Source organism: Pseudomonas sp. MF6755 (assembly GCF_016405635.1).
Classification (GTDB): domain Bacteria; phylum Pseudomonadota; class Gammaproteobacteria; order Pseudomonadales; family Pseudomonadaceae; genus Aquipseudomonas; species Aquipseudomonas haemolytica.
This window is the reverse complement of sequence record NZ_JAEKDA010000013.1, coordinates 171,057-224,531: the sequence shown is the minus strand read 5'-3', so window position 1 is coordinate 224,531 and position 53,475 is coordinate 171,057. Positions and strand designations below refer to the sequence as shown.

The window sequence follows — 53,475 nt, the reverse complement described above, 5'->3', positions numbered from 1 at the left end:
GTGCAGGGACGGTTACCGTGCCAACGGTCTCGCCAGCCTTGATGGTAATGGACGAACCGTTATCCAACTTCAACGTAACGTCAGTGCCCGCCTTATTGGAAAGCGTAGCGGTGTACGTAATCTGCCCGCCCTCGTTCGCCTCGGTCGGCGCAGTCAGCGTCACGGTGGTGGTGTCGATCGAATCGGTGATCGTGGTAACCGCCGGTGTCGTACTCGGCACCAGGCTTTCAAAATTGCCGCCGGTCGCGCCGGTGATGGTGGTGCTGACGGTGCTGCCGTTGACGTAGACGTCGTTGGGCGGCGTGTCCACAACCACGCTGCCGACGGACTCGCCTGCCTTGATAGTGATCACCGAGCCATTGCTCAAGGTGACGGTCACCGGCGTTTGCGCCGGGTTGGTCAAGGTGGCGGTGTAGGTGATCTGGCCGCCTTCGGTCACAGTCGGGCCTGCCGTCAGGGTGACGGTGGTGGTATCGACCGAATCAGTGATGGTGGTGACCGCCGGTGTCGTGCTCGGCACCAGGCTCTCAAAGTTGCCACCCGTAGCGCCGGTAATGGTGGTGCTGACAGTCGAACCGTTGTTGTAGACGTCGTTGGCCGGCGTATCCACGACCACTGTGCCCGCCGACTCTCCGGCCTTGATGGTGATCACCGAGCCATTGCTCAAGGTGATGGTCACCGGAGTTTGCGCCGGGTTGGTCAAGGTAGCGGTGTAGGTAATCTGCCCGCCTTCGGTTACGTTGCCATCGGCAGTCAGGGTAACGGTGGTGGTGTCGATCGAATCAGTAATGGTGGTGACCGCAGGCGTTGTGCTCGGTACCAGGTTCTCAAAGTTACCGCCGTTTGCACCGGTGATGGTGGTGCTGACAGTCGAACCATTGTTGTAGACGTCGTTAGCCGGTGTATCGACCACAACGGTGCCCGTCGACTCGCCCGCCTTGATGGTGATCACCGAGCCATTGCTCAAGGTGACGGTCACCGGCGTCTGCGCCGGATTGGTCAAGGTGGCGGTGTAGGTAATCTGCCCGCCTTCGGTCACGGTCTCGCCAGCGGTCAGTGTGACGGTGGTGGTGTCGACCGAATCAGTAATGGTGGTGACCGCAGGCGTGGTGCTCGGCACCAGGTTCTCGAAGTTACCGCCGGTTGCGCCGGTAATGGTGGTGCTGACGGTAGAACCATTGTTGTAGACGTCGTTAGCCGGAGTATCGACAACAACGCTGCCCGTCGATTCGCCCGCCTTGATGGTAATCACCGAGCCATTGCTCAAGGTGACGGTCACCGGCGTCTGTGCCGGGTTGGTCAAGGTGGCGGTGTAGGTGATCTGGCCGCCTTCAGTCACCGTATCGCCCGCGGTCAGCGTGACGGTGGTGGTGTCGATGGTATCGGTGATCTGCGTCACGGCCGGATTAGGGTCGATGGTCAGCACCAGATTGCCGCCGCCGGTGGTACCGGTAACGCTGACGCTGATCTGGCTCGGGTCGATGTAGGGGCTGTCGTTAGGGGCCAGGGGCACGTTGACGGTGCCGGTCAACTGGCCGGACGGGATGGTAATCACCGCGCCATTGGACAAGGTGACGGTCACGTCGCTGGTGGAAGGCCGGGTCACGGTAGCGGTGTAGGTCAGCACGCCGCCGGCTTCGGTGATGGTCGGAGTTGCACTCAGGGACAGGGTCGAGGGCTGCAGCGCCAAGCCTGAGTCGGCGCCAGGGGCGCCGGTCAGCGCGTTGAGTGTCGAAGTTCCCTGGCCAATGGGGCCGGTTGGGAAGCCGATGGTCGGATCAACGCGGCCAGCAGTCGCGTCCAGCACCACGAAACTGTGGCCGCCACCGGCAGCACCATTACCCGTAGCGTTTGCGCCTGCGGCGGTGGCTTCCAGGTCGGTGGTCGGGTCGGCGCCGGCGGCGATGGCTTGCTGCAGCTCGGCAACCGATGGCGCGGCTTGTTCGTTAGCGGCGGCGAGGTCGAGGCTGGAGTCTGGCAGGTCAGCGCTCCACTGGGTGTCGCGGCCCAGGTCCAGGATGCGGCCGTCGGCCAACTCCAGGCTCACCGCGCCGGACATGCCCGTGTCGATCTGGTCACCCGCGAACAGGCGATCACCTTCTACGAGGACACGCCGCGTGCCTTCCGGAGAAATAACGAAAACTTGACCAACAATGCTTTTGACGATGGCAACAACACTGCTCATTAAAATTTTCTCCGGCAATCCGTTTCGATAAATTCCATTTTGCAGCGTGTGATTAGCGCTGCTAATTTGGAGGTCGTAGTCTATGAATGTCTTGACGTCAAATATTTGGCTAGATTTTTTAGTGATCTAGTTTGTGCCAAAGTATTGACCTTATGGCTGCCATCCTAAACAATCAGCACCGTAATGTCACATTGATATTTATGCGGCGAACCGTCCTACATGTGTGAAGCAGTTCCGCTTTTTTGAACTTTCCGACGTACGGTCATTACGGTAGCCATTATCCGACGCAGCGGTGCCAATCGCTGTGACTTGAGACAAGAAGTCCTGGGGATTTTTAAATGCGTCTGCACCTGTTCAAGGCAATACCGTTCGTTCTCGCCGCCAGTTTCGTACAAGCCCAGACACTGCCCCAAGCTATGCAGCAGGCCTTGGATGTACACCCGGAAATCCAGGCGGGTGTAAATAGCCGCATCGCCGCTGACTACCAATTGCGCGCTGCACAAGGTGGTTACCTACCGCGTGTCGACCTGAACGCCGGTTACGGGCGCCAAGGTACTGACAACGCCACCACCCGAGCTAACAACCCAAGCGGCAATCACTGGGACACGCTCAACCGCGGTGAATCCAGCCTGCGCCTGCAGCAAATGATTTTTGACGGTTTCGCCACCTCCAGCGAAGTCGGGCGTCAACAAGCCAACGTTAATTCCCGTGCCTACTCTTTGCTGGGTACTTCCGAGCGTACGGCGTTGACCGTCGCCCAGGTTTACCTGGAAGTGTTGACCCGCCGTGAGTTCGTGCGCCTGGCCGAAGACAACCTGCGCAACCACGAACGCATCTACGATCAGATCAAGTTGCGCACCCAGCGTGGCGTCGGCAACGGTGCCGACCAGGACCAGGCCGAAGCGCGCCTGGCCCAGGCCCGCAACAACCTGATCACCGAGCAGACCAACCTGGCAGACGCGCAGGTCAACTACCTCAGCGCCGTCGGCCAGATGCCCGACCAGCTCGAGCGCCCGGCGCCGTTCATGGCCATGCTGCCGGCAGACCTGAATGAAGCCCGTCGCCAGATGCTCGACAACAGCCCGATCCTGCGTTCGGCCGAGTCGGATATCTCCGCCGCCGAGAAGCAGTACGAAGCCGCCAAGTCCACCTTCTACCCGCGCTTCGACGCTGAGTTGGGCACCAATGCCGACAACAACGTCTCCGGTGATCCCAACCACAGCAATGGCTGGGAAGCCATGGTGCGCATGCGCTTCAACCTGTTCGCCGGTGGCAGCAACAAGGCTGACCTGCAATCGAAGTCCTACCAGGCTAACCAAGCGCTGGACATTCGCAACAACGCCTTGCGCCAACTCAATGAAGAGCTAGGCTTGGCTTGGAACGCACTGAACAACGCCAACGCCCAATTGCCGGTCGCCCAGCAATACGTGGACCACAGTACCCGCGTACGCACGTCCTACCAGCAACAGTTCGGCCTCGGTCAACGTACCCTGTTGGATTTGCTCGACAGCGAGAATGAATTGTTCACCGCTTCCCGCCGCCTGGAAGAAATCAAGAACATTCAGTTATTTACTCAGTACCGAATCAAGGCGACCATGGGTGAATTGCTCAAGAGCCAGGGAGTGGTCGCACCGATGGCTTCCGTCGTACAGAACGACGTGAAACCTAAAGTCCAACTGCCTGGGATGAATTGAGTCACCTCAATAGCCCCATCTGTTAGTCGAGAGTGCACCGCGTGGAATCTGAAATCAGTCGAGTTCATCTCAGTCATGATCCACGCGCCCTGCACGACGACCCATTGCTCGACGGGTTGTTGGCGCTCTGCGCCCTGCACCAGAAACCGGCCAGTGCGGCCATGCTCACCACCGGCCTGCCGCTGCCTTCGCAGCGTTTGAGTGCCGAGCTGTTGCCGCGTGCCGCCGCGCGTGCCGGGTTGCAAGGCCGGGTGCTGCAACGCAAGCTGGAGCAGATCCCGACGATTGCATTGCCGGCGCTGCTGTTGCTCAAGGACGGTCGCAGCACCGTGCTGGTCGGCTGGCAAGGCGAGGATGAAGCACGGGTCCTGCTCAGCGAAAGCGACGGCGGCGAAGTGCTGATCAAGCGCGAGGCGTTGGCCGACGACTACATCGGCAAGGTCTTCTTCGCCCAGCCGCAACACAAATTCGACGTCAACCACGGCAGCCTGATTCCTCGGGCGCGTTCGTGGTTCCGTGACACCCTCAAGCGTTCGCGCTGGCTCTACACCGACGCCATCGCCGCCAGCTTCCTGATCAATATCATCGCCATGGCCGCACCGCTGTTCGTGATGAACGTGTACGACCGCGTCGTACCGAACCAGGCCACCGCCACCCTGTGGGTGCTGGCCGTGGGTATCTGCGGCGCGTACCTGTTCGACCTGGTCCTGAAAAGCCTGCGCAGCCTGTGCCTGGACCTGGCCGGTAAAAAAACCGACCTGATCATCTCGGCCACACTGTTCGAACGCATCGTCGGCATGTCCATGAAGTACCGCCCGGCGCGAGTCGGTAGCTTCGCCCAGAACATTCATGAGTTTCAAAGCCTGCGTGACTTCCTCGCGTCGCTGACCCTCACCAGCCTGATCGACCTGCCGTTCACCTTGCTGATCTTCCTGGTGATCGCCATCCTCGGTGGGCATCTGGTGTGGGTGCCGGTGCTGGCATTCCCGCTGGCGCTGGGTATCGGCTATGCGCTGCAAAAGCCGTTGGTGGCTACCATGGAACGTACCATGGCCCTGGCCGCCGAGCGCCAGTCGAGCCTGATCGAAACCCTTGCCGGGCTCGATGCGGTCAAGGTCAACAACGCCGAAAGCGAGCGCCAGTACGGCTGGGAACAGACCATCGGCACGTTGAGCCGGCTTGAGCTGCGGGTGAAGTTACTGTCGGGCCTGTCGATGAACATGACCCTGCTGATCCAGCAATTGGCCGGCGTGATCATGATCGTGTTCGGCGTGTACCAGATCATCGACGGCAACCTCAGCATGGGTGGCCTGATTGCCTGCTACATGCTCAGTGGCCGTGCCTTGAGCCCGCTGGCGTCGCTGTCGGGCCTGCTGACGCGCTACCAGCAAGCCAAGGTCACCATGACCTCGGTGGACCAGATGATGGAGCTGCCCCAGGAGCGCAATTTCGAAGAGCGCCCCATGAGCCGCCGCACCCTGCAAGGCGCCATCGAGTGCCGGGGCCTGAACTTCACCTACCCGAACCAACAGAACCCAGCGCTGAGAAACATCAACCTGGTGATCAAGCCCGGGGAAAAAATCGGCATCATCGGCCGCAGTGGCTCGGGCAAAAGCTCCCTGGCCAAATTGATCGTCGGCCTATATCAACCCGACTCCGGCGCATTGCTGGTGGACGGCGTGGACGTGCGCCAGATCGACGTGAGCGAACTGCGCCACAACATCGGCTACGTCGCCCAGGACATCCAACTGCTCGCCGGCACCCTGCGCGACAACCTGGTCAGCGGTGCGCGTTACGTCGAGGATGAAATGGTCCTGCAAGCCGCCGAACTGGCCGGTGTGCACGAATTCGCCCGCCTGCATCCCCAGGGCTACGAGCTGCAAGTCGGCGAGCGTGGGCAGAACCTGTCCGGCGGTCAGCGCCAGAACGTCGCCCTGGCCCGTGCATTGTTGCTCAACCCGCCCATCCTGCTGCTGGACGAACCCACCAGCGCCATGGACAACACCGGTGAAGAACGCTTGAAACAACGCCTGCAAGCCGTGGTGCAAAACAAGACTGTGGTGCTGGTCACGCACCGGGCTTCACTGCTCTCCCTGGTAGACCGCCTGCTGGTGGTCGACCGTGGGCAGATTCTCGCGGACGGCCCGAAAGCCGTGGTCATGGAAGCGTTGAAGAAGGGGCAGATCAGTGTTGCTTAACTCCATCAAGAGTGCGGTCGGCCGCTACTTCAAAGGCTCCGATTCGCTGCAGGGCCAACCCCTGCCCGAGGTCAACAAAGCGCTGATCGAAGATGCGCCGCGAGTCATCCGCCTGACCATCTGGGCGATCATCGGGTTCTTTGTGTTCCTGGTGGTGTGGGCAGGGTTTTCCCAGATCGACGAAGTAACCCGTGGCGACGGCAAGGCGATTCCATCGTCCAAATTGCAGAAAATCCAGAACCTGGAAGGCGGTATCGTCGCCGAGTTGTACGTCAAGGAAGGCCAGATCGTAGAAGCCGGCGCGCCGTTGATTCGCCTCGACGACACGCGGTTTGTCTCCAATGCCGGGGAAACCGAAGCCCTGCGCCTGGCCATGCAACTGCGGGTCGAACGCCTGAGTGCGCAGGTGGATGATCGCCCGCTGAACATCCCCGACGACGTGCTCAAGGCTGCGCCGAGCCAGGCTGCCAATGAGCGCTCGTTGTATGAAAGCCGTCGCCAGCAGTTGAAAGACGAAGTCGGCGGCTTGCAGGAGCAACTGGTACAGCGCCAACAGGAGCTGCGCGAGTTCACTTCCAAGCAGAGCCAGTACCGCAGCCAGTTGTCCCTGCAGCGCCAGGAAATCAACATGTCCGAGCCGCTGGTGGCTCAGGGTGCGGTATCGCCGGTGGAAGTGCTACGTCTCAAGCGCGCTGAAATGGAAACCCGCGGCCAGTTGGACGCCACCACCCTGGCGATCCCCCGCGCCGAGTCAGCGATCAAGGAAGTGCAACGCAAGATCGACGAAACCCGTGGCAAATTCCGCAGCGAAGCCCTGACCCAACTCAACGAAGCCCGTACCGAACTGAACAAGGCCGAGTCCACTGGCCGCGCCCTGGAAGACCGAGTCAGCCGCACCCTGGTCACCTCGCCGGTGCGCGGGATCGTCAAGCAGTTGCTGGTCAACACCGTCGGCGGTGTCATCCAGCCGGGCAGCGACATGGTCGAAATCGTGCCACTGAACGACACCCTGCTGGTGGAAGCCAAGATCCGGCCGCAAGACATTGCTTTCCTGCACCCGGGGCAAGAAGCGGTGGTCAAGTTCACCGCCTATGACTACACCATCTACGGCGGGCTCAAGGCCAAGCTCGAACGCATCGGTGCCGACACCATCACCGACGAAGACAAGAAAACCACCTACTACATGATCACCCTGCGCACCGACCGCAGCCACCTGGGCACCGATGAGAAGCCGTTGCTGATTATCCCGGGCATGGTCGCCTCGGTGGATATCATCACCGGCAAGAAAAGCATCCTCAGCTACCTGCTCAAGCCGATCATCAAGGCGCGGGCCGAGGCGTTGCACGAGCGGTAATTCTCTGGCGCCTTTGCCGGCCCCATCGGGAGCAAGCCTCCTCCCACAGTTGATTTGTGAATACATTCAAATGTGGGAGGGGGCTTGCTCCCGATAGGGCCATCAGCATCACCCTGGGCCTCAAACCAAACGGCCATATCGATATGCCTTAACAGTATTTAAAATCCCGTTCTTATACCTATAAATTCACTTCCCTGACCGCCGGGAGTGAATCCAATGTCCGCCACCGCTGCTGCCCCCACCACCGCCAAAACTTTCGACATCCGCCCCTTCCCCGGCAGTGTCGGCGCCGAGATCATTGGCCTGGACTTGTCCCGCCCGGTCAACGACCAGGACTTCGCCCGTATCCACCGCGCACACCTGGACCATCACGTCGTGGTGTTCCGTGACCAGCGCATCACCCCCGAACAACAGATCGCCTTCAGCCGCCGTTTCGGTGTGTTGCAGATTCATGTGCTCAAACAGTTCCTGCTGGCCAACCACCCGGAAATCCTGATCGTCTCCAACATTATCGAGAACGGCCAATCCGTCGGCCTGGGGGATGCCGGCAAGTTCTGGCACTCGGACCTGTCCTATAAGGCGCTGCCAAGCCTGGGCTCGATGCTGCATGCCCAGGAGCTGCCCGCCGAAGGTGGCGACACCCTGTTTGCCGACATGCACAAGGCCTGGGAGCAACTGCCCGAACACCTGCGCAACGCCGTGGAAGGGCGCAGTGCTGCGCACTCCTACACGGCGCGCTACAGCGAAACCAAATTCGAAGGCAACTGGCGCCCAACCTTGACCCCGGAACAGCTCGCTCAAGTCGCCGAAGTGGTACACCCCATCGTGCGCACCCACCCGGAAAATGGCCGCAAGGCGCTGTTCGTCAGCGAAGGCTTCACCACCCGCATCGTCGGCCTGCCCGATGACGAAAGCCGTGACCTGCTGGCCCAGCTCTATGCACACAGCGTGCTGCCAGAAAACATCTACCGCCACCAATGGCAACCCCACGACCTGGTGTTCTGGGACAACCGCTCGCTGATCCACCTGGCCGCCGGTTGCCCAAGCCACCTGCGCCGCAAGTTGTACCGCACCACCATCCAGGGCGATTCGCCTTTCTGATTCGGAGCATGAGCATGTCCAGAAGTCTTCCATTTGCACGCTTGGCTTTGACCATCGGCTTGGGTATCAGCCTATTGGCCGGTAGCCTGATCGCCCCGGCCACCGCCCAGGCCGAAGGTAAAATTCGCATCGCCGAGCAGTTTGGCATCGTCTACCTTTTGCTCAACGTGGTGCGTGACCAAAACCTGATCGAAAAATACGGCAAGCAAGAAGGCATCGACATCGAGGTCGACTGGACCCAGTTGTCCGGTGGCGCAGCCGTCAACGACGCTTTGCTCGCCGGTTCCATCGACATCGCCGGAGCCGGCGTCGGCCCCTTGCTGACCATCTGGGACCGCACCCACGGCAAGCAGAACATCAAGGCTGTGGCCTCCCTGGGTAACTTCCCCTATTACCTGATCAGCAATAATCCCAAGGTCAAAACTATCGCCGACTTCACCGAACAAGACCGCATCGCAGTGCCGGCTGTGGGGGTATCGGTGCAATCGCGCTTCCTGCAATACGCCGCAGCCAAACAGTGGGGTGACAAGGAATTCAATCGCCTCGACAAGTACACCGTCGCCGTCCCGCATCCTGACGCCACTGCAGCGTTGATCGCCGGCGGTACCGAGTTGACCGGGCACTTTTCCAACCCGCCGTTCCAGAACCAGGCGCTTACCAACCCTAACGTGCATGTAGTACTGAACACCTATGACCTGTTGGGCCCGAACTCGCCGACGGTGCTGTTCGCCACCGAAAAATTCCGCAAAGACAATCCGAAAACCTACACGGCATTTGTCGAGGCGTTGACCGAAGCTGCGCAATTCGCCCAGAACGACAAAGGCGCGGCGGCGGACACCTACATCCGTGTCACCAAGGCCAAGATTGACCGTGCCGAACTGCTGAAAATCATCGACAACCCGCAGTTCGAATTCAGCGTCACCCCGAAAAATACCTACCCGCTGGCCGAATTCCTCTACCGCGTTGGCGCCATCAAGAACAAGCCTGAATCGTGGAAGGACTACTTCTTCCAGGACGCCAAGCCCTTGCAAGGAAGCTGACATGAACGCGCCTTTGCAAGGCCACACGGCCAGCAGCCTGAACACCGCCGAGCCACTCTTGGCCGTGGACCACGTCAGCCTTGAATACCGCACCCCCGAGCGTGTGGTGCGGGCCACTCACCAAGTCAGTTTCGAGATCGACCCGGCCGACCGTTACGTCTTGCTCGGCCCTTCGGGTTGCGGCAAATCAACCCTGCTCAAGTCCATCGCCGGGTTTATCAAACCCTGTGAAGGCGAGATTCGCTTGCTGGGGCAGAAGGTCGAACAGCCCGGCCCGGATCGTATTGTAGTGTTCCAGGAATTTGACCAGTTGCCGCCGTGGAAAACCGTCAAGCAGAACGTGATGTTCCCGCTGCTGGCCTCCAAGATGTTGAAGCGTGGCGAGGCCGAAGAGCGTGCGCTGCATTACCTCGATAAAGTTGGCCTCAGTGCTTTTTCCGACGCCTACCCCCACACCCTTTCCGGCGGCATGAAGGCCCGTGTGGCGATTGCCCGCGCGCTGGCCATGCAGCCGAAAATCCTGCTGATGGACGAACCCTTCGCCGCCCTCGACGCCCTGACCCGGCGCAAGATGCAGGAAGAGTTGCTGCTGCTCTGGGAAGAGGTGCGTTTCACCCTGTTATTCGTCACCCACTCCATCGAGGAGGCGCTGGTGGTGGGTAACCGCATCCTGTTGTTGTCGCCCCACCCCGGCCGCGTGCGCGCCGAGATCCACAGCCATCAATACGACTTGCACAGCCTTGGCGGTGTGGAGTTCCAGGCGTCGGCGCGGCGTATTCATCGCCTGCTGTTCGATGAAGTGCCCGAGGCCGAGCGTGAGTTGGGTTTCGCTGATATTCGCATCGCTTACTGAAGGGGCCGACGTATGCGCCAGGAATTTGAAGTCAGTCTCGAACCGCTGCTCAGCGTGCCTGTGGAGCGCGAGCTGCCATTTCGCCAACGCCTGTGGCAGCAAGGCTGGTTGCGCAAGGGCCTGATCCTGATCGTGCTCGCCATTCTCTGGGAGGCGGTTGCCCGCTACCAGAACAACGACCTGCTGCTGCCGAGCTTTTTGCAGACCTCTCAGGCACTGTTCGACGGCCTGCTCAGTGGCGAGTTGCTGAGCAAAGTCAGTATCTCGCTGGTGGTGCTGATCAAGGGTTACCTGATCGGTATCGTGCTGGCGTTTGCCTTGACCACACTGGCGGTGTCGACCCAGTTGGGTCGCGACTTGCTTAGTACGTTGACCTCAATGTTCAACCCGCTGCCGGCCATCGCATTGCTGCCGTTGGCGCTGCTGTGGTTCGGCCTGGGGCAGAACAGCCTGATCTTTGTGCTGGTGCATTCGGTGCTGTGGGCCTTGGCGTTGAACACCTATTCGGGGTTTCTTGGCGTGTCCGAAACCCTGCGCATGGCGGGCCGCAACTATGGCCTCAAGGGTATGCGCTTCGTGCTGTTCATCCTGATCCCGGCGGCGCTGCCGTCGATCCTGGCCGGGCTCAGGATCGGCTGGGCATTTGCCTGGCGTACGCTGATCGCCGCCGAGTTGGTGTTCGGTGCCACCAGCGGCAAGGGTGGGTTGGGTTGGTACATCTTCCAGAATCGCAATGAGCTGTACACCGACAAGGTCTTTGCCGGCTTGGCGGTGGTGATTCTGATCGGCTTGCTGGTGGAAAACCTGGTGTTCAATACCTTTGAGCGGCTTACGGTGAAGCGCTGGGGTATGCAGCGCTGAGCCAATGATCCCTGCTACGATTGCGCCCAGTTCACTCCCCACTGATCACGAGTGCTTGGCATGCAATTACCGGATATGAACCTGCTGGTCGCCCTCGACGCGTTGCTTGACGAGGGCAGTGTGGTCGGCGCCGCGCGGCGTATGAACCTCAGCCCGGCCGCCATGAGCCGCACCCTCACGCGGATCCGCGAAGCGGTGGGCGATCCGATCCTGGTGCGTGCCGGCCGTGGCCTGGTGCCGACCCCCAAGGCCCTGGAGCTGCAAGGCCAGGTGCGCAACGTGGTGGAGCAGGCCGCGCTGCTGTTTCGCTCGGCGGACCAAGTGGACTTGAGCACACTGCGCCGCCGCTTCAGCGTGCGTGCCAATGACTTCTTCATCGGGGTGTATGGCGGTCGGCTGTTCGACACCATGGAGCGTGTGGCGCCGCTCTGCGAACTGCGTTTCGTGCCCGAAGGCGACACCGACGACGAAGCTTTGCGCGAAGGGCGCCTGGACCTTCGCGTGAGCAACACCATGCCGGTCAGCCCCGAGGTGAAGGTGCAGAACCTGTTCTCCACCACCTTCGTCGGTCTGGCGCGGCAAGACCACCCGTTGTTCGACGAAGAAATCACCGCCGCACGCTTTGCCAGCTATTCCCACATCAGCATCTCGCGGCGCGGCATCGCCCGTGGGCCGATCGACACCGCGCTGAGTGAGCAGGGCCTGGAGCGCCGCGTAGCGATGATCGCGCCGGGCTTTCACGGCGCGATGTTCATGCTGTCGGACTCCGACCTGATCCTGCCGGTGCCCAAGGAAGCGCTCTTGAGTGCAAAGCGCCTGAACCTGCCACTGCGTGCATTTCCGCTGCCGATCTCGTTGCCGACGCTGGTATTGGCCCAATCCTGGCACCCGCGCTTCGACAAAGACCCGGCGCACAAATGGCTGCGCGAAACCATGCGCGAGAGTTGCCACGCCACCTGGCTCGAAGCCCAACCCAACTAAAAACCTCAAGCCATGCACAATAAAAATGTGGGAGGGAGCAAGCCCCCTCCCACATTTGGATTGCGTCTGGCGCACTTATAACCTGCCAACAAGTCACTTTTTGTCATGCAAGTGCCTGATTAAACTGCTCGGGTATTTATCATTCCGAGTTACCTGTTCATGACGTCCCTCGCTGCCCCCGCGCTCCAGGCCGCAGCCAAACCCACTGCCCTTAGCCCGCCGGTATTCGGCCTGCGCATCATCATCGGCCTGGTCGGCGTGTTGCTGGCGGTGCTGGTGTCTGGTCTCAACGAGATGGTCACCAAGGTCGCCCTCGCTGATATCCGCGGTGCGCTGTACATCGGCTTTGACGAAGGCACTTGGCTGGTTGCCGCCTACACCGCCACGTCCGTAGCGGCTATGGCCTTTGCGCCGTGGTGTTCGGTGACGTTTTCCCTGCGCCGCTTCACGCTGTGCGCCATCGGTTTGTTCACCGTGCTGGGCATCCTCTGCCCGTTCGCGCCGAACTACGAAAGCCTGCTGCTGCTGCGCACCGTGCAAGGCTTGGCCGGTGGTGCGCTGCCGCCGATGCTGATGACTGTGGCGCTGCGCTTCCTGCCGGCCAACGTCAAGCTCTATGGCCTGGCCGGCTATGCACTGACCGCTACTTTCGGCCCGAGCCTGGGCACACCGTTGGCGGCGCTGTGGACCGAATACGTCGGCTGGCAATGGGCGTTCTGGCAGATCGTTGTACCGTGCCTGCTGGCCATGGCGGCTGTCGCTTATGGCCTGCCGCAAGACCCGCTGCGCCTGGAGCGCTTCAAGCAATTCAACTGGCGCGGCCTGCTGCTGGGGTTTCCGGCGATCTGCATGTTGGTGATCGGCCTGCTGCAAGGCAATCGCCTGGACTGGTTCGAGTCGGGCCTGATCACCTTCCTGCTGTGTGGCGGCACCGTGTTGCTGGTGTTGTTCATGCTCAACGAATGGTCGCACCCGATGCCGTTCTTCAAGTTGCAGATGCTCGGCCTGCGCAACCTGGCGTTTGCCCTGATCGTGCTGGCAGGTGTGCTAATGGTGTTGACCTCGGTGATCATCATCCCGTCGAGTTTCCTCGCCCAGGTCCAGGGCTACCGGCCGCTGCAAACCGCGCCGGTGATGCTGCTGATGGCGTTGCCGCAGTTGATCGCGTTGCCGCTGGTGGCGGCGCTGTGCAACTTGCGCTGGGTCGATTGCCGCTGGGTATTGGGGATCGGCTTGAGCATGTTGGTGCTGTGTTGCATCGGCAGTTCGCACCTGACCTCGGCGTGGATCCGTGACGATTTCTATGGCTGGTACCTGCTGCAGATTTTCGGCCAGCCCATGGCCGTGTTGCCACTGCTGATGCTGTCCACCGGCAGTATCCAACCCATCGAAGGGCCGTTTGCGTCTGCCTGGTTCAACACCGTCAAAGGCCTGGCCGCTGTGATCGCCACCGCCGTGCTGGACACGCTGACCACCCAGCGCCTGCACTTGCACTCAACCATGCTGGTGGACCGCCTGGGCAATTCGCCCCTGGCCGATGCTGATGCGCCGGGCCTCGCCCATCGCCTGCACGAGCAGGCCGTGGTGCTGACCTCTTCGGATCTTTACGTCGTCATGGCCGGTGTCGCGGCGGCGTTGATCCTGCTGATTTTCTGGATGCCCACGCGGATCTATCCGCCTCGCGCTCCGACCTAGCCACAAGGACTTTCCATGAAACGCAAAGACAAAATTGCCGTCTCCGTTATTGCTGTATTTGCCGTTGGCGTACTGGTTTACCTGGTCGCGCCAGGCGTGCTGGGCAGCAGGCACCAGACCACCAACGACGCCTTCGTCGCCGCCGACTTCACCCTGGTCGCGCCGCGGGTGGCGGGCTTCATCAAGGAAGTGTTGGTGGAAGACAACCAGCGCGTCAAAGCCGGCCAATTGTTGGCATTGATCGACGACCGCGACTTTCGCGCCGCCGCCCAGGCTGCCGACGCCGATACGTTGGTGGCCCAGGCGCAACTGAAAAACGCCAGCGCAACCCTGGAGCGCCAAAGCTCGGTGATCGCCCAGGCCCAAGCCACCGTGGCCGCTGACCGCGCCGAAATGGCCTTTGCCGAACATGAACTGAACCGCTACAACCACCTCGCTGGCGTGGGCGCGGGCACCGTACAGAACGCCCAGCAAGCCAAGACCCGCATCGATCAGGCCACCGCGCGCCTGGCCAACGCCACCGCCGTGTTGGCGGCCGAGCGCAAGCAGGTGGAAATCCTCACCGCCCAGCGTGATGCGGCCGAAGGTGGGCTCAAGCGCGCCCAGGCGGCGTTGGAAATGGCCAGCTATCAGCTGTCCTACACGCGCATCGTCGCGCCGGTGGATGGCATGGTCGGTGAGCGTGCGGTAAGGGTCGGCGCCTACGTGACGCCGGGCAGCAAGATCCTCGCGGTCGTGCCGTTGGCCGAGGCTTATGTGGTGGCCAATTTCCAGGAGACGCAACTGTCCCACATGCACGCCGGCCAAGCCGTGCAGGTGCGTGTCGACAGCCTCGACGGCGAGTTGCTCAACGGCCACCTGGAGAGCCTGGCACCGGCCACGGGCGTGACGTTCGCCTCGGTCAAACCGGACAACGCCACTGGCAACTTCACCAAGGTGGTGCAGCGTATTCCGGTGAAGATCGTCCTCGAACCGAACCAGCCACTGACCCAGCGCCTGCGCGTCGGCATGTCGGTAGAGGCCAGCGTCGATACCCGGCCGGTCGCGCAACAGCGTGAGGTGGCCCAGCAATGAGACACGTCGCCTGGCTCACCTTGAGCCTGATCAGCCTGAGCGCCTGCACGGTCGGCCCGGATTTCCAGCGGCCACAGGGTCCACACATCAGCCAGTGGAGCGAACCCCAGGGCCGTCAGGCCGCCAGCCACGCCGTCAGCGACCCCTTGCAGGAGCGCTGGTGGGATGTATTCCACGACGAGCAGCTATCGTCTCTCACGCGCCGCGCCCTCAGCGATAACCTCGACCTGAAACTGGCCAGCAGCCGCCTGCAACAAAGCCGCGCCGTACGCCAAGTAACCACGGCCGAACGCTACCCCAACGTCGATGCCGGTGGCGGTTATCAACGCAAGCGCAACAGCGGCAAAGGTTTGAGCGACCCCTCCGGCGAGAACGGCCGTTCGGCCTTCAACCAATGGGACGCGGGCTTCTCGGCCGCCTGGGAACTGGACTTCTGGGGCCGGGTCAAGCGCGAAACCGAGGCCGCCGATGCCACCCTGGAGGTCGCCGAAAACGACCGCCGCGCCGTGTTGTTGTCGGTGCTGGCCGAGACCGCCCAGGACTACATTCAACTGCGCGGCGTGCAAAACACCCGCGCCGTTACCGAGCAAAACCTCGACGTCGCCCGCCACAGCCTCAAGCTCTCGCAGCTGCGCCTGGCCGACGGCGTGGCCACCGACCTGGACGTGGCCGAAGCCGCTGCCCAGGTCGCGACCATCGAAGCGCGCCTGCCAGATCTGCAGCAGCGCCAGGACCAATTGATCAACGCCCTGAGCCTGCTGATGGGCGAGCCGCCCCAGGCCCTGCACGCGCAGCTGTCCAAGGACGCCGCCGTGCCGCAAACCCAGCGCCAGGTCGCCATCGGCCTGCCCTCGGAACTCGCTGAACGCCGCCCGGATATCCGTCAGGCAGAAGCCCGCCTGCACGCCGCCACCGCGACTATCGGCGTGGCCAAGGGCGACTTTTACCCGCGCATTACACTGTCTGGCAACCTCGGCTCCCAAGCCATGCAACTGTCGGACTTCGGCTCCTGGGGCTCCCGCGCCTTTGCCTTCGGCCCGCAATTTAGCCTGCCACTGTTCAACGGCGGTCGCCTGCAAGGCATGTTGAATTTGCGTGAAGCCCAACAGCAGGAAGCGGCGCTGGCGTACCAGCAAACCGTGTTGCGTGCCTGGCATGAGATCGACGACCAGCTGACCCGCTACAACGCCAGCCAACTGCGCCGCGACAGCCTCGCCGAAGCCGTGCGCCAGAACCAGATCGCCCTCACCACCGCGCAACATCAGTATGTCGAAGGCGTGGTGGATTTCGTCAACGTACTCACGGTGCAAAGCGCGTTGCTGGCGACCCAGGAACAGTGGGTGGAAAGCTCTACCGGCGTGTCTTTGGCCATGGTCGGCTTGTACAAGGCGCTGGGAGGAGGGTGGGAGTCGGTGTATCCGTTGCAGACCGCCGGGCGCTGAGCAACAAAGAGTTTTTGTCAGTCGCGAAATAAGATGTAATGATAATTGCTCTCAATAACGTGACCGAGCTTTTCATGAGCATCGCGACTGACGGCCAGCAACAGCTTCACATCCTGTATCGCGACCATCACGGCTGGCTGCAAGGCTGGTTGCGCAAGCGCCTGGGTGACCGTGAGCACGCCGCTGATGTGGCGCAGGACACCTTCCTGCGCCTGCTGGTGTCCGGGCGTTTCCCGGGCGACAAGGAAAGCCGCAGCTACCTGGCACAGATCGCGCGCAATCTGGTGATCGACCAATGGCGCCGCCTGCGTATCGAGCGCGCCTACCTGGAGAGCATCGCGCACCTGCCCGAGCCCGAGTCACCGTGCCTTGAAACCCGTGCACTGATCCTCGAAACCCTGATGCAGATCGACGCCATGCTCGACCGCATGCCCGACAATGTGCGCCGCGCGTTTTTGCTGTCGCAGTTCGAAGGCTTGAGCTATGCGCAGATCGCCGAGCGCCTGGGCGTCACCGTCAGCTCAGTGCAGAAGTACATGACCCGGGCCATCGTCGCCTGCTACCAAGTGGTTTACGACGAATGAAACACGATGCGCCCATCGCACCGGCAATTGTCGAGCAAGCCAGTGAGTGGCTGATGCTGCAATGGGGTGGCGAACTGCAAGGTGAGCACCGCCGAGCGTTCGCCCAATGGCAAGCGGCCGACCCGGAACACCGGCGTGCCTGGCAACGTTTGCAGCAACTGCAACAAACCCTTGGCGGCGTACCCGCCGACAGCGCTCGGGTAGTCTTGCGCGACGCCCCGGACACCCAGCGCCGTGCCGCGCTGAAGTTGCTTGGTTTGCTGCTGGTGGCTGGGGGCAGCGGCTATCTGGTCCAGCGCAGCGAGCCCTGGCAGGCCGCCTTCGCCGAGCACCGCACCGCCACGGGTGAAATTCGCCACGTCACCTTGAGCGACGGCACGCAGTTGGACCTCAACAGTGACAGCGCCGTAGACCTGCGTTTCAGCGTCAGCGAACGGCGTATCCGCCTGATCCGTGGCGAGGTGCTGCTGACCAGCGGCCACGATCCCTCCCGGCCGTTGATCGTCGAAACGCCTGCCGGTGATGTGCAGGCATTAGGCACGCGCTTTGCCGTGCGCGAACTGCCCGACGGTAGCCGTGTCGACCTCTATGAAGGCCGCCTGCGAGTCACTCCGCTGCACGGCACGGCGGTGCAAATGAATGCCGGTGACAGCCTTTGGTTCAGCGCACGCCAATGCGCTGCGCTGCCGGCGGTGAGCGCCAATGCCAGCAGTTGGACCCAGCATCGCCTGGTCGCCGAGCGCCAGCCGCTGGGAGAGTTCGTGGCGCAGTTGAGCCGCTATCGCTCGGGCTTGTTGCGCTGTGATCAAGCCGTAGCTGGCCTGTTGTTGACCGGCGTGTTTCCACTCAACGATACCGATGCGATTCTCGCGGCCCTGGAGCGCTCATTGCCGGTGCAGGTGCAGGCCGTGACGCGCTACTGGGTGACGATCAAGGCGCGCGCCTGAAAAAATTATCATCAGCGCTTGTCGGTTTTTGCGCGCCGTGCGGGATACCTCTTGAAAGCCAATCAAGAAGCGTTCTCACGGGGAGTCCTGCAATGTCGCACCACCCAATCCAACCCTTGGCCCGCGCCCTGCGTCGTGGCTTGTTTGCTGGCCTGCTAGCGACCGTGCCGGTGCTGCCGAACCTGGCTCAAGCCGAAGAAAGCACCGAGGCGCTGCGCACCTATGACATTCCGGCGAGTAGCCTCGACCAGGCGTTGAACCGTTTCGCCAGCGCCTCGGGCATCCTCTTGTCAGTTGACGCGACGCTCACCGAAGGCAAGCGCAGCGCAGGGCTGAAAGGGCGTTACGGCATAGGCGCGGGGTTGGAACGCGTGCTGGCGGGCAGCGGTCTGGCGGCGGTGCAATCCCAGGGCAGTTGGTCATTGCAGGCCATTTCCGGCGACGGCGCATTGCAGCTGGGGGCGACCCAGATCAGTGGCCAGCAGGAGCAGGAAAGCGCCTGGGGCCCAGTGGACGGCATTGTCGCCAAGCGCAGTGCATCTGGCAGCAAGACCGACTCGGCGCTGGTGGAAATCCCCCAGACAATCAACGTGATTACCGCCGCCGAGATCAAGGCGCGTGGTGCCCAGAGTGTCACCCAGGCGTTGCTCTACACGCCCGGCATGACCGCGGGCGGCTTCGCCGATCGGGTCAAGTTGTTCGATGAGCCAACCTCCCGCGGTTTTTCGCCCACGCCGCTGTACCTCGACGGCTTGCACTTGCCCTACGGCGGTGGCAGCACCGGCGGCGCGTTGCAGATCGAGCCGTACTCCCTGGAGCGCATCGAAGTGCTCAAGGGCCCGGCGTCAGTGCTTTACGGCCAGAACCAGCCGGGCGGCATCGTCAATATGGTCAGCAAGCGGCCCAGCGAAACCCCGGTACGCCAAGTGGTGCTGGAGGCCGGCACCTACGAACACAAAAGCGCCGCCATCGACCTGAGTGGCCCGCTGGATGAACAGGGGCAATTTCTCTATCGCCTGACCGGCCTGGCCAATGACGGGCAGGACGAGATCAACTATGTCGAAAACAAGCGCCAGTTCATCGCCCCCAGCCTCACCTGGCGCCCCAATGACGACACCAGCCTGACCCTGTTCGCCCAGTACCAGAAAGACAAAGGCGTACCCGAAGCCCAAGGCTTGCCAGCGTCCGGCACGCTGTGGGACAACCCCAATGGCAAGATCAAGCGCGACGTATTTATCGGCGAGCCGGGCGTCAACCAATACAACCGCGAGCAATACGTGCTGGGCTACGAGGTTTCCCATCGCCTCAACGACATCTGGACCCTCAAGCAAAACGCTCGCTACGCCGAGGTAGACGATCGCTACACCGCACCGCTGCACGGTTACCGCTTCGTCGCCAACCCGGCCACCGGCGTGCAAGACCAGCGCTACCTGCAACGTTTCGGCGTGGACTGGTCGCAGACCAACAAGGTGTTCGGCGTCGACAGCATTGCCCAGGCCGAATTCGACACGGGCGCGTTGTCCCACACCGTCATCGTTGGCTTGGACTACTACCATTCCAACTCGCAGTTTCATGGCCTGTATGACCGCAACCCGCCGATCATCGACCTGTTCAAGCCGGTCTACGGCCAGCGCATGAACTTCGGCCAACCCTATCGCTGGGACCGCACCGTCACCCAGACCGGCTTGTACGTGCAGGACCAGATCAAGCTGGATAAATGGGCGCTGGTGCTCGGTGGGCGCTATGACTGGGCCAATGTGGTGAACAAGGAGCCGTTGGCCGATACCCGCTTTGCCAGCAAAGACCAGGCGTTCACCGGCCGTGCGGGTCTGGTGTATCTATTCGATAACGGCGTGGCGCCCTTTGTCAGCTACTCGGAATCCTTCCTGCCGCTGGCCGGCACCGACTCGAACCGAAAACCGTTCGAACCGTCCACCGGCAAACAATACGAAGTCGGCGTGAAGTACCAGCCGCCAGGCCAAAAGAGTTTTATCCAAGCCTCGGTGTACCAACTGGACCAGGACAATGTGCTGACCACCAACCCGGTGGACACCACCTTCAGCACCCAAAGCGGCGCCATGCGCTCGCGGGGTGTTGAACTGGAAGCCAAGGCCGTTCTGAGTGACGCCTGGGAAATCATCGCCTCGGCTGCGCGCAACGACATCAAATACACCAAGGACAACGACGGCCGCCAGGGTCGCCACCCGGCCGGTATTTCGCCACTCACCGCCTCGATGTGGGTCAATTACACCGTGCTTGGTGACACCCCGCTGGCCGGCCTTGGCGCGGGCCTGGGCGTACGCTATGCCCGTCAAAGCCTGGGCGACTACTACGAGGGCGCCTTCAACGTGCCGTCCTACAGCGTTTACGATGCAAGCCTCAGCTACGACCTGGGCACCTCGCCGCTCAAGCTCAAGGGCGTGAAACTGGCGATGAACGTACAGAACCTCAGCAACAAGACGTACGTGTCGCAGTGCACCAGTGACTTGGACTGCTACTACGGCGAAGGGCGAACGGTGGTGTCGAGCCTGACCTACGATTGGTAATTGCGCTTTTATGTGCGCAATAACATGAGCGTGATGTCGTCTTCGGCTGCGCACCCGTCAAGGGTGCGCTATGTGATCGTCTTAAGCGGGTCTTGCCATCAGCTGCGATTCAAACCGGGTGCAGACATTGGAAAGCATGCTCACATCGGCACCGCTACAGCCCGCTGCCTCAAAAAAAACGGAGGCTTGCCGCACGACAGCATAGACGTCAGTGACGATGGCTCTTGCTTCATCCTTCCCCAGCCCAAAGCGCTCAGGTGTACTCAGCAAATTGCTGACAGACGAAACCCTGCCTTCATTCCCGATGATGAGGGCCTGCAGGCCCAACTGCGTCGGGTGGGGTAGCACGTCAAATACTGGCGCAAGGGAATAACCCGTAGAGCTGGTCAACAGTAGTCCGGTTTGTTTCAGGTGGTCGTCGCTATTTCCGATAAGCACATTGAAAGCCATGCGCCTATAAAGCTCTCGCATATCTAACGTTGCATCGTCGCTGACCTTCTTCAAAACATCTGCGATTCTGGAATAGGAAACGTCACCCTCAACCGCGCCAACATGCATTCTCGGCTTCTCAGCGCTTACCAACGAGTTGCAGCTGACATAGTGCCCGCGACCTGCTCCTTCATGCCGGTCAAAACGTTCGACCATCAACACCGGTTTGCCGGCTACCTCTACCAACTTGTGCCCTGCTGCGGGTAGACCCGCTGCGTCTGCCATTTGAAGGCTGGCAAATTCAGCACGTGGCTGATCGAAAATATCGTCGCTCCGGCCGAGTTTAGCGATCCACTCCTTACCTTCATGGGTCACAGTGACCTTCGGTCTTGCGCCACCCATGGAACTGCCGAATTCGAATAGCCGTGCGATTTGCGCAGGTAGGTTCACTTCACCTTTTTCGATTTGATCGAGGCCCACCATGATTCTTTCAAGATCTTCAAATTGCGGTGGTTGGTGCAGGGGTGGCAACAGATGTCGTGACGCACTGAAAAGCAGGCAACCAACCCCCGTACCCCGCGAGGCAAGCAGCCATTCGATTTCGTTTTGTGGGTGCTGTTTGTGGGTGGCCAGCAGGACACGCCGGCCCCAATTGTCTGGAGTGGCGTCGTCAAGCACCCCGAACATGCGCGTAGAGAAATACTGGCCACTGGTCAGTGGCACATTCAGCGGGTCAATCGCAAAGGCGTTGGGGCGCGCGAGCCAGCTATTGGCGTAGCGAAAAACGAACCCACTGCCGTGCATGGCCACCTCACCCACAGGGACTGGGTCACCGACTGAGTGAGCTGAAAAAACAAATGCATTACCAATCGGCGTCCAAGACATTGGGTTCTCCTTCTGTGCGAATGCGCTCGGGCTCACGGGCAAGGCTCATGGTAATCCCAACCTGGTCAAGTTCCGGCGACGCGATGCTCGCCATTGCCTCCTCTAGATCCATCGCGCTTAGAACATTCATCAGTACCCCGAGGGATACGCCCGCCTCTCCCTGTCTCAGCCGTTGATACGTCTGCCGTGTGATTCCCGCGCGACTGCATATTGTGGAAATTTTTAACCGACGACGAATGCGGGCTATTTCGATACCGTTCCCGATACCCTTCATCAGCTCATCGCTTCTCTCTGAGATATACCCTTTGTGAGGGTAGGGCCTTTCCAATTTGAGCATGATATATCACCCATTAATGCGATAGGAGTAACTTATATCATCCAAATTACTAAATACAGCACATAAAAAACCGGTTCGATGCCGGTTTTTCCATGTCGAAAGACTCAACGGTTCTGCAAAAACACCACATACCCCCGAAACCACTCACTTCCCTGCAAATACCCCGGTTCTTCCCATTCCCCACCCTGAATCAAGCCAATCTTGAACGGCACCCCCATCCGATTCATCCGTGGCAGGTAAGCCGCGTAGTCGGGGATGCTATGGCGCCCTTGATACGTCTGCACCACCACTTCATCCACCACCCCCTTGAGCTGGGCGATGGCGGCCGGGTCGGCGTTGCTGCTCCAGTCCATCAGGCCGGTGATGCTCAGGCGCAGGTCGGCGGGCAGGCGTTGGCGAAAATCGCGCAGGAAGTCGGCGTATTCGTGCAGGTATTGGGTGCGGGCGTCAAAATCGATCTGGATGCCGATTACCGGGTTGCCCGCGTCACGCCAGCGTTGCACCTGGCCAAGCAGTTGGGTGTAGACCTGTTCCGGCCAGTGCAAGGTGTGGGCACGGTAGACCACCCAGACTTCGCCTTGGGTAATACGCGGTACGCTGATGCCCTGGGCGATCAGTTGCACGCCGCGTTGCGGCGCGCGGCGGGTGGAGTTGATCTGGCCCTGAAGGATGTACAGGGTCTGCGCCTGCTTGATAACCGGTTGGGGCGTGACGCCGCTCCACAGCCAGAAGGCGTCGTAGTCGCGGGCGTCGACGGTGCCGAAAGCCGGGCTTGCCAGCAACAGCAAGCCCAGCCACAGCGACTTCACCAGTAGTACTGCAGCGATTTGCCCCACTGGGTGTCGGCGAAACCGGTCTTGAGTTGGCGGAACCAGGCTTTGCGCACCGCTGGCGCGACGTCCTCGCCACCACAACTGTTGTAGCCAGCCGGCGCGTAGCAGTTGATGGCGCGGAACAGCGCATAGGCCTTGTCGGTTTTCGGCGCCTTGGCGTTGGCGATCACCTGTTTGTAGCCGTCCAGGCGCGAGAAGGTTTCACCCTTGAACTGCGAGGCGGTGCTGCCCAGGCTGCCGGCGGCGCGGGGTTGTTCCAGGGGCATGCCGTCCAGGCCGTTGCGCAGGATGAATTCACCGAAGCAGTTCAAGGCGTGGGGGTTTTTAGCGTCGTCCTGCAAGGTCGCGGCGGTTTGCGCGATGCTTGGGCAGGCATAGCCGGATTCGGCTTTGTCACCGTCCCACTGGAACAGCTTCAAGGTCTGGCCGCTGGTATAGGTGTAGCCCAGGCTGGTGCCGAGTTTGTCCTCAGAGAGCGACGCTTGCTTGAGGTCGTCGGCAAAGGTGGCGTACTGGCCGTGAAGCAGGTCTTTGTAGAGCAGCACAAATTGCGCGCTCTGGCGCTCGGTCGGGTCGCTGGCCTTGGCGACCTGCTGGCGCAACAGGTCAGGGCCGGCGACGTTGCGCAGCAGGATGTAACGCACTTGCTTGGCGCTGATCGGCGAGTCGGCGGCGAACACCTTGGCCAGTTGGCCGCTGCGCTCGTAGTTCATCGCCAGTGCCAGCTCTAGCTGGTCGCGTTGCAGCGGTTGCTTGGCCAGGGGCAGCAGTTGCAGCCACAGGGCTTCGGCGCCTTTCCAGTCTTGCTTGGCCTCCAGGGCCAGGGCACGCAGGGTCTGTTGGCTGAAGGCGAAGTAATCGAGGTTCGATGGCACATCTGCGGGCAGATGCTTCAGGGCAGTGTCGGGTTGATGCTCGACGTACAGCGCATGCGCCGCTTGCAGGTAGTCGAACAGCGCCGGCTCGTTGGCAAAGGTGGCTTTCTGCTTGTCGAGGTCTTCGCGGGTCAACAGAGGCGGGGTATGAGCGCGCATCGCCATCAGGTCGCTGACCACCTGCAGCATCGGGCTGTTCGCCGACTTGTTGCCGACCATCAGCAACTTGAGGTCGGCCTCTTCCACCAACTCGTCGACGCTCACATTACGCTGGGCGTCGGTGGCCTCGGTAAATTGCCAGGTGAAGTCGTCGGCGAGTTTGGCGTCGTCGTCTGCCAGCCAATGCACGCGGCGCAGCAGGCCACGGGCGGATGCAACGTAATCGCCCTGTGGATACGTTTTCAGGTAACCGAGAAAGCCTTCTTCGGCATCGCTCAGGGCGGCCTTATCCACATGCTCGCGTTGCGGCATGCCGTACTCGTCGAAGGCTTCGGCCTGGGCCTGGTTCAATGATGTGCGAGCGGTCATGTACAGCGCGGTTTCCTTCAGCCAGGGCACATCGCTGGTAGTGGCGGCGGCGAAACCGCGTTCGGCGTCACCGAAGCGCCCGCTGTAGAAATCAGCGGCGGCCTGCAGGTAGGTGCGAAACAGCTGGGCGTTGGCCGATGGGGTCTGCTGTGCATCCACGACCTGGCCGTCCCAGTTGCAGGTGGTGAGCAATTGCAGCCGCGCCTTGACCAACAGGTCACGCTCGGTCGCCGGCATTTGGGCTTTGATCACCTGGCTGATAAACGCGGTGGCGCTGCCCTCGCTATTGCTGCGGCAGCGGCTGCCTTCGCCATTGAGGAAGGCTTCGCCGGCAGTTTTGGCGTCGTCGCGCTTGATGCCCACAGAGGCAAGCAACACATCGAGTTCTGGGCTGGGCGTTTTGTCCGAGTCCGCGTCAGTCTCTGCATTCGCGGCAGGCGTGAGGCGATACACCGGGAACGGTACCGGGCCAAAGCCCTGGGCCAGGTCATCTTCACCCAAGGCATTGGGCGTCAGCGGCGCGGCTTTCTTGTCGGCCAGCAACAGGCGCAGGTTGACCCGGCTGTCGTTGCCTGGGCTGAGAAAGGGCTGGTTGCTGCAGGGTTCGAGGCTGTCACGCGAGACCCGCCAGTCCGGGTAGCACGAGTCGTCGGAACTGGCCTGGGCCTGGAGGGAAATACCGGCCAGCAGGGCCAGTGCCAGAGGTGACAAAAAACCGATGCGCATGACGTGTCCTTGATCCTTGGTCCTTGGAGGGAGCCAATAATAGCCTGATCCTGACGCTTGCTTCGGTGAAGGCCTACACAAATTGCTGATTTGTCCGATTCCAGCGGCGAACCCGGGGCTTTTGTCCTAGAGTGGCGGTGTTTGCGCTTAGGCAAGCAGGGCAATGCCAGGGGAATTGAGGTGCGTCGGTCTGTGGTAGAGCAAAATGAAAAACTCGCGGTGTTGCCTGCTTCCCATCGCCTGACCTGGGAGGGCGCCACTTGGCTCAGCCGTCTCTGGTGGGTGCCGATCCTGGCGCTGGCTATGGCCCTGCGGTTTTACCACCTCACTTCAGCGGCGATCTGGGGCGACGAAGGGTCGAGCCTGCTGCTCAGCGAATACGCCGTGGCCGACCTGTGGTTTCACGCAGCCCATGATGTGCATCCGCCGCTGTATTTCTTCCTGCTGCGCGGCTGGATCGAGGTGTTCGGCGACAGCATCGGCTCGATCCGCAGCATGAGTGCCATCCCCGGCGTGGTCGCGGTGGGCCTGGGTATCTGGCTGACGCGGCAACTGTCCACCCGACGCGCGGCGGTGCTGGCGGGAATCCTGCTGGCGCTGCTGCCCACGGCGGTGCGCTACAGCCAGGAAGTACGCATGTATTCGCTGCTGGGCGTGTGGCTGTTGGGCGCTACGCTGGCGCTGGTGTACTGGCTGCGCCAACCCGAGCGTACGCGTTACCTGGCCGCGTATGTGCTGTTGATGAGTGCCGGTTTCTACACCCATTACTTCACTGCGTTGTGTGTGCTGGTGCATTGGGCGTACTTGGGGGGGCAGGCGCCGGGGCAACGTTTGCTCACGCGACCTGCGTGGTGGGTAGCCAACGCCACGATAGTGCTGTTGTACCTGCCCTGGCTGCCGAACCTGTTGGACCTGGTGCAGCACGTCGACCAACTCAAGGTCGGCGGGGACATTGGTTGGGAAGATCCGGTCAACCTGCAGTCCCTGCCGTCGATGATCTGGCAGTTCGTGCTGCAGGATGAAGGCGTTGATTTCTGGCCGCCGCTGTTCTGGCTATTTGCGCTGCTGTTAATTGCGGTGGTCGTGATGACGGCCTGGCACTATCGACCGGCACGCCTGCTGGCACTGTTTTTCCTGTTGCCGCTGCTGCTGGTATATGGGGTTTCGTTTATCTCGCCGGTGTTTATCGAACGTTATCTCACCGTGTACGCCTTGGCTTTGCCGATCCTCGTTGCCCTTGCCATCGATCGCCTGCCGTCACGCTGGTCATGGCTGGGCGTGGCGCTGTTGGTATTGTTTGTCGGCGTGGAACTGCTGGGGTTGAAGAACAACTTCACCGTGGATGAGCACGATCAACTCAACGTGCCGGTGGAGTTCGTCAATCGCAATTACCAGGAAGACGACCGCATCGTCCTCAGCGACATGCTGTGGTACCTCAGCTACGTGTACTACGACGAGACTGACGCCCAGTTGCAGCTCTACACCCCGCCCAAACCCGACGGCACGTCGACCCGGCCCAATGCCTACGGCTTTGGCACCCTGGTAGATCAGGATGGCGGGCGCATATACCTCGACTCTTTATCGGCATTACCGGCCAATACCCGGCGCGTGTGGCTGATCAGCAGCAACGAAGCACCGGACGACTTCGCCCCGCTACCCGAAGGCTGGCGCGAACTCAGTCGCCAGGACGGCGGTGGTGCACGGGCGCGTCTGTTCGTGCTGTGCAAAGTGCCAGCGCCGCAACCCGAGGGCTGTCGCTAGCCTCGGTTAAACCTTCTCTATCAGGAGCTCATCATGGAATCGCCAGTGCATAGCTTGCCGTCGTTGTTCAAACAGCTTGGATTGGACGATGACCCGGTCAGTATTGAAAAATTTGTGGTCGCTCATTCGCCGCTCAAGCCGGAGTTGAAACTGGCGGAGGCGTTCTTCTGGACGGATAGCCAGAAGGCTTTTTTGCGTGAGGAAATTCTGGAGGATGCGGATTGGGCGGAGGTGGTGGATGAGTTGAACCTGATGTTGCGGGGTGGGCGAGGGGTGTAAAAAGGCTGGAGGGTAGCCACTGGCTTGAAGCCGACGCCGACCTAATGTGGGAGCGGGCTTGCTCGCGAAAGCGGTGTGCCAGGCGCTGAATCTGCTGACTGATACACCGCTTTCGCGAGCAAGCCCGCTCCCACATTTTGTTTTGTTGTGTGGCAAATATCGCGATTTGCTGATGCCTACACCGGAACCCGCTTTACTCAAGCCACAGCCCACCACTCATCCGCGAAATTGTTTCAAAACTTGACGCATTGGGATCACTCCACCATATTAATAGTTAGCAAACTAACTGTATGCGAACTATCCAGTGTCCCAATCCCTCGAACAACTCCAGATGAACCTCAGCAGCAGCATGGTGGTGGGCGCCCGTAACTGGCGCAAAATCTGCCAGACCACGCTGGTGAGCTATGGCATTTCCGAAGCCTGCGCCGTGCCGTTGTTGATGATCGGCCGCTTGGGCGACGGTGTGCATCAGGTCAAGGTAGCCCAGGCTTCCGGGATGGAAAGCCCGTCGCTGGTGCGCCTGCTCGACCGGCTGTGCAACGACGGGTATGTCTGCCGCACCGAAGACATCCACGACCGCCGCGCCAAGGCCCTGAGCCTCACCGAGCGTGGCCGTGAGCTGGTGCAGGCGGTGGAAGCGCAGTTGGTACGCCTGCGTAACGAAGTGCTGGCGGATATCGCCCCCACCGATCTGGAAGCCGCGCTGCGCGTGCTGCGGGCCTTCGAGGCGGCCGAGGCTGTGACGCCTTGAACGGTTTTTTTACTGGCTTCCCGCCTGCCCGCGACTGGTTCTATGGGGTCCGCACATTCGCCGCGTCGATGATCGCGCTGTACATCGCCATGCTGATGCAAATGCCGCGTCCGTACTGGGCGATGGCCACGGTGTATATCGTCTCCAGCCCGTTTGTCGGCCCCACCAGTTCCAAGGCCCTGTACCGCGCCATCGGTACTTTCATGGGGGCGGCGGCGGCGGTGCTGTTTGTGCCGATGTTCGTGCAGTCGCCCTACCTGTTGGTGGTGGTGATTGCGTTGTGGACGGGCACCCTGCTGTTCCTCTCCATGCACCTGCGCACCGCGAATAACTATGCCCTGATGCTGGCCGGCTATACCTTGCCGCTGATCGCCTTGCCGGTGGTGGATAACCCGCTGGCGGTATGGGATGTGGCCGAGGCGCGTACTGAAGAAATCTTCCTCGGTATCGCGGTCGCGGCGGTGGTGGGGGCGATGTTCTGGCCACGGCGCCTGATGCCGGTGTTCGATGGCTCGGTGGCCAAGTGGTTCAGCGACGCCCAGGTCTACAGCCAGCGCTTCCTCACCCGCCAGGTAGACCCTGAAGCCGTCAGCAACCTGCGCGGCGGCATGGTCGCCACCTTCAATACCCTTGAGTTGATGATCGGCCAATTGCCCCACGAAGGCGCGCGCCCCCAGACGGTGCGCAACACCAAGGAACTGCGTGGGCGCATGATTCATCTGCTGCCGGTGATCGATGCATTGGATGACGCGGTGTACGCCATCGAGCACCGCGCCCCGGAGTTTCTTGACCGGCTCAAACCTTTGCTGGAAGAAGCCAACGCCTGGCTGCAAAGCACCACCGAGCAAGCGCCGCTGGAACGCTGGCGTGTGTTGCGCGACAAGATTGACGCTGCGCAACCCCAGGGCGAAGCGCTGGATGATCGCCACACGCTGCTGTTCTCCAACGCCCTGTACCGGCTGGGTGAATGGATCGACCTGTGGCAAGACTGCCGCAGCCTGCAAGCCGCCATCCAGTGCGAAAGCCAGGACACCTGGCGCGCCGTTTACCGCCACTGGCGCCTGGGCCGGCTGACGCCATTCCTCGACCGTGGCCTGATGTTCTACTCGGCGTTTTCCACCGTCACCGCGATCATCGTCGCCTCGGTGCTGTGGATTCTGTTGGGCTGGACCGATGGCGGCAGCGCCGTGATTCTGGCCGCCGTCGCTTGCAGCTTTTTCGCCTCGATGGATGACCCGGCACCGCAGATTTATCGGTTCTTTTTCTGGACCGCCATGTCGGTGCTGTTCGCCAGCCTGTACCTGTTTCTGGTGCTGCCCAACCTGCACGATTTCCCCATGCTGGTGCTGGCTTTCGCCGTACCGTTTATTTGCATTGGTACGCTCACCGTGCAGCCACGGTTCTACCTGGGCATGCTGCTGACGCTGGTGAACACTTCGTCGTTCATCAGCATCCAGGGCGCCTATGATGCCGATTTTCTCAACTTCGCCAACGTCAATCTGGCCGGGCCGGTGGGCCTGCTGTTCGCGTTTGTGTGGACCTTGATTGCACGGCCCTTCGGTGCCGAACTGGCGGCCAAGCGCCTCACCCGTTTCAGCTGGCGCGACATTGTCAGCCTCACCGAGCCTGCGACCCTGGCCGAGCACCGGCACATGGCCGCGCAAATGCTCGACCGCCTGATGCAACACCTGCCGCGCCTGGCCCTCACTGGCCAAGACACCGGCATCGCCCTGCGCGACCTGCGTGTAGCGCTGAACCTGCTCGACCTGCTGGCCTACTCGCCGCGCATCCTCGGTGTGCCACGGGTATTACTTAACCAGGTGGTGGAAGGCGTGGGCGGCTACTTCAAGGCGTGCCTCAAGGCGGGTGAACGCTTGCCCGCGCCCAGCGGTCTGCTGATGACCCTGGACCGCACGCGCCGCGCCCTCAACGGCCAGGGCCTGCAAGACGAAGACGACACTCGCCTGCATCTGCTGCATGCCTTGGCCGGCCTGCGCCTGGCACTGCTGCCCGGCGTGGAATTCATTGGCGGCACTGAGATGGAAGCGCCGCTACCCGATGGAGCGCCTTTATGATCGGTGATCTGGATATCAGTGGGGTGTTCCTGCCCACGCTGCTGGTGCTGATGGGCATTACGTATGTGTTGTTTCTGGTGGTGCACGGGCTGTTGACGCGCATGCACTTCTATCGCCTGGTCTGGCACCGGGCATTGTTCAATGTGGGGCTCTACGCGCTGTTGCTGGGCGCGGTGGACTCACTCAGTCGATATTTGATGACATGAAAAAACCTTTTTTGACCATCGGCCGTGTCGTCCTGACGCTGTTGATCGTGAGTTTCGCGGTCGTCGTCGTGTGGCGCATGGTCATGTACTACATGTATGCGCCCTGGACCCGTGACGGGCACATCCGCGCCGACATCGTGCAGATCGCCCCGGACGTGTCCGGGCTGATCCAGCGCGTCGACGTGCGCGACAACCAGCTGGTGACCAAGGGCCAGGTGCTCTTCGCCGTCGACCAGGACCGCTTCAAGCTGGCCCTGCGCCAAGCCCAGGCCGCCGTGGCCGACCGCCAGGAAACCCTGGCCCAGGCCCAGCGCGAGTACAAGCGTAACCGTGGCCTCGGCAACCTGGTGCCCAGCGAGCAACTGGAAGAAAGCCAGTCCCGCGTCGCCCGCGCCCAATCGGCCCTGGCCGAAGCGCAAGTGACGGTGGATTCGGCCCAACTCAACCTCGACCGCTCGGTGATCCGCAGCCCCGTGGACGGCTACGTCAACGACCGCGCACCGCGTACCCAGGAATTCGTCACCGCCGGGCGCCCGGTGCTGTCGGTGGTGGACAGCAATTCCTTCCATATCGACGGCTACTTCGAAGAGACCAAGCTCGATGGCATCCATGTCGGCATGGGCGTGGATATCCGTGTGATCGGCGACAACGCCCGTCTGCATGGGCATGTGCAGAGCATCGTCGCCGGTATCGAAGACCGCGACCGCAGCAGTGGTTCCAACCTGCTGCCCAACGTTAACCCGGCGTTCAGCTGGGTGCGGCTGGCCCAGCGGATCCCGGTGCGCATTGCCTTCGATGACGTACCGGCGGACTTTCGCATGATCGCCGGGCGTACGGCGACGGTGTCGATCATCGGCGATAAGGTTAAAGATGGAGAACAGCCATGAAGCGGCTGTTGCCAACCGCTGCGTTGGGGTTGCTGCTGTCGGCCTGCCAAGTGGTGGGGCCGGATTACAAGCTGCCGGAACAGGCCGCGGTCAACCGTGGCGACCTGCAAGGGCCGATCATGGGCGAGGGCAGCAACGTGGTCTCGGCGCCGGTGCCGGCCGATTGGTGGAAGTTGTATAAAGACCCGCGCCTGGACCAACTGGTGCACCAAGCCATGGCCTCCAACACCGACCTGCGCGTGGCCGCGGCCAACCTGCAGCGCTCGCGTTACCAGGTGCAGCAGGCCGAATCCGCTGGCGGCTGGAGTGCTGGCGCCAAGGCCGAGGCCCAGCGTTTGCAAGAGTCGGGCGAAGCGTTTTTGCTGCCGGAAAAAGTCCCGGTTGGCAATATCGGTAGCGTCGGCATCACCACGTCCTACCAGTTTGACCTGTTCGGCACCTTGCAGCGTGGTATCGAAAGCGCTCAGGCCAGTGCAGACGCGACCCAGGCTGCTGCCGATATCGCCCGCATCACGTTGGTCGCCGATGTGGTGCGCTCCTACACCCAGGTGTGCGCGGCCAACGAAGAGCTGGCGATTGCCAACGAGTCCCTCGACCTGCAAGCCCAGAGCACTAGACTGACCCAGCGCCTGCGCGATGCCGGGCGCGGCGATGAAACCCAGGTGACCCGTTCGCAAACCCAATACAAATCCCTGCGCGCCGACATCCCGCGCTATGAAGCCTCGCGCCAGGCCGGGTTGTTCCGGCTGTCGATGTTGCTGGCCAAGCCCGTGGACCAACTGCCTGCCGGCACAGGCACTTGCGCCGAGCTGCCGCACATCGCCCAACTGCTGCCGGTGGGCGACGGCGCCACGCTGCTCAAACGTCGCCCCGATGTGCGCCAGGCTGAACGCCAACTGGCTGCCGCCACCGCACGTATCGGCGTGGCGACCGGCGCGCTGTACCCGGATATCAGCATCGGCGCCACGGTAGGCACCGTGGGCCTGCTGGAAAACCTCGGTACACCGGCCACCAACCGCTGGGGCTTTGGCCCGATGATCAGCTGGACCGTGCCGACCAACGGCGCCCGTGCGCGTATCCATGAAGCCGAAGCCGCGACCCAGGGCGCCTTGGCACACTTTGACGGCGTGGTGCTCAACGCCATCCGCGAAACCCAGACCGGCCTGGCGCAATACACCGCCGTGCTGCAGCGCCGCGACGCCCTGGCCGAGGCCGAACAATCGGCGCAAGAGGCCGCAGGCCAGACCCATCGCTTCTTCCAGGCCGGTCGCGAATCGTTCCTGGCCGACCTGCAAGCCACGCGCACCTACACCGATATGCGCGCGCAATTGGCAGCGGCCAATACCCAGGTTGCCATGAGCCAGATCGATCTGTTCCTGGCCTTGGGCGGCGGTTGGGAAAGCGGACGAACGCAAGCGTCACAACCCGGCAAACCCTGAGCGGATTGCTATGCTTTGTCTGGTGAGGCGCCGTGACGCCTCACCGACAAAGCTCGCGTTTGCTCATGGGGATTCCAATAATGAAAAACCCTTATGCTCCCGCTTTCTGGTGCGTGCTCTTCGCACTGGTACTGTTATCGGCCGCGTATTTCTATGGCGTCATGCTCGCCCATCAACTCGACAAGGCCATGGTGTTCCTCGACAGCGCCTGCCTGGTGATCGGCACCTTGTCCATCGGCGTGGTGGCCTGGGCGTCTTATCAAAACCAGCGGGTGAAACGAAAGCTCCTCGAGCAAGGCAAGACCCGGGTGGCCATCTGGGACACCAAGGTCGCCCTGCGCCGCGTCGAAACCGTGTTCGACCGCTATTTCTGGGGCAGCTACTGGCAGCCCGGGCGCACGTTCCAGGAAGTCATGGGTGACCTCACCGGTACGCCGCTGGAAAAAAGCCTCGAAGTCCTGAAAAAACAATGTGTATTGCTTGACCGGCAGGTAGCCGACGGCAGGCACTGGCTGAATAACGCGCGGGAATTGTCCGATGTGGCCACGCAAATGGCCCGTGAGCGCTACCAGCTGGATTTTTGCGACCCCAAGTCCGACACCCCTGGCAATGCCGTGATACACCGCGAGTTTGAGGTGCTGGTGTACACCTGGACCGCACGTTTGAAGAGTTTTGATCACCAGTTGGACGAAATCGAACTGGAGTACTCCTGAACTACTGGCGAACTGATCCCTCTGAAAGGCTGGGCCGTTTGCGCCCGCCAGTGCTAATCTTCCCCCGTTTTCGGCGGGCTTGAGCCAACCCCCTCGGGGTTCAGGGAAGACAGCCCACTTCTCACAGGATTGATCAGGTCACTTCATGAATAAGCCAGCAGTTGTTTTCTTGGGTTTTGTTGTCGCCATCGGCGCTGTCAGTGCGGGCGGCGCCTGGTACACCGGTAAACAACTGGAGCCGGTCCTGCAGACCGCGATCCAGAACGCCAACAAAGAGCTGCAGACCTCCATGGCCGGCGTCGACGGTACCTTGGCCCTGGAACTGGTGTCCCTTGACCGTGGCGTGTTCAGCAGTACCGCGCACTATCGCCTCAAGGGCCAGGGCAGCGTCTTCGGTGAAGACAACCCGAACCCCGAGTTGCTGTTCGTTGACCATATCGAACACGGCCCGCTGCCGTTCTCGCGCCTGGTGACGCTCAAGTGGCTGCCGGTCATGGCCACCAGTCATTACGAACTGGAAAAGAACCCCACCACGGAAAAATGGTTCGCCGCCAGCAAAGACGTGTCGCCGCTCAAAGGCGTGGCGAATATCGGCTATAGCCGTTCGGTCAGCGGCAACGTCGAATTGCTGCCTCTTGAGTTCAAGGACGACACCTCTTCGGTGAGCTTCTCTGGCGCCAACCTGGACTTCGACAGCAGCGCCGAAGGTAAGAAGGTCAAGGCCGAGGGCTTCATGAATAGCCTCAAGGTCGCGGCGGTGGATGCCAATGGCGCACCGTTCGAAGCGCAACTGAACGGCTTGACCGTGGCCAGCAACCTGGAGAAATCCACCTTCGGTTTCTACACCGGCCAGAACACCGTGGAGCTGACCGACACCAAGGTCACCTTCGGCCCGCAGAAAGCCGTGCTGACCCTCAAGGGCTTCGAGCAGAAAGACTCCAGCGAGACCAAGGACAGCAACCTGGCCGGCCGCGTCGACTACAAGATTGACGAGATCGGTTACCAGGGTAAGCCGGTAGGTTCGGCCGCCATGGCCGTGAGCATGAAGAACGTTGATATCCCGGCGATGCTGGTGCTGACCAAGCTCTACCAGGACAAGATGCAACCGGTGCAAGCCGCCGCCGCTGCCGGTCAACCGGTGCCGGAACTGCAACTGACCGAAGCCGAGCAGACCCTGGCCGAGGCCAACGTCAACCAGGTGCTGGCCGCCAAGCCGCAACTGGCCGTGGAAAACCTATCGCTGAAAACCACCCACGGCGAAAGCAAGTTCAACCTGGTGGTCGACCTGGCCAAGCCAACGTCCATGGAACTGCCGCCGGTTGAACTGGGCAAGCAGATGGTCTCGCTGCTGGATGCCAACCTGACCCTGTCCAAGCCGATGATCAGCGATGTAGCTGCTCTGCAAGCCCAGGTAGGTGGTGTGACTGACCCGCAGGCTATCGAGCAACAATCGCAGATGGCGGCCGAGATGGTCAGCGGCATGGCCGTCGGCACCCAACTGGCGACCCTGGTGGGTACCGATGTGGTTTCCAAGCTGCACTACGCCAACAATGAAGTGACTTTCAACGGCCAGAAGATGACCGTTGAGCAGTTCATTGGTTTTGTGATGTCCAAAGTCGGTGCGGTGAGCGGCGCTCAGTAAGTCAAAAATGCGGTAAAAAATGTGGGAGGGGGCTTGCTCCCGATGACGGTAGGTCAGAAAAAATATACTGACTGACACTCCGCCATCGGGAGCAAGCCCCCTCCCACATTTGGTTTGTGTGCCAGGCAAAAAATCTGTGTCAGCCAATTCTGAACAATTGTTCTGAATTGCCCTCCCTCTGACGTCGCTAAGCGATAGTTCCTACAGGAAAGCTAGGCCGGGTCATTGGATACCGGCACCCTGATGCGTTTCGCTCAGGACCATCTATCGTTAGGGCTTTCCGTGTGTAAGGAAGCTCACGATATGCTGCGAAACCTCCCCTACAGTGCCTCAGGCCGGTTGCGTCTGCTTATTGGGGCAGCCCTGTGCAGCCAATTGCTGGTCCCGGGCCTCGCTTTCGCCGACCCCGCCTACGACGCGCTGATCATCCAGGCCCGCAACGGTAACTTCACGCCGGCCCTGAACCAACTGCGCCAACTGTCCACCGAACGCCAGACCCCAGGCCAGGTCAGCGACCACCTGGTGATCGCCGGTTGGGCCGGGCAAGACGCCGAAGTGCTGAAGGTGTATGAGGCACAAGGCAGGAATCGCAACCTCACCACCCAGGCACTCGCCACGGTGGCGCGCACGTACCGTAATCAAAAGCAGTGGGCCCAGGCCGAGACGGTTTATCGCCAGGCGCTGCTGCGTGAACCGAATAATGTCGACCTGCAACTGGGCCAGGCCCTGACCCAGGCTGATGGCGGCAAAGCCAACGACGCGGTGCAACGCTTGCGCGCGATGGTGGCGGCGCAACCCAATGACCCGAACCGTCGCATGGCCCTGGGTTATGCGCTGACGCGCGCCGGCTTGAACTACGACGCGCTGTTCGAGTTCGACCAAGCCTTTATCCGCGCCGGTGACAAGCCCGAAGTGGTCCGCGAATACATCGTCGCCCTGCAAAACGCGCGCTTGCCGGAACCGGCCCTGCGCCTGTCGGCCAAGCGCCCCGGCGTGGTGGACGCGGTCACCCAGCGCCGCCTGGAAGGCGACCTCGCCGCCGAGCGCGTGCGCATGGCCGAGTTCGCCACGCGCACTGAGAAGGAACGCTATGTCATCGCCGATCGTGCCCTGCAGGATTACGACAGACTGATCAGCCGCTGGAGCCCTGACGCCACCGCTCACGGAGACGTGGTGGTCTGGCGCATTGACCGCCTGGGCGCGCTCAAGGCACGGGCGCGTACGGCTGAGGTCATCAGCGAATACGAAGCCCTCACGGCTGAGGGCGTGCAATTGCCGACCTACGCCGTGCGCTGGGTGGCCGCGTCCTACCTCGACCAGCGTCTGCCGGAAAAAGCCGCGCCGCTGTACCGCCAGGCGCTGGGCGCCGCGGACGCTGATGTCGGTGATCATGTCAAAGACAGCACCGCGCTGTTCTACGCCTTGCTGGAAAACGACCAGGTGGACGAGGCGCGTGCGGTCGCCACGCAGCTGGCCAGCACCGAGAAACCCCGGGTGGAACTCAAGGGCTTGCCCATCGGCAACCCTAACGACGAGTGGATGGACGCCCAGCAATTGGCGGCCCAGGCCGGTACCTATGGCGCTGACTTGAACGCCAGCGAACAAGCCCTGGAAGACCTGGGGAATAAAGCCCCCGGCAGCATCGGTGTGCGTTTGGCGCAGGCGGAAATGTACCGTGCCCGTGATTGGCCAAGACGCGCTGAAGATTCCCTCAAGGAAACTGAAAACCAGAGCCCCCGCGACATTGGTGTAGAAATGTCCCAAGGCTTCACGGCCTTGGACCTGCAGGAGTGGCGGCAACTCGACTTGCTCACCGATGACGTCGTCGCCCGTAATCCGGACAACCGCCAGGTACAGCGCCTCAAGCGCCTGCGCGATGTGCACGATATGGCCGAAGTGCGGGTGGAAGCCTACACCGGTAAAAGCTTCGGTGGCGGCAACAATCAAGAGGCCGGAGCGGTGTCAGGTAGCCGTGACTGGGGCATAGAAAGCGTGATCTACACCCCGCCCATCGACGAAGACTGGCGCCTGTTCGCCGGCGTCGGTTATGGCACCGCCGATTTTGCCGAAGGCACCGGCCAGCACCGCTGGCAGCGTGTGGGCGTGGAGCGGCGCACCCGCGACATGACCATCGAAGCCGAGGTATCCAACCATTCTTATGGCGATGGTTCCAAACAAGGCGCCAGCGTGTCGATTGCCCGCGACATCAACGACCACTGGCAGTACGGCGGCAGCCTTGGCTACCTGCTCAACACTACACCGCTGCGGGCGTTGAATGATGGTGTCACGGCCAACGGCGGCAGCGGCTTCATCCGCTGGCGCGCCAACGAAAGCCGCGAGTGGAAGCTCGCCATCAGCCCGTCCCATTTCAGCGACGGCAACGACCGCGTCGAAGCCTTGCTCACGGGCCGCGAAGGCGTCTACAGCTCGCCGAAGATGCAAGTGGAGTTAGGCCTGGAAGTCGGTGCCAGCCGCAACAGCAAGGAAGACGCGATCTACTTCAACCCCAAGTCCGACTTCAGCGTGTTGCCCACCGTCAACGTCAACCATGTGCTCTATCACCGCTACGAAACCCAGTGGAGTCAGCAGTTCCAGCTCGGTGCGGGTACCTATAGCCAGAAGGATTACTCCACCGGCGGCGTTGGCTTGATCGGTTACGGCCAACGTTTTCGCTGGAATGACGTGCTGGAAGCCGGCGCCAACCTGAGCCTGGTCAGCCGACCTTACGACGGCGAGCGCGAACGTGATCTGCGCCTGCTCCTCGACCTCACTTACCGTTTCTAAAAGAGCCTGACCATGACCCTCCTCAGCCGTTGCTTTTTGGTCCTGGGTGTAATGCTGGCCGCCGCCTGCGCCCAGCAACCCGCGCCATTCGTTCCACCTGCCGAGCGGCCGACACTGGCCAGCGAAGCGCCGTGGCCGAAGAACCATTTCCTGGGCATTGCCTACCACGACGTTTCGGATAACGACCCAGACCAGGCCGTGGTGGCGGTGCGTACCGAACGTTTGATCGAGCAGTTGGCCTGGTTGCGGGAGAACGGTTACCAGGCGGTCAGCGTGAATCAGGTTCTCGCCGCGCGCCGTGGTGGGCCGACATTGCCGCCCAAAGCCGTGATGCTCAGCTTCGACGATGGCTATTCCAGCTTCTACACCCGCGTGATGCCGATTTTGCGGGCCTACAACTGGCCGGCCGTGCTGGCGCCGGTGGGCACCTGGATCGATACCCCGCTGAACCAGCCGGTGGACTTCGCCGGTACGCCACGGGCGCGGGGCGACTTCCTGACCTGGCAGCAGATTCGTGAAGTGTCCCAATCGGGCCTGGTGGAAATCGCCGCCCATACCGACGCCAATCACAAAGGCATACTGGCCAACCCTCAGGGCAACCTTGAGCCGGCCGCCACCACGCGTCGCTATGACCCGGCGACCGGTCGCTACGAAACCGAAGCACAGTTCCAGGCGCGGATGCGTACGGACGTCGCGGCAATCTCCAACAAGATCCGTACCGTCACCGGCAAGGCGCCACGGGTGTGGGTATGGCCGTACGGCGCGGCCGACGGCACCACGTTGGCCGTGGTGGGTGAGCACGGCTATGAGATGGCGCTGACCCTCGATGACGGTCTGGATGATTCGAACAAGCTGATGAACAGCCCGCGCTTCCTGGTGGCCTCCGACCCGGATGGCGAACACTTCGCCAGCAGCATGGTTGCGGTACAGGCCAAGGCGCCGCTGCGCGTCCTGCATGTGGACCTGGACCACGTCTATGATCCCGACCCGGAGCAACAGGCGCGCAATCTTGACGTGCTGGTGCAGCGTGTTGTGGATATGGGCGCCGTCACGGTGTTCCTGCAAGCCTACGCGGACCCCAAGGGCGATGGCCTGGTGCATTCGGTGTACTTCCCAAACCGCCACCTGCCGATGCGTGCCGACCTGTTCAACCGGGTCTCCTGGCAGTTGCATACCCGTGCCCACGCCAGCGTGTTTGCGTGGATGCCGGTGCTCAGCTTCGCCCTCGATTCCAAGCTGCCACGCGTCACCCGTTGGGACCCGGAGACCGGCAAGGTTGGTACCGATCCGGATCAATACCAGCGCCTGTCGCCCTTTGACCCGAAAGTGCGGCAGCTCATCGGCGAGATCTATGAAGACCTGGCGCGCACCAGCAACAGTGCAATCGACGGTGTGCTCTATCACGACGATGCGCTGCTGAGCGACTTTGAAGACGCCAGCCCAGCAGCACTCAAGGCGTATGCCGCCCAAGGCTTGCCAAACACTATCGCTGCCTTGCGTGCCGACCCTGCGGTGATGCAGCGCTGGACCCGTTTCAAGAGTCGCTACCTGATCGACTTCACCAACGAATTGACGGCCAAGGTCCGCGCCATTCGTGGCCCGCAGATACTCACCGCACGCAATATCTTCGCCGAGCCGATGCTCAACCCCGGCAGCGAAACCTGGTTCGCGCAGAACCTTGATGACTTCCTCCAGACCTACGACTGGACCGCCCCCATGGCCATGCCGCTGATGGAAGGCCAGCAACTGAAGAACTCCAATGCCTGGTTGGAAAAACTGGTGGCCACGGTCAAGGCGCGCCCCGGTGCATTAGAAAAAACCGTTTTCGAGTTGCAAGCCAAAGACTGGCGCACCAAGGCCGCACCGGATATCAGCGCCACGCAATTGGCGGAATGGATGAGCGTGCTCAAACGCCAGGGCGTCACCAGTTTCGGCTACTACCCGGACAACTTCCTGGAAAACTCCCCGGACTTGAAGACGATACGTCCGGCCCTCTCCAACCAATGGAACCCTTGATCATGTTTGACAGAATCCTGGCTCTATTCGTGTTGGCGCTGGTGTTGGGCTTGCCCCTGGGCCTGATCTTCCTGGTCACCGGGCAGTTCCTGATGGACTTCGTGTTCTTCTACCCGTTGTTCATGTCGGCGCTGTGGATCGCCGGCGGCCTGTACTTCTGGCTGCACTGGGAGCGCCATTGGCCGTGGAAGGAAGATACGCCCGCGCCGACCCTGGCCGGCGAGCCGCTGATCTCGATCATCATCCCTTGCTACAACGAGGGTGATAACGCCGCCGAAACCATTGATGCGGCACTCGGCCAGTTGTATCCGAACATCGAAGTGATCGCGGTCAACGACGGTTCCAGCGACAACACCGCCGCAGTGCTTGATGCTTTGGCGCTGCAACACCCACGCCTGCGCGTGCTGCACCTGGCACAGAACCAGGGCAAGGCCGTGGCCCTGCGCATGGGCGCCGTGGCCGCCCGCAGCGAATACCTGGTGTGCATCGACGGCGATGCCTTGCTCGACAAAAACGCGGCGGCCTACATGGTTGCGCCGATGCTCGACAACCCGCGCCTGGGCGCCGTGACCGGCAACCCACGTATCCGTACCCGTTCGACTCTGATCGGCCGGGTACAGGTGGGCGAGTTCTCCTCGATCATCGGCTTGATCAAGCGTACCCAGCGGGTGTTCGGGCGGATCTTCACGGTCTCGGGTGTGGTGGTGGCGTTCCGCAAGAAGGCGCTGGACCGCATCGACTACTGGAGCACCGACATGATCACCGAGGACATCGATGTCAGTTGGAAGCTGCAGCTCGACCACTGGTCGATCTTCTACGAGCCGCGCGCACTGTGCTGGATCCTTATGCCCGAAACCGTTGGCGGCCTGTGGAAACAACGGCTGCGCTGGGCCCAGGGCGGCGCCGAAGTGCTGTTCAAGAATATCCGTGGCATCTGGCAATGGCGTCATCGCTACCTGTGGCCGCTGCTGTTCGAATACTGCCTGTCCACCGGTTGGGCTTTCACCTTCCTGCTCTCGGTGATCTTCTGGGCCGTGGGTAAATTCGTCACGCTGCCAGCGGCGATTACCGTGGACTCGTTGGTGCCGCCTGCGTTTACCGGCCTGGTGCTGGCGATGGTGTGCCTGCTGCAGTTTGCGGTGAGCATCCTGATCGACCGGCGCTACGAAAAAGACCTGTGGAAAACCCTGTTCTGGACCGTGTGGTACCCGATGGTGTTCTGGCTGGTCAGCCTGCTGACCACCCTGGTCAGCTTTCCCAAAGTGCTGTTCAACCAGCACCAGAAGCGCGCACGCTGGGTCAGCCCGGATCGCGGTATCAAACCTGCCGAAGAGGAGGCGTGAGCATGAAACTGGTCAGAACTCGCCAAAACACGCTGATGTGGATCATCGATGTGCTGCTGACCCTGCTGGCCTGGGGCGGGTTGGTTTGGCTGCTCGCACGTGGGATCAACGCCATGCTCGAAACCCATGGCGGCCCACGCATCGAGGCGCCGATTTTTGCCGCGCTCAACACCTTGCAGATCTACCTGTGGATCGCCCTGTTCAATGCGCTGATCCTGATCAGTTGGGCGCGTTATCAGCAACGTCGCGGACGTAAATTTGCCCAGCGCCGCGCCGAGGCCAATGCCCTGAGTGACAAGCACTTGAGCGAAAGCTTCAAGTTGGAAGACGGCCACCTGGAGCAGTTTCGCAAACCCGGCGTGCTGGTGATTCACAACGACGAGGAGGGCGGCGTGGAAGACGTGAAGTCCCATGTCTCCCGCGACGTCGAGCGCCCCGGCCTGACCCTGGTACCCGGCGCAGAAAAAGACAAGGGTATAGGCTGACATTCTCAATGGTACGAGTATCCAATGTGGGAGGGGGCTTGCTCCCGATAGCAGAGTGTCAGTCACCATGTACATGACTGATACACCGCAATCGGGAGCAAGCCCCCTCCCACAATTGATATTTGCCCACCCCATAGGTTGCGGTGGTTCAACCCTATCGTCGAAATTCCGATAAATGGGATCCAATTCACAAAACTCCCGCGAACTTTTCTCCATTCCCCGGTACTAACCTAACTCGACGAGAACTTGATGGCTAAATAATGGCTATTCAAAAGTCATTCGTCGAATCGCCATCAAAACAGTTGCCGCTTGTCGGAATAATCACTTCAAGTGATCGCCTCAAACTCTTTTGATAAAAAATTGTATTTATTAATCAATAGCTTGGATAACTAACTCATCAAAAATTCCAACTTTGCCAGTTTCTAGGCTAGCTGGAAGTTCGATGTTAGTTTGCCGGCCTTTGATTTTCGATGGATCGAACATGTCTTCGTTACTGCCACGGACTCGGTTATTGCTCTGCACGTTCCTGCTCACTTGCTTGAGCCTGAACAGCGCGTTCGCCGCCCCCACGCCCGGGGACCAAGACCTGATCCGCGACCGGCAAAACCGCCTGCTCGAAGAGCAACAGCGACGCCTCCAGGAACTTCAGGACCTGCCCGGTAAAGCGCAAAAGCCCCAAGCCCCGGCAACGCCTGCCGACACTCGCTGCTTCCCGATCAACGACATCGAACTCAAGGGCGCCGACAGCCTGCCGGCCTCCGACCGCGAGCGCCTGCTCAAGCCCTATATCGGCCAGTGCCTGGGCGTGACGCAGCTCAACGAATTGCTCAAGGCCATCACCGACTACTACCTCGGCAAAGGCCGCGTCACCAGCCGCGCCTACTTGCCACAACAAGACCTCTCCAGCGGCCATCTGCAAGTGCTGGTGGTGGAAGGCAAGCTCGAAGCCTTGCGCAGCGCCGAAGGCAGCACGGTGACCGAGCGCGAACTGGCCATGGCCTTTCCCGGTAAGGTCGGCGAGGCGCTGAACCTGCGCGAAATCGAGCAACTGGTGGACCAGCTCAACCGCCTGCCGTCCAAACAGGCGCAAATGGAGCTGACCCCCGGCAAGCAAGTCGGCGGCAGCGACGTGGTGGTCAAGAACACCGCGCAAAAGCCCTGGCGCGCCAGCCTGTCGCGCAATAACGACGGGCAGAAAAGCACCGGTGAACAGCAATGGGGCGCCGGCCTTGAGTGGGACAGCCCCCTCGGCCTGGGCGACCAGCTCATGCTACGCGGCGGCCATGACGCCATCAGCGACCACCAGAAAACCTCGAAAAACACCATGCTCTATTACAACGTGCCGTGGGGCTGGTGGAACTTCAGCTACACCTACAGCGAGAGCGATTACCGCACCTACGGCGTGACCGACGACTACAAATACAAGCAGAACGGCGACAACCAGAACCATCAACTGCGCGCCGAGCGAGTGATCCATCGCGATGACGTGAGCAAGACCTCGGTCAATGTCGGCTTGGCGCACTTGCGCACCAATAACTACGTCCTCGACGTGCGCACCGCGCCCAGCAGCAATCGCCTCAGCGAACTGCAACTGGGCGTGAACCACGGGCGGCGTATCGGCAATGCCTTCGTCAACGTGGACCTGGGTATGCAAAGCGGCATCGGCCTGCTCGACGCCCAATCTCAAGATGAGCGCGACCCCTACGGCGGGCGGCAACCGAACTCGCGCTACCGCAAATACACCGCCACCGTCAGTTACCTGCAACCCTTCAGCCTGTGGGGCGAGTCGTTCAGCTTCAGCAGTTTGGCCACCGGCCAACGCAGCGAAGACATCCTGTTCTCGCCCCAGCGCATGAGCCTCGGCGGCTCGGCCTCGGTACGCGGTTTCAAGGACCAGTTGCTGACCGGTGACAGCGGCGGCTACTGGCGCAACGAGGTGCGCTGGGCGCGCCCGGTGACCCTCGACTGGATGCGCCCGGCCTTCGCCGAATATGGCGCCAGCGTCGGCTACGACCAGGGCGTGATCAGCAATGACCGCTACAACGACAACGTCCATGGCCGGGTGTCCAGCAACTCCCTGGAGCTGTTCGCCCGTGGCAAAAACGTCAGCACCAGCGTGACCTTTGCCCACTCCTTGGAAAGACCCGGTGTAGTCACCGAGCGCGAAGCGCCGATCTACTTCCGCATGGATTTCTTCCTGTAATTCAACGCCCCGCTGCAAAGAGAAACTGACAATGGATGTTCGCCAATTTGCCTTCCTGGCCCGCCAACCTTCTGCTGCCCTGAAGCCGCGCGACGCGTTCTTCGGCCTGCCCAAGCGCGGGCTGGTGCTGATCCTGGCCAACGCGCTGTTCTGGCAGCCGCTGCTGGCCCAGGCCGAAGGCATCGTGGTCAGTGCGCCGGGTACTACGGTCGGCCAGGCGGGCAATGGCGTACCGGTGGTGAACATCGCCACGCCGAACGGCGCTGGCTTGTCCCATAACCAGTACAATGACTACAACGTCGGCCCCAACGGCGTGATCCTCAACAACTCCAACGGCGCCATGGTCAACACCCAGTTGGGTGGCTATATCGTTGGCAACCCCAACCTCAAGGGCGGCGCGGCCAGCGTCATCCTCAACGAAGTCAACGGCGGTAGCCGCAGCCAGTTGCGCGGCTACACCGAAGTGGCGGGGCAGTCGGCCAAGGTCATTGTTGCCAACCCGTACGGCATCACCTGCAGCGGTTGCGGTTTTATCAACACCCCGAACGTCACCCTGACCACCGGCAAACCGGTGATCGACCAGAACGGCCAGTTGCAGCGCTACCAGGTCGATGGCGGCGCCGTGACCATCGACGGCGAGGGCCTGAACGCCAGCAACGTCGAGCGCTTCGACATCATCACCCGCTCGGCCAAGATCAACGCGCAGATCAACGCCCGCGAACTGAACGTGATTGCTGGCCGCAACGACGTCGATGCGCAAACCCTGAAAGCCACCGCGCGCGCCGACGACGGCAGCGCTAAACCCGAGTTGGCGATCGACTCCTCGGCCCTGGGCGGCATGTATGCCGGTGCGATCAAGCTGGTCGGCACCGAAGCCGGTGTGGGCGTGAAGCTCGACGGCACCTTGGCGGCCAGTGGCGGCGATATCCAGCTTGATGCCAATGGGCGCTTGAGCATGGCGCAGGCGGCTGCCAGCGGTAACGTCAAGGTCACCGCGCAGAACGTCGACCTGACAAATAAGGTCTACGCCACCGGCAATGTGCAGGTCACCAGCGCCCAAGCCCTGGTCAACCAGAAAAGCGTGGCCGCCGGCCAACGCATCGAACTCAACGCGGCCACGCTGACCAACCCGGGCATCATCGAAGCCGGCGTTGCGCCCGACAACAGCCGCAACGCCACCGGCGACTTGGTCGTGAATGCGCAGACTGTTAACACCAGCGGCAACCTGCTGGCCAGCCGTGCCTTGGCGATTACCGCCGCGCAGGCGCTGACCAACCAGGGCGCGATCATCCAGGCCAAGACTGTCGAGGTCAGCAGCGCCAAACTGACCAACCAAGGTGCCAGCGCACGTCTGTTTGGCGAACAAAGCCTGGCGATCAGCTCGCCGGCCATCGTCAACCTCGGTGGGCTGATTCGCTTCGGCGAAGGCCAGGCCGCAACGCTGAATAGCGCGTCCTTGGACAACCGCCAGGGCCGTATCGAAATGGCCGGTGGCAGCCTCACGCTGAACAGCGCCGACCTGAACAACAGGGGTGGTCAAGTCATCGCCAACGACTTGAGCGTCAACGCCGGCAAGCTGAATAACCAGAACGGCGTGCTGGTCGCAAAGACCGCCACAGTCAACGCCAGCGACCTCGACAACAGCCTCAAGGGCCTGATCCAGGCCGACGGCGGCGCGCTCAACCTCACCGTCAACAACAGCTTCAACAACAACCAGGGTTTCGCCCAGGCCAGCACAGACCTCAACGTCAAGGCGGGCAACCTCAGCAGCAACGCAGGCGGCGTACTGAGCGCCGACAGCGGCAAGCTGACCCTCACCGCCGCGCAACAGCTCAACAATGCCCAGGGCCGTTTACAGGCCGGGCAGGGCGATATCGAACTGCACGCCGCGAACCTGGATAACCAAGGCGGCGTGATCGTCGGCAAGCAACTGCTGCTCGACGTCTCCGGTGGTGACGTCGACAACCGCGCCGGGCGCGTATTGGGGGATGGGCTCGACGTGCGCGCCTCCGGCCTCGACAACCGCAACGCCGGCCTGCTGGCCGGTGGCGCCCAGGGCGTAAGCCTGCTGCTCAACGGCCCGGGCCAGTTGCTCAACGCCCAGGGACGCATCCAGAGCGAAGGCCTGCTGCAACTGCGCGGCGAGCGTTTCGACAACAGCGCCGGCATTCTGCTTGGACAAACCGTCGAGGTGACGGCGCAGAGCTTCAACAACAGCAACAAGGGCGCGCTGGTCAGCGATGGCGGCGACGTGGTGCTCAATGTCAGCGACCTGCTGACCAACGTCGGCGGCCAGATCGACGCGGGCGAACGCAGCGTATTGGTCAAGCAACTCACCACCCTTAACAACGACGGTGGCACCCTGCGTGGCAAGCGTCTGGATATCGCCGCCCAACACCTGAATAACAACGACGGCGGCCAATTGCTGGCCGGCGCCGGGGGCCTGAGCTACAGCGGCCAGGACGTGAGCAACCGCAAAGGTCTGATCCTCAGCGGCGGCGCCCTTACCGAACTGCACACCGCCCGCCTGGATAACCAGGGCGGCACCGTGCAGGGCGACAGCCTGACCGTCACTGCCGACACGCTCGACAACGCCAGCGACGGCCTGATGGCAAGCCTGGTTGGCAACCTGCAACTGACCGTCGAAGCCTTGGCCAACCGAGGCGGCAAACTGTTCGGCAAAGAGCAGGTGACCGTCAGCGGCGCCACCCTCGACAACAGCGCGGGCGGCCAGATCAGCGGCAACCAACTCAACCTGACCTCACGCGATACTCTCACCAACCAGGGTGGTCTGATCGAAGCCAATCAGGGCTTGAGCCTCAACGGCGGCAACCTGGACAACAGCGCCAACGGGCAACTGCGCGCCCTGGGCGGTACCGACAGCAGTCTCAACCTCAGCGGTGCGCTGAACAACCAGAACGGCACTCTCGAGTTCGGCAGCCAGGCATTGCGCCTCGACGCCGCCAGCCTCAACAACCAGGCCGGTCAGATCCAACACGCCGGCACTGGGCTGTTCCGCCTCAACACCGCCAGCCTCAGCGGCAGCCAAGGCACTATCAATGGCATGGGCACCGCCGACTGGGCGTTCGGCACCGTTGACGGCCTGGGCCGCGTACAACTCAACGAAGTCCTCACCTACAAGAGCGCCCAGGGCCTGACCCTCAAGGCCGGCGACCGCATGGCCAGCGGCAAGGGCCTGACCCTTGATGTGGCGAGCCTGAACAACGGCGGCGAGTTGCTCAGCGACGGTGACGTGAGCATCACCACCGGCGAGATGACCAACAGCGGCCGCGTTTCGGCCCTGCAAACACTCACCGTCGCCGCCAACAACCTCAGCCAGAACGGCGGCCGCCTGGCGGCCACCAATACCCGCCTGACCCTCGGCGGCACCCTGGACAACCTCGGCTTCCTCACCGCCCGCCAGCAGCTGGATATCGCCGCCGCGCAAATCAACAACCGCGGCACCCTCGGTGCCCAGGGTGCAGTGAACCTCACCGCAGTCAACGGCATCACCAACGCCGCCGACACGCTGCTGTTCAGCGGCGGCGACATGACCTTGCGCAGCAATGGTTTCAGCAACCTCTATGGCGATGTCTACAGCAAAGGCAACTTGAGCTTCGCCGCACGGGATGGCGGGCGTGCCGTGCTGTTCAGCAACCGCTCCGGCACCGTCGAAAGCGAAGGCTCGATCGGCATCAATGCAGGCTTTATCGAAAACGCCAAAGATGAATTCGAACTCGGGCAGACGCTGACCACCGGTAGCTTGAGTTGGATCTGTCACCAGCACTGCGGCGAGAAAGACAACTGGGAACGTGGCGAGATCACCATCTACGAGACGTACCTTGAGGCGGCGACCAAGGATTCGGTAGCGGCACGCCTGGTGGCTGGCAAAAACATGCTGCTGCAAGGCGACAATGTGCAGAACCGCTACAGCCTGATGGCCGCTAATGGCGACCTGAGCATCACTGCCGGTGACCTGCTCAACCAGGGCGCCGCTACGCGCACGGGTCAGCGCAAGCTTGTCATCGGCACGCCAGGGCATGTTTCCGACGATTTGTTTGAACGCATGCAATATGTCGACGTGCCCGCGTTCAATGCGGCCACGGCGGCTGGGAATTTCGATAAGGCGCGCTTCGAAGAACTCAAAAGCCGCTCACCCAATAGCCTGCCTTTCGCCCACGCAAGTGACGTCACCACCTGGACCAACAACAGCGGCCCCGGCTACGACGCTACCCTACAAGCTGGCGGCACGGTCAACCTCAACGTCGCCCGCACCCTGCAAAACGGCACGCTGCACAACAACACCCTGGCGCAGTTGACCGGCACCCTCGGCGACGACCAGACCGGCATCCCGGTTGGCGGCATCAACATCAACCTGAGCAAACACGCCAACGACCCGAGCGCCCAGGCGCCCGGCAGCGTGTTGCCCGTAGTGGGCGTAGCCCCAGGCGGCGGTTTCGTGCCCGTGGACTACACCGGCACCGCGTTCGCCCCGGTCGACCCCACCACCTCGCCGACCTTCCAACTGCCCAAGGGCGAGTACGGCCTGTTCGTCAGGAACGCCGACCCCACCAGCCATTACCTGATCGAGACCAACCCCGAGTTCACTTCCGTATCAGGCTTCCTCAGCTCCGACTACATGCTCGGCAAGCTCGGCTACACCTCCGACAACGCCTGGCGCCGGCTCGGTGACGGCCAGTACGAAACCCGCCTGATCCGCGACGCCGTGCTCGCGCAAACCGGCCAACGCTTCCTCGCCGGCGGCCTGTACAGCGACGCCGACCAGTTCCGCTACCTGATGGACAACGGCCTGGCCAGCAAAGACACCCTGCGCCTGAGCCTCGGCGTGGCCCTGACCGGCCAGCAAGTCGGCGCCCTGACCCACGACATCGTGTGGATGGAAACCCGCGTCATCGACGGCCAGAGCGTCCTCGTGCCGGTGCTCTACCTGGCCCAGGCCGACTCGCGCAACGTGCGCGGCAACAGCCTGATCCAGGGCCGCGACCTCAACCTGGTCACCGGCGGCGACCTGATCAACGTCGGCACCCTGCGCGCCAGCAACAACCTCTCCGCCATCAGCAGCGGCACTATCTACACCGGCGGCCTGGTCGAGGCCGGCAACAACCTCAGCCTGCTGGCCCAAGACAGCATCCGCAACGCCATGGCCGGCGAAATCCGCGGCAAGCAAGTCAGCCTCACGGCGCTTAAAGGCGACATCACCAACGACACCACCGCCATCCAGGTGCGTGACGGCGTCGGCATGCGCACCCTCACCGACACCAGCGCCGGCACCATCGTCGCCCGCGAAAACCTCGCCATCGACGCCGGCCGCGACCTCACCAACCGCGGCGCACTCACCGCTGGCAACGACGCTAATTTAACCGCCGGCCGCGACCTCAACCTCATCGCCGCCAGCGACACCAGCATCAAGCACGAGACCCGCGACGGCGGCGAGAAATCCAACATCACCACCGACGTCAAAAACCTCGCCGCTAGCGTCACGGCCGGCGGCAACCTCAACATGCAGGCCGGGCAAGACGTCAACATCATCGGCAGCACCGCCACCGCCGGCAAAGACCTCAACATCGCCGCCGGCCGCGACCTCAACATCGCCTCGGTCAGCGACATGCACAACGTCGAGGGCAAGGAAAAACACGGCAAGAAACGCATCAAGACCTCGGACGACCAGACCACCCAAGTGGCAAGCGTGCTGACGGCAGGTGGGGATTTTGTCAGCCAGGCTGGGCGTGATACGACGATCGTGGCGAGCAGGATCAGCGCGGGGAATGAGGCTTATCTGTATAGCGGGGATAAGTTGAGTTTGTTGGCGGCTGAGAACAGCACGCATACGTTGTATGACATGAAGAAAAACAGCGGCTGGGGTTCCAAGAAAACCCAGCGCGACGAGGTCACTCGTATTACCAACGTCGGTACTGAAATCAAGACCGGCGGCGACCTGATACTCAAGAGTGAAGGAGATCAGACCTATCGACTTGCCAAGCTTCAAAGCGGCAAGGACATCACCCTGGACAGTGGTGGCGCGATTACTTTTGAAGCGGTCAAAGACCTGCATCAGGAAAGCCATGAGAAGAGCAATAACAACGCGTTTTGGGTTTCTTCCAAGGGTAAGGGCAACACCGACGAGACCGTCCGCCAGAGTCAGCTGATCGCCGAAGGCAATGTGGCAATCAAAGCTGTCGCCGGTTTGAAGATCGACATTAACCAGGTCAATCAGGAGACAGTCAGCCAGTCCATTGATGCGATGGTTAAAGCTGATCCACAGTTGGCTTGGATCAAGGATGCTGAGAAGCGTGGTGATGTGGACTGGAGGCAGGTCAAGGAGATCCACGACAGCTTCAAGTACAGCAACTCGGGCCTGGGGCCGGCGTCGCAGATCATTATTGCGATTGTGATGGCGGCAGTGGTTGGCCCTCTAGCAGCAGTCGCGGCAGGTGGTGGCACTGTGGGCGCTGTCGCTGGTGCTGTGGCGGCGGGCGCGTCTACGAACGCGACTGTCAGCGTAGTCAACAATCGGGGCAACCTTGGCGCTGTGCTCAAGGATGTTACTTCTTCGGATGCTATGAAGGGGTATGTCATTGCCGGTGCTACAGCAGGTCTGACGGCGGAATATTTTGGTGATTGGACTGGAACCGAGACAAACACGGCAACAGGGAAAATCACAACACCGGGAATACTGAATAGCTGGCGTGGTGTCGGCCAATTTGCGGCAAACCAAACGTTGCAAAGTGGTACTTCCATGTTGTTGAGCAAAGCGCTCGGGCAAGGTGGCAGTGCCAGCGATGCGCTTAAAAATGCGTTGTTTAACACTTTGGCGGCCGCTAGTTTCAATTTGGTAGGCAATTACACGAAGGGCGTTTTTGCTGATGGGTCACCACCGAAAATTGCAATACACGCCATGGTGGGGGGGCTCCTTGCCGAGGCTACAGGCGGCGACTTTAGGACAGGTGCTTTGGCAGCGGGGGCGAACGAGGCGTTAGTCACTCATCTGGACTCCTTGGTTCGAGGTAACGACGAGTTACTGACAATGAGCTCGCAAATTGTAGGCGTTCTAGCTGCGGCCGGTCAGGCTGATGCGACTGCGGCTCAGATGGAGAAGGGCGCGTGGGTGGCAAAAAATGCTACTCAATATAATTACCAAGGCCACTATGACAAGTATTTAAAAAAGCATGAGGCATGTACTGCGAATAGTGGAGGGACAGGTTGTTCAACTATTTTGTCAATGGCTGGCACTAACTCCAGAAATCTTGGCAATGTGGTGGTTAATACTGATGATAGTGGAGCTATAGTTAGTTATATACTGCTTGATAATGCCAGCAAACCATTTGCAATTATGGAGCCTGCTGAGTACAAAGCCTACATCGTTATGAATACGGATACCCAAGAGGGGTATAAAACTGCGCCTCAGTGGGGGCTAGATATATCCTCCACAGTGATAAATGCGGCTAATGGTCAAGGCAGCAAAGCTGCAGAAAGCTACACGCTTATGCTTAGCGAACCAGAATACTGGGGCGAGATGGCATTAGGGCTGGCTCTATCCTTAGCCCCATCGGCGGGGATGTTCAGCGCAGGTGCGCGCCCCGCCAGATTAGGCGTTTTGAACGACAGCGTTTTTGCCCAGGTTCCCGCGAGAACAACAAAAGCCTTTAGTGAAATGGGGCAAGAAATCTATACTAAAGCTGCTGGGCGGCCTATCGAGACGGTTGGTGACTTAACGGAGGCGTTGAAACAGGGCACTATTCGTCCGAATCAGGTACCTCTTGATTATGTGGTTATCGACGGAAGAAAAGTAATTTCCAACACCAGAACCTCCACTGCGCTCATAGACGCAGGCATACCGAAGAGCCAATGGCACGGTATCGATAAAACCGGCCTAAAAGCTTTTGATAATACAACTTTCGATGATTTGGTAAAGAATCAGCTTAATAAAAACTATGAAGGCTCTGTAGAGAAGGCGAGGAAATAAACAAAGTGAAATTATCTAATCCTAAAAAACTTGTTGATATGAATAGTTTTTTGCCCCTTGATGGTGAAAGTAGGGTTGAAATACTTTATGCAGGAACAGAACTGATCATAAATGTTTTTTTTGAAATCGGTGATGGGGCTTCCGACGAAAAAAAAACGTTTCGATTTAAAAAGGCAAAATACTTTTATAAGTTGCCGTTCCCTGGGTACAGCCCATTTAGCTGTTCAAGTGATGAAGGCATAGAGCTTCTTAATTGTTTGGTCGAGTATGGTTATTCAGAGATGGTAGATATAGATAAAGAAAGGTCTGGTATTTCCGGTTATGCTCATTATAGATTGTTTTTCCATTCTATAGGTGTCGCTGTATATGTGATAGCCAAATCCTTTTCTTTGGAATGAAAAGATTTACGCTGAGAGTTGGGTGTTTGGTTGATGTAAGCTATAAGGTGCGTGTATCCAGACCTTTATGCTAGATGGAGCTTCCTTGTTCCTGCATAATATATTGTGGCGGAACGTGGGTTGTTAGCCATATACCATTTTCAGCTAGATAAAAAGCTAAACCGTCTTGATGCATTTTTAGAGAGTCAATTATGAGGATCACAGGTTTTCCGTATCTCTGTCCAACGGCTAATGCTGTGCTTTTATCTTTTGTTAAATGTACATGATGGCGATAACCGGAGATTAATCCTTGTTGCTGGATTGACTTTAGGAAGCGAGTGGCCGTTCCGTGATACAAAATTGTCGGCGGGGTTTCAGCAGGGAGTCGGATACTTACATTTTCACTTGAGTGTCCCTGCAAAGCTCTAATATGTTGCCCGTCGCTAGAAATTGCAAAGCGTTTTTTTTCACTGCTTGTCAAGATAGCCAAAATCATTTCACGATTTATATTACGCCCCTCATTCGCTGAGCCAATTATTAATTGGTCGATCTCTGCCCACCCGTCCGAGTCTAACTCAAGCCCAATAGAGTGTGGTTTATGTCTTAGTACGTAGCTAAGAAATTTGCTGGCTTCATTGATCTGTTTGCTATCCATAGTCATTTACCTTATTTGTCAGTATGAGAATTTTGTCTATATTTAAATTGGCAATTTGTTTAATATATTTCTGTCGCGAACAGGGCCGACGTGTCGGGCCATAAGTATCCGGTTTTTGATAGGGTTACAAGAATTGCGTTCTTTAAAAATCAATTTTTATTTTTGTCTGCTTGGATTTTTGAGTAGGGCGGTTACCAGATAACCGCCCATTTTTATTTAAGAAGCTAGCGAATTCAACTTCCGTCCAACCACATCCAGTAGATCACACCCATCTCTCAGAGGGATGGCCAGCAACAGCGCAAAGTCGTGCAGCACAATCGCATCACTGCTGATTTCCTCCCGAAACGCCAGGTTCTCCAAAAACTGCGTCACCGCGCGAATACGATACGCGGCGGCGTCATAGAGAACATCGAGAGGCGCTTGCGTGTTGATTACCAGCGCGGGGATGGTTGAGTCGTGACCTGTTAACGGCATGTATCGGTTCATATTAAGCTCTCTACTTAAGTGATAAATGCCATCACTCAAACGTCGCCAAACGTATGGGTGACAGCTGTACGCAGGTTGGCGAACCGGCAGTAGAGAAAACCGGCAGACCCGAAGGTCTCCCGCGCACAGCCGTCATAAAACGACTTTGCAGGCGCGCAAGTGGCTGCACAAAAGCCACCAGCTTGCGCATTCTCTACCGTCAGGTCGCCAAACCTGAATCG

The 53,475-nt window shown here is 60.7% G+C and carries 37 protein-coding genes; 30 read left to right on the top strand and 7 right to left on the bottom strand.

Going from position 1 to position 53,475, the window contains the following annotated elements:
- Window positions 1-2,185 (bottom strand): retention module-containing protein (locus JFT66_RS18945; protein ID WP_198859862.1); only part of this gene is annotated, 2,185 nt, incomplete at its 3' end.
- Between the two features lie 338 nt (window positions 2,186-2,523).
- On the opposite strand from JFT66_RS18945, the gene JFT66_RS18940 reads away from it, so the two are divergent.
- The 14 genes from JFT66_RS18940 to JFT66_RS18875 all read left to right on the top strand — a co-directional run bounded on the left by JFT66_RS18940 (window position 2,524) and on the right by JFT66_RS18875 (window position 20,555).
- Window positions 2,524-3,879: a TolC family outer membrane protein gene (locus JFT66_RS18940; protein ID WP_034116721.1), complete on the top strand. Its 1,356-nt coding sequence runs from the start codon at window positions 2,524-2,526 to the stop codon at window positions 3,877-3,879.
- A gap of 41 nt (window positions 3,880-3,920) precedes the next feature.
- Window positions 3,921-6,077, top strand: a complete 2,157-nt coding sequence (locus JFT66_RS18935; protein ID WP_198859861.1) for a type I secretion system permease/ATPase — start codon at window positions 3,921-3,923, stop codon at window positions 6,075-6,077.
- Complete coding sequence (locus JFT66_RS18930) at window positions 6,067-7,431, top strand: HlyD family type I secretion periplasmic adaptor subunit (protein ID WP_034116722.1); 1,365 nt, start codon at window positions 6,067-6,069, stop codon at window positions 7,429-7,431. The genes JFT66_RS18935 and JFT66_RS18930 overlap by 11 nt, the downstream gene beginning before the upstream one ends.
- Window positions 7,432-7,647: 216 nt before the next feature.
- Window positions 7,648-8,532: a TauD/TfdA dioxygenase family protein gene (locus tag JFT66_RS18925; RefSeq protein WP_198859860.1), complete on the top strand. Its 885-nt coding sequence runs from the start codon at window positions 7,648-7,650 to the stop codon at window positions 8,530-8,532.
- Window positions 8,533-8,546: 14 nt separating this feature from the next.
- Complete coding sequence (locus JFT66_RS18920) at window positions 8,547-9,572, top strand: ABC transporter substrate-binding protein (protein ID WP_034116724.1); 1,026 nt, start codon at window positions 8,547-8,549, stop codon at window positions 9,570-9,572.
- Between the two features lies 1 nt (window position 9,573).
- Entirely contained in the window at window positions 9,574-10,425 is an 852-nt protein-coding gene (locus tag JFT66_RS18915) for an ABC transporter ATP-binding protein (protein ID WP_198859859.1), read from the top strand.
- Window positions 10,426-10,437: 12 nt separating this feature from the next.
- Window positions 10,438-11,286, top strand: coding sequence for an ABC transporter permease (locus JFT66_RS18910; protein ID WP_034116726.1), 849 nt, complete (start codon window positions 10,438-10,440; stop codon window positions 11,284-11,286).
- Window positions 11,287-11,346: 60 nt separating this feature from the next.
- The gene (locus JFT66_RS18905) at window positions 11,347-12,267 is read left to right on the top strand and encodes a LysR family transcriptional regulator (protein ID WP_153871723.1); all 921 of its coding nucleotides are present in this window, start codon (window positions 11,347-11,349) and stop codon (window positions 12,265-12,267) included.
- A gap of 159 nt (window positions 12,268-12,426) precedes the next feature.
- Window positions 12,427-13,962: an MFS transporter gene (locus tag JFT66_RS18900; RefSeq protein ID WP_034116728.1), complete on the top strand. Its 1,536-nt coding sequence runs from the start codon at window positions 12,427-12,429 to the stop codon at window positions 13,960-13,962.
- A gap of 15 nt (window positions 13,963-13,977) precedes the next feature.
- Window positions 13,978-15,036, top strand: coding sequence for an HlyD family secretion protein (locus tag JFT66_RS18895; RefSeq protein WP_198859858.1), 1,059 nt, complete (start codon window positions 13,978-13,980; stop codon window positions 15,034-15,036).
- Window positions 15,033-16,478, top strand: coding sequence for an efflux transporter outer membrane subunit (locus JFT66_RS18890; protein WP_198859857.1), 1,446 nt, complete (start codon window positions 15,033-15,035; stop codon window positions 16,476-16,478). The genes JFT66_RS18895 and JFT66_RS18890 overlap by 4 nt, the downstream gene beginning before the upstream one ends.
- Before the next feature lie 74 nt (window positions 16,479-16,552).
- A complete protein-coding gene (locus JFT66_RS18885) occupies window positions 16,553-17,062 on the top strand; it encodes a sigma-70 family RNA polymerase sigma factor (protein WP_198859856.1) in 510 nt (169 codons plus the stop codon).
- Window positions 17,059-18,009, top strand: a complete 951-nt coding sequence (locus tag JFT66_RS18880; RefSeq protein WP_034116732.1) for a FecR domain-containing protein — start codon at window positions 17,059-17,061, stop codon at window positions 18,007-18,009. Before JFT66_RS18885 ends, JFT66_RS18880 begins: the two co-directional genes overlap by 4 nt.
- 92 nt (window positions 18,010-18,101) lie before the next feature.
- Window positions 18,102-20,555 carry a TonB-dependent siderophore receptor gene (locus JFT66_RS18875; RefSeq protein ID WP_198859855.1) on the top strand — a complete coding sequence of 818 codons (2,454 nt, stop codon included), beginning with the start codon at window positions 18,102-18,104 and terminating at the stop codon, window positions 20,553-20,555.
- An 81-nt stretch (window positions 20,556-20,636) separates the two neighbouring features.
- On the opposite strand, the gene JFT66_RS18870 is transcribed toward JFT66_RS18875, so the two are convergent.
- The 4 genes from JFT66_RS18870 to JFT66_RS18855 all read right to left on the bottom strand — a co-directional run bounded on the left by JFT66_RS18870 (window position 20,637) and on the right by JFT66_RS18855 (window position 25,168).
- Window positions 20,637-21,869, bottom strand: coding sequence for a type II toxin-antitoxin system HipA family toxin (locus JFT66_RS18870; protein WP_080752883.1), 1,233 nt, complete (start codon window positions 21,867-21,869; stop codon window positions 20,637-20,639).
- Entirely contained in the window at window positions 21,847-22,206 is a 360-nt protein-coding gene (locus JFT66_RS18865; protein WP_034116734.1) for a helix-turn-helix domain-containing protein, read from the bottom strand. Before JFT66_RS18865 ends, JFT66_RS18870 begins: the two co-directional genes overlap by 23 nt.
- 104 nt (window positions 22,207-22,310) lie before the next feature.
- Window positions 22,311-23,015: a DUF3142 domain-containing protein gene (locus JFT66_RS18860; RefSeq protein WP_162524883.1), complete on the bottom strand. Its 705-nt coding sequence runs from the start codon at window positions 23,013-23,015 to the stop codon at window positions 22,311-22,313.
- On the bottom strand, window positions 23,012-25,168 hold the full coding sequence (locus JFT66_RS18855; protein WP_198859854.1) for an outer membrane assembly lipoprotein YfiO: 2,157 nt from the start codon (window positions 25,166-25,168) through the stop codon (window positions 23,012-23,014). Before JFT66_RS18855 ends, JFT66_RS18860 begins: the two co-directional genes overlap by 4 nt.
- 180 nt (window positions 25,169-25,348) lie before the next feature.
- Here JFT66_RS18855 and JFT66_RS18850 point away from each other — a divergent pair, with 180 nt between their 5' ends.
- The 16 genes from JFT66_RS18850 to JFT66_RS18775 all read left to right on the top strand — a co-directional run bounded on the left by JFT66_RS18850 (window position 25,349) and on the right by JFT66_RS18775 (window position 52,134).
- Window positions 25,349-26,929 (top strand): glycosyltransferase family 39 protein, encoded by a 1,581-nt coding sequence (locus JFT66_RS18850; RefSeq protein WP_198859853.1) that lies wholly within the window; start codon window positions 25,349-25,351, stop codon window positions 26,927-26,929.
- A gap of 33 nt (window positions 26,930-26,962) precedes the next feature.
- Complete coding sequence (locus JFT66_RS18845; RefSeq protein ID WP_034116738.1) at window positions 26,963-27,208, top strand: DUF2789 domain-containing protein; 246 nt, start codon at window positions 26,963-26,965, stop codon at window positions 27,206-27,208.
- Between the two features lie 331 nt (window positions 27,209-27,539).
- On the top strand, window positions 27,540-27,959 hold the full coding sequence (locus tag JFT66_RS18840) for a MarR family winged helix-turn-helix transcriptional regulator (RefSeq protein WP_034116739.1): 420 nt from the start codon (window positions 27,540-27,542) through the stop codon (window positions 27,957-27,959).
- Complete coding sequence (locus JFT66_RS18835; protein WP_153838551.1) at window positions 27,956-30,034, top strand: FUSC family protein; 2,079 nt, start codon at window positions 27,956-27,958, stop codon at window positions 30,032-30,034. The genes JFT66_RS18840 and JFT66_RS18835 overlap by 4 nt, the downstream gene beginning before the upstream one ends.
- Complete coding sequence (locus JFT66_RS18830) at window positions 30,031-30,240, top strand: DUF1656 domain-containing protein (RefSeq protein WP_003187469.1); 210 nt, start codon at window positions 30,031-30,033, stop codon at window positions 30,238-30,240. Before JFT66_RS18835 ends, JFT66_RS18830 begins: the two co-directional genes overlap by 4 nt.
- On the top strand, window positions 30,237-31,127 hold the full coding sequence (locus JFT66_RS18825) for an efflux RND transporter periplasmic adaptor subunit (RefSeq protein WP_034116741.1): 891 nt from the start codon (window positions 30,237-30,239) through the stop codon (window positions 31,125-31,127). Before JFT66_RS18830 ends, JFT66_RS18825 begins: the two co-directional genes overlap by 4 nt.
- Complete coding sequence (locus JFT66_RS18820; protein ID WP_153871714.1) at window positions 31,124-32,566, top strand: efflux transporter outer membrane subunit; 1,443 nt, start codon at window positions 31,124-31,126, stop codon at window positions 32,564-32,566. Before JFT66_RS18825 ends, JFT66_RS18820 begins: the two co-directional genes overlap by 4 nt.
- 80 nt (window positions 32,567-32,646) lie before the next feature.
- Entirely contained in the window at window positions 32,647-33,279 is a 633-nt protein-coding gene (locus JFT66_RS18815) for an NADH:ubiquinone oxidoreductase subunit N (protein ID WP_198859852.1), read from the top strand.
- A gap of 145 nt (window positions 33,280-33,424) precedes the next feature.
- Entirely contained in the window at window positions 33,425-34,921 is a 1,497-nt protein-coding gene (locus JFT66_RS18810) for a YdgA family protein (protein WP_198859851.1), read from the top strand.
- 303 nt (window positions 34,922-35,224) lie between these two features.
- Complete coding sequence (gene pgaA, locus JFT66_RS18805; RefSeq protein WP_153838553.1) at window positions 35,225-37,705, top strand: poly-beta-1,6 N-acetyl-D-glucosamine export porin PgaA; 2,481 nt, start codon at window positions 35,225-35,227, stop codon at window positions 37,703-37,705.
- Between the two features lie 12 nt (window positions 37,706-37,717).
- Complete coding sequence (gene pgaB / locus JFT66_RS18800; RefSeq protein WP_198859850.1) at window positions 37,718-39,721, top strand: poly-beta-1,6-N-acetyl-D-glucosamine N-deacetylase PgaB; 2,004 nt, start codon at window positions 37,718-37,720, stop codon at window positions 39,719-39,721.
- A gap of 2 nt (window positions 39,722-39,723) precedes the next feature.
- A complete protein-coding gene (gene pgaC, locus JFT66_RS18795; protein WP_034116747.1) occupies window positions 39,724-41,064 on the top strand; it encodes a poly-beta-1,6-N-acetyl-D-glucosamine synthase in 1,341 nt (446 codons plus the stop codon).
- Between the two features lie 2 nt (window positions 41,065-41,066).
- The gene (gene pgaD, locus JFT66_RS18790) at window positions 41,067-41,549 is read left to right on the top strand and encodes a poly-beta-1,6-N-acetyl-D-glucosamine biosynthesis protein PgaD (protein ID WP_034116748.1); all 483 of its coding nucleotides are present in this window, start codon (window positions 41,067-41,069) and stop codon (window positions 41,547-41,549) included.
- A gap of 481 nt (window positions 41,550-42,030) precedes the next feature.
- Window positions 42,031-43,752: a ShlB/FhaC/HecB family hemolysin secretion/activation protein gene (locus JFT66_RS18785; RefSeq protein WP_198859849.1), complete on the top strand. Its 1,722-nt coding sequence runs from the start codon at window positions 42,031-42,033 to the stop codon at window positions 43,750-43,752.
- Window positions 43,753-43,783: 31 nt separating this feature from the next.
- Window positions 43,784-51,736, top strand: coding sequence for a two-partner secretion domain-containing protein (locus JFT66_RS18780; RefSeq protein WP_233097133.1), 7,953 nt, complete (start codon window positions 43,784-43,786; stop codon window positions 51,734-51,736).
- Window positions 51,737-51,741: 5 nt separating this feature from the next.
- Entirely contained in the window at window positions 51,742-52,134 is a 393-nt protein-coding gene (locus JFT66_RS18775) for a hypothetical protein (RefSeq protein ID WP_133298303.1), read from the top strand.
- 70 nt (window positions 52,135-52,204) lie between these two features.
- Here JFT66_RS18775 and JFT66_RS18770 read toward each other — a convergent pair whose 3' ends face one another.
- The gene (locus tag JFT66_RS18770) at window positions 52,205-52,768 is read right to left on the bottom strand and encodes an RNA 2'-phosphotransferase (RefSeq protein ID WP_198859848.1); all 564 of its coding nucleotides are present in this window, start codon (window positions 52,766-52,768) and stop codon (window positions 52,205-52,207) included.
- Between the two features lie 216 nt (window positions 52,769-52,984).
- A complete protein-coding gene (locus JFT66_RS18765; RefSeq protein WP_080752885.1) occupies window positions 52,985-53,254 on the bottom strand; it encodes a hypothetical protein in 270 nt (89 codons plus the stop codon).
- Window positions 53,255-53,475 lie beyond the last annotated feature (221 nt).

What these genes read in the sequence shown, in the direction of transcription:
- JFT66_RS18940 (WP_034116721.1), top strand. Translation starts at nt 2,524, where the DNA reads ATGCGTCTGCACCTGTTCAAGGCAATACCGTTCGTTCTCGCCGCCAGT.
- JFT66_RS18925 (WP_198859860.1), top strand. Translation starts at nt 7,648, where the DNA reads ATGTCCGCCACCGCTGCTGCCCCCACCACCGCCAAAACTTTCGACATC.
- JFT66_RS18920 (WP_034116724.1), top strand. Translation starts at nt 8,547, where the DNA reads ATGTCCAGAAGTCTTCCATTTGCACGCTTGGCTTTGACCATCGGCTTG.
- JFT66_RS18915 (WP_198859859.1), top strand. Translation starts at nt 9,574, where the DNA reads ATGAACGCGCCTTTGCAAGGCCACACGGCCAGCAGCCTGAACACCGCC.
- JFT66_RS18910 (WP_034116726.1), top strand. Translation starts at nt 10,438, where the DNA reads ATGCGCCAGGAATTTGAAGTCAGTCTCGAACCGCTGCTCAGCGTGCCT.
- JFT66_RS18905 (WP_153871723.1), top strand. Translation starts at nt 11,347, where the DNA reads ATGCAATTACCGGATATGAACCTGCTGGTCGCCCTCGACGCGTTGCTT.
- JFT66_RS18900 (WP_034116728.1), top strand. Translation starts at nt 12,427, where the DNA reads ATGACGTCCCTCGCTGCCCCCGCGCTCCAGGCCGCAGCCAAACCCACT.
- JFT66_RS18895 (WP_198859858.1), top strand. Translation starts at nt 13,978, where the DNA reads ATGAAACGCAAAGACAAAATTGCCGTCTCCGTTATTGCTGTATTTGCC.
- JFT66_RS18890 (WP_198859857.1), top strand. Translation starts at nt 15,033, where the DNA reads ATGAGACACGTCGCCTGGCTCACCTTGAGCCTGATCAGCCTGAGCGCC.
- JFT66_RS18885 (WP_198859856.1), top strand. Translation starts at nt 16,553, where the DNA reads ATGAGCATCGCGACTGACGGCCAGCAACAGCTTCACATCCTGTATCGC.
- JFT66_RS18880 (WP_034116732.1), top strand. Translation starts at nt 17,059, where the DNA reads ATGAAACACGATGCGCCCATCGCACCGGCAATTGTCGAGCAAGCCAGT.
- JFT66_RS18875 (WP_198859855.1), top strand. Translation starts at nt 18,102, where the DNA reads ATGTCGCACCACCCAATCCAACCCTTGGCCCGCGCCCTGCGTCGTGGC.
- JFT66_RS18870 (WP_080752883.1), bottom strand. Translation starts at nt 21,869, where the DNA reads ATGTCTTGGACGCCGATTGGTAATGCATTTGTTTTTTCAGCTCACTCA.
- JFT66_RS18865 (WP_034116734.1), bottom strand. Translation starts at nt 22,206, where the DNA reads ATGCTCAAATTGGAAAGGCCCTACCCTCACAAAGGGTATATCTCAGAG.
- JFT66_RS18855 (WP_198859854.1), bottom strand. Translation starts at nt 25,168, where the DNA reads ATGCGCATCGGTTTTTTGTCACCTCTGGCACTGGCCCTGCTGGCCGGT.
- JFT66_RS18845 (WP_034116738.1), top strand. Translation starts at nt 26,963, where the DNA reads ATGGAATCGCCAGTGCATAGCTTGCCGTCGTTGTTCAAACAGCTTGGA.
- JFT66_RS18840 (WP_034116739.1), top strand. Translation starts at nt 27,540, where the DNA reads ATGAACCTCAGCAGCAGCATGGTGGTGGGCGCCCGTAACTGGCGCAAA.
- JFT66_RS18830 (WP_003187469.1), top strand. Translation starts at nt 30,031, where the DNA reads ATGATCGGTGATCTGGATATCAGTGGGGTGTTCCTGCCCACGCTGCTG.
- JFT66_RS18825 (WP_034116741.1), top strand. Translation starts at nt 30,237, where the DNA reads ATGAAAAAACCTTTTTTGACCATCGGCCGTGTCGTCCTGACGCTGTTG.
- JFT66_RS18820 (WP_153871714.1), top strand. Translation starts at nt 31,124, where the DNA reads ATGAAGCGGCTGTTGCCAACCGCTGCGTTGGGGTTGCTGCTGTCGGCC.
- JFT66_RS18815 (WP_198859852.1), top strand. Translation starts at nt 32,647, where the DNA reads ATGAAAAACCCTTATGCTCCCGCTTTCTGGTGCGTGCTCTTCGCACTG.
- JFT66_RS18810 (WP_198859851.1), top strand. Translation starts at nt 33,425, where the DNA reads ATGAATAAGCCAGCAGTTGTTTTCTTGGGTTTTGTTGTCGCCATCGGC.
- pgaA (WP_153838553.1), top strand. Translation starts at nt 35,225, where the DNA reads ATGCTGCGAAACCTCCCCTACAGTGCCTCAGGCCGGTTGCGTCTGCTT.
- pgaB (WP_198859850.1), top strand. Translation starts at nt 37,718, where the DNA reads ATGACCCTCCTCAGCCGTTGCTTTTTGGTCCTGGGTGTAATGCTGGCC.
- pgaC (WP_034116747.1), top strand. Translation starts at nt 39,724, where the DNA reads ATGTTTGACAGAATCCTGGCTCTATTCGTGTTGGCGCTGGTGTTGGGC.
- pgaD (WP_034116748.1), top strand. Translation starts at nt 41,067, where the DNA reads ATGAAACTGGTCAGAACTCGCCAAAACACGCTGATGTGGATCATCGAT.
- JFT66_RS18785 (WP_198859849.1), top strand. Translation starts at nt 42,031, where the DNA reads ATGTCTTCGTTACTGCCACGGACTCGGTTATTGCTCTGCACGTTCCTG.
- JFT66_RS18780 (WP_233097133.1), top strand. Translation starts at nt 43,784, where the DNA reads ATGGATGTTCGCCAATTTGCCTTCCTGGCCCGCCAACCTTCTGCTGCC.
- JFT66_RS18770 (WP_198859848.1), bottom strand. Translation starts at nt 52,768, where the DNA reads ATGGATAGCAAACAGATCAATGAAGCCAGCAAATTTCTTAGCTACGTA.
- JFT66_RS18765 (WP_080752885.1), bottom strand. Translation starts at nt 53,254, where the DNA reads ATGAACCGATACATGCCGTTAACAGGTCACGACTCAACCATCCCCGCG.